57 protein-coding genes and 2 tRNA genes (2 of these 59 only partly in view) are annotated in these 56,508 nt (G+C 70.4%); 34 read left to right on the top strand and 25 right to left on the bottom strand.

Translation table 11 applies throughout. From position 1 onward, the window contains the following. Both BEK98_RS23515 and BEK98_RS23510 read right to left on the bottom strand, forming a co-directional pair. A protein-coding gene (locus tag BEK98_RS23515; protein WP_094218633.1) for a serine/threonine-protein kinase crosses the window boundary here: on the bottom strand, positions 1–1,289 show its 5' portion. Its footprint begins 232 nt before the window's first position; only the first 1,289 of its 1,521 coding nucleotides appear in the window; its start codon is at positions 1,287–1,289; its stop codon lies off the left edge, out of view. A 138-nt stretch (positions 1,290–1,427) separates the two neighbouring features. Continuing rightward, positions 1,428–1,976 carry a helix-turn-helix domain-containing protein gene (locus BEK98_RS23510; protein ID WP_094218632.1) on the bottom strand — a complete coding sequence of 183 codons (549 nt, stop codon included), beginning with the start codon at positions 1,974–1,976 and terminating at the stop codon, positions 1,428–1,430. 184 nt (positions 1,977–2,160) lie between these two features. On the opposite strand from BEK98_RS23510, the gene BEK98_RS23505 reads away from it, so the two are divergent. Beyond that, positions 2,161–2,233 (top strand) — tRNA-Ala (locus BEK98_RS23505). 104 nt (positions 2,234–2,337) lie between these two features. On the opposite strand, the gene BEK98_RS23500 is transcribed toward BEK98_RS23505, so the two are convergent. Beyond that, positions 2,338–3,162, bottom strand: coding sequence for an SDR family oxidoreductase (locus BEK98_RS23500; RefSeq protein ID WP_094218631.1), 825 nt, complete (start codon positions 3,160–3,162; stop codon positions 2,338–2,340). Positions 3,163–3,422: 260 nt separating this feature from the next. Continuing rightward, positions 3,423–4,124: a DUF5324 family protein gene (locus tag BEK98_RS23495; RefSeq protein ID WP_094218630.1), complete on the bottom strand. Its 702-nt coding sequence runs from the start codon at positions 4,122–4,124 to the stop codon at positions 3,423–3,425. A gap of 244 nt (positions 4,125–4,368) precedes the next feature. On the opposite strand from BEK98_RS23495, the gene BEK98_RS23490 reads away from it, so the two are divergent. Together BEK98_RS23490 and BEK98_RS23485 are read left to right on the top strand one after the other, a co-directional pair. Beyond that, a complete protein-coding gene (locus BEK98_RS23490; RefSeq protein WP_094218629.1) occupies positions 4,369–4,902 on the top strand; it encodes a peptidylprolyl isomerase in 534 nt (177 codons plus the stop codon). Positions 4,903–5,022: 120 nt separating this feature from the next. Beyond that, entirely contained in the window at positions 5,023–5,913 is an 891-nt protein-coding gene (locus tag BEK98_RS23485; protein ID WP_094218628.1) for a rhomboid family intramembrane serine protease, read from the top strand. A 250-nt stretch (positions 5,914–6,163) separates the two neighbouring features. On the opposite strand, the gene crgA is transcribed toward BEK98_RS23485, so the two are convergent. Further along, positions 6,164–6,418: a cell division protein CrgA gene (gene crgA / locus BEK98_RS23480; protein WP_094218627.1), complete on the bottom strand. Its 255-nt coding sequence runs from the start codon at positions 6,416–6,418 to the stop codon at positions 6,164–6,166. A 140-nt stretch (positions 6,419–6,558) separates the two neighbouring features. On the opposite strand from crgA, the gene BEK98_RS23475 reads away from it, so the two are divergent. Genes BEK98_RS23475 through BEK98_RS23450 form a run of 6 tightly spaced genes read left to right on the top strand, consistent with a single transcriptional unit; the run spans position 6,559 to position 10,737 of the window. Further along, a complete protein-coding gene (locus BEK98_RS23475; RefSeq protein ID WP_094218626.1) occupies positions 6,559–7,347 on the top strand; it encodes a DUF881 domain-containing protein in 789 nt (262 codons plus the stop codon). Positions 7,348–7,369: 22 nt separating this feature from the next. Further along, positions 7,370–8,059: a class E sortase gene (locus BEK98_RS23470; RefSeq protein ID WP_094218625.1), complete on the top strand. Its 690-nt coding sequence runs from the start codon at positions 7,370–7,372 to the stop codon at positions 8,057–8,059. Positions 8,060–8,076: 17 nt separating this feature from the next. Continuing rightward, positions 8,077–8,274, top strand: a complete 198-nt coding sequence (locus BEK98_RS23465; RefSeq protein WP_167444239.1) for a hypothetical protein — start codon at positions 8,077–8,079, stop codon at positions 8,272–8,274. After that, on the top strand, positions 8,271–8,909 hold the full coding sequence (locus tag BEK98_RS23460; protein WP_094218623.1) for an aminodeoxychorismate/anthranilate synthase component II: 639 nt from the start codon (positions 8,271–8,273) through the stop codon (positions 8,907–8,909). The genes BEK98_RS23465 and BEK98_RS23460 overlap by 4 nt, the downstream gene beginning before the upstream one ends. Continuing rightward, complete coding sequence (locus tag BEK98_RS23455) at positions 8,906–9,967, top strand: class E sortase (RefSeq protein WP_094218622.1); 1,062 nt, start codon at positions 8,906–8,908, stop codon at positions 9,965–9,967. The genes BEK98_RS23460 and BEK98_RS23455 overlap by 4 nt, the downstream gene beginning before the upstream one ends. A 14-nt stretch (positions 9,968–9,981) precedes the next feature. Next, entirely contained in the window at positions 9,982–10,737 is a 756-nt protein-coding gene (locus BEK98_RS23450) for a class E sortase (protein WP_094218621.1), read from the top strand. A 9-nt stretch (positions 10,738–10,746) separates the two neighbouring features. On the opposite strand, the gene BEK98_RS23445 is transcribed toward BEK98_RS23450, so the two are convergent. After that, positions 10,747–11,769: a restriction endonuclease gene (locus BEK98_RS23445; protein ID WP_094218620.1), complete on the bottom strand. Its 1,023-nt coding sequence runs from the start codon at positions 11,767–11,769 to the stop codon at positions 10,747–10,749. 290 nt (positions 11,770–12,059) lie between these two features. On the opposite strand from BEK98_RS23445, the gene BEK98_RS23440 reads away from it, so the two are divergent. After that, positions 12,060–12,500: a hypothetical protein gene (locus BEK98_RS23440; protein WP_094218619.1), complete on the top strand. Its 441-nt coding sequence runs from the start codon at positions 12,060–12,062 to the stop codon at positions 12,498–12,500. Positions 12,501–12,591: 91 nt separating this feature from the next. On the opposite strand, the gene pknB is transcribed toward BEK98_RS23440, so the two are convergent. The 6 genes from pknB to BEK98_RS23410 form a co-directional block, all read right to left on the bottom strand. Beyond that, on the bottom strand, positions 12,592–14,583 hold the full coding sequence (pknB, locus tag BEK98_RS23435; RefSeq protein WP_094218618.1) for a Stk1 family PASTA domain-containing Ser/Thr kinase: 1,992 nt from the start codon (positions 14,581–14,583) through the stop codon (positions 12,592–12,594). 461 nt (positions 14,584–15,044) lie between these two features. Beyond that, complete coding sequence (locus tag BEK98_RS23430; RefSeq protein ID WP_094218617.1) at positions 15,045–16,529, bottom strand: peptidoglycan D,D-transpeptidase FtsI family protein; 1,485 nt, start codon at positions 16,527–16,529, stop codon at positions 15,045–15,047. Beyond that, entirely contained in the window at positions 16,526–17,971 is a 1,446-nt protein-coding gene (locus BEK98_RS23425; RefSeq protein WP_094218616.1) for an FtsW/RodA/SpoVE family cell cycle protein, read from the bottom strand. Before BEK98_RS23425 ends, BEK98_RS23430 begins: the two co-directional genes overlap by 4 nt. Positions 17,972–17,995: 24 nt before the next feature. Beyond that, entirely contained in the window at positions 17,996–19,543 is a 1,548-nt protein-coding gene (locus BEK98_RS23420) for a Stp1/IreP family PP2C-type Ser/Thr phosphatase (protein WP_208643215.1), read from the bottom strand. A gap of 132 nt (positions 19,544–19,675) precedes the next feature. Then, positions 19,676–20,194: an FHA domain-containing protein FhaB/FipA gene (locus BEK98_RS23415; RefSeq protein WP_094218614.1), complete on the bottom strand. Its 519-nt coding sequence runs from the start codon at positions 20,192–20,194 to the stop codon at positions 19,676–19,678. 10 nt (positions 20,195–20,204) lie between these two features. Then, positions 20,205–21,065, bottom strand: a complete 861-nt coding sequence (locus BEK98_RS23410) for an FhaA domain-containing protein (protein ID WP_094218613.1) — start codon at positions 21,063–21,065, stop codon at positions 20,205–20,207. Positions 21,066–21,423: 358 nt separating this feature from the next. On the opposite strand from BEK98_RS23410, the gene BEK98_RS23405 reads away from it, so the two are divergent. Further along, positions 21,424–21,507: transfer RNA gene (locus BEK98_RS23405), tRNA-Leu, on the top strand. Positions 21,508–21,669: 162 nt separating this feature from the next. Here BEK98_RS23405 and BEK98_RS23400 read toward each other — a convergent pair. The 4 genes from BEK98_RS23400 to BEK98_RS23385 all read right to left on the bottom strand — a co-directional run bounded on the left by BEK98_RS23400 (position 21,670) and on the right by BEK98_RS23385 (position 24,742). Beyond that, entirely contained in the window at positions 21,670–22,389 is a 720-nt protein-coding gene (locus BEK98_RS23400; protein ID WP_094218612.1) for a class I SAM-dependent methyltransferase, read from the bottom strand. Next, entirely contained in the window at positions 22,386–22,586 is a 201-nt protein-coding gene (locus BEK98_RS23395) for a hypothetical protein (protein ID WP_094218611.1), read from the bottom strand. The genes BEK98_RS23400 and BEK98_RS23395 overlap by 4 nt, the downstream gene beginning before the upstream one ends. A 177-nt stretch (positions 22,587–22,763) precedes the next feature. Continuing rightward, on the bottom strand, positions 22,764–23,894 hold the full coding sequence (locus BEK98_RS23390) for a sulfite oxidase (protein ID WP_094218610.1): 1,131 nt from the start codon (positions 23,892–23,894) through the stop codon (positions 22,764–22,766). A 110-nt stretch (positions 23,895–24,004) separates the two neighbouring features. Then, entirely contained in the window at positions 24,005–24,742 is a 738-nt protein-coding gene (locus BEK98_RS23385; RefSeq protein WP_094218888.1) for a flavodoxin family protein, read from the bottom strand. Between the two features lie 204 nt (positions 24,743–24,946). Between BEK98_RS23385 and BEK98_RS23380 the strand changes: the two genes are divergently transcribed. Then, a complete protein-coding gene (locus BEK98_RS23380) occupies positions 24,947–26,638 on the top strand; it encodes an acetolactate synthase large subunit (RefSeq protein ID WP_094218609.1) in 1,692 nt (563 codons plus the stop codon). A gap of 90 nt (positions 26,639–26,728) precedes the next feature. Here BEK98_RS23380 and BEK98_RS23375 read toward each other — a convergent pair whose 3' ends face one another. Together BEK98_RS23375 and BEK98_RS23370 are read right to left on the bottom strand one after the other, a co-directional pair. Continuing rightward, entirely contained in the window at positions 26,729–27,709 is a 981-nt protein-coding gene (locus tag BEK98_RS23375) for a zinc-binding dehydrogenase (RefSeq protein WP_094218608.1), read from the bottom strand. Positions 27,710–27,793: 84 nt separating this feature from the next. Then, positions 27,794–28,378 carry a TetR/AcrR family transcriptional regulator gene (locus BEK98_RS23370; protein WP_167444242.1) on the bottom strand — a complete coding sequence of 195 codons (585 nt, stop codon included), beginning with the start codon at positions 28,376–28,378 and terminating at the stop codon, positions 27,794–27,796. Between the two features lie 298 nt (positions 28,379–28,676). Between BEK98_RS23370 and BEK98_RS23365 the strand changes: the two genes are divergently transcribed. Continuing rightward, positions 28,677–29,006: a helix-turn-helix domain-containing protein gene (locus BEK98_RS23365; protein ID WP_094218606.1), complete on the top strand. Its 330-nt coding sequence runs from the start codon at positions 28,677–28,679 to the stop codon at positions 29,004–29,006. On the opposite strand, the gene BEK98_RS23360 is transcribed toward BEK98_RS23365, so the two are convergent. Beyond that, positions 29,003–29,800 (bottom strand): hypothetical protein, encoded by a 798-nt coding sequence (locus BEK98_RS23360; protein ID WP_094218605.1) that lies wholly within the window; start codon positions 29,798–29,800, stop codon positions 29,003–29,005. The genes BEK98_RS23365 and BEK98_RS23360 overlap by 4 nt on opposite strands. Positions 29,801–30,185: 385 nt before the next feature. On the opposite strand from BEK98_RS23360, the gene BEK98_RS23355 reads away from it, so the two are divergent. The 21 genes from BEK98_RS23355 to BEK98_RS23255 all read left to right on the top strand — a co-directional run bounded on the left by BEK98_RS23355 (position 30,186) and on the right by BEK98_RS23255 (position 52,468). After that, positions 30,186–30,854, top strand: a complete 669-nt coding sequence (locus tag BEK98_RS23355) for a response regulator (protein ID WP_094218604.1) — start codon at positions 30,186–30,188, stop codon at positions 30,852–30,854. Beyond that, positions 30,851–31,963, top strand: a complete 1,113-nt coding sequence (locus tag BEK98_RS23350) for a sensor histidine kinase (RefSeq protein WP_094218603.1) — start codon at positions 30,851–30,853, stop codon at positions 31,961–31,963. Before BEK98_RS23355 ends, BEK98_RS23350 begins: the two co-directional genes overlap by 4 nt. A gap of 237 nt (positions 31,964–32,200) precedes the next feature. Beyond that, the gene (locus BEK98_RS23345) at positions 32,201–32,863 is read left to right on the top strand and encodes a histidine phosphatase family protein (RefSeq protein ID WP_094218602.1); all 663 of its coding nucleotides are present in this window, start codon (positions 32,201–32,203) and stop codon (positions 32,861–32,863) included. A gap of 86 nt (positions 32,864–32,949) precedes the next feature. Next, complete coding sequence (locus BEK98_RS23340; protein ID WP_094218601.1) at positions 32,950–33,789, top strand: helix-turn-helix domain-containing protein; 840 nt, start codon at positions 32,950–32,952, stop codon at positions 33,787–33,789. 95 nt (positions 33,790–33,884) lie between these two features. Next, positions 33,885–34,760 (top strand): MBL fold metallo-hydrolase, encoded by an 876-nt coding sequence (locus BEK98_RS23335; protein ID WP_094218600.1) that lies wholly within the window; start codon positions 33,885–33,887, stop codon positions 34,758–34,760. A 210-nt stretch (positions 34,761–34,970) separates the two neighbouring features. Then, positions 34,971–36,452 (top strand): MFS transporter, encoded by a 1,482-nt coding sequence (locus BEK98_RS23330; protein WP_244201944.1) that lies wholly within the window; start codon positions 34,971–34,973, stop codon positions 36,450–36,452. An 80-nt stretch (positions 36,453–36,532) separates the two neighbouring features. Then, entirely contained in the window at positions 36,533–37,570 is a 1,038-nt protein-coding gene (locus BEK98_RS23325; RefSeq protein ID WP_094218598.1) for an AvrD family protein, read from the top strand. Between the two features lie 65 nt (positions 37,571–37,635). Then, positions 37,636–38,331, top strand: a complete 696-nt coding sequence (locus BEK98_RS23320; protein ID WP_094218597.1) for an AAA family ATPase — start codon at positions 37,636–37,638, stop codon at positions 38,329–38,331. Positions 38,332–38,472: 141 nt separating this feature from the next. Next, complete coding sequence (locus BEK98_RS23315) at positions 38,473–39,480, top strand: beta-ketoacyl-ACP synthase III (protein WP_094218596.1); 1,008 nt, start codon at positions 38,473–38,475, stop codon at positions 39,478–39,480. A 303-nt stretch (positions 39,481–39,783) separates the two neighbouring features. Continuing rightward, positions 39,784–40,050: an acyl carrier protein gene (locus tag BEK98_RS23310; RefSeq protein ID WP_094218595.1), complete on the top strand. Its 267-nt coding sequence runs from the start codon at positions 39,784–39,786 to the stop codon at positions 40,048–40,050. Positions 40,051–40,172: 122 nt separating this feature from the next. Then, a complete protein-coding gene (locus BEK98_RS23305) occupies positions 40,173–40,922 on the top strand; it encodes an HAD family hydrolase (RefSeq protein ID WP_094218594.1) in 750 nt (249 codons plus the stop codon). Then, positions 40,919–41,524 carry an AAA family ATPase gene (locus BEK98_RS23300; RefSeq protein ID WP_094218593.1) on the top strand — a complete coding sequence of 202 codons (606 nt, stop codon included), beginning with the start codon at positions 40,919–40,921 and terminating at the stop codon, positions 41,522–41,524. Before BEK98_RS23305 ends, BEK98_RS23300 begins: the two co-directional genes overlap by 4 nt. A 61-nt stretch (positions 41,525–41,585) precedes the next feature. Continuing rightward, complete coding sequence (locus BEK98_RS23295) at positions 41,586–42,533, top strand: NADP-dependent oxidoreductase (RefSeq protein WP_094218592.1); 948 nt, start codon at positions 41,586–41,588, stop codon at positions 42,531–42,533. Between the two features lie 106 nt (positions 42,534–42,639). Next, the gene (locus tag BEK98_RS23290; protein WP_094218591.1) at positions 42,640–45,414 is read left to right on the top strand and encodes a non-ribosomal peptide synthetase; all 2,775 of its coding nucleotides are present in this window, start codon (positions 42,640–42,642) and stop codon (positions 45,412–45,414) included. Positions 45,415–45,433: 19 nt separating this feature from the next. After that, a complete protein-coding gene (locus BEK98_RS23285; RefSeq protein ID WP_244201943.1) occupies positions 45,434–46,444 on the top strand; it encodes an NAD-dependent epimerase/dehydratase family protein in 1,011 nt (336 codons plus the stop codon). Beyond that, positions 46,441–47,469, top strand: coding sequence for a methyltransferase (locus tag BEK98_RS23280; RefSeq protein WP_094218590.1), 1,029 nt, complete (start codon positions 46,441–46,443; stop codon positions 47,467–47,469). Before BEK98_RS23285 ends, BEK98_RS23280 begins: the two co-directional genes overlap by 4 nt. 50 nt (positions 47,470–47,519) lie before the next feature. After that, a complete protein-coding gene (locus tag BEK98_RS23275; protein ID WP_094218589.1) occupies positions 47,520–48,971 on the top strand; it encodes an FAD-dependent monooxygenase in 1,452 nt (483 codons plus the stop codon). Positions 48,972–49,211: 240 nt separating this feature from the next. Beyond that, positions 49,212–50,654, top strand: a complete 1,443-nt coding sequence (locus BEK98_RS23270) for a DUF2252 domain-containing protein (RefSeq protein ID WP_425276623.1) — start codon at positions 49,212–49,214, stop codon at positions 50,652–50,654. 64 nt (positions 50,655–50,718) lie between these two features. Continuing rightward, positions 50,719–51,195 (top strand): hypothetical protein, encoded by a 477-nt coding sequence (locus tag BEK98_RS23265; RefSeq protein WP_094218588.1) that lies wholly within the window; start codon positions 50,719–50,721, stop codon positions 51,193–51,195. 81 nt (positions 51,196–51,276) lie between these two features. After that, positions 51,277–52,089, top strand: a complete 813-nt coding sequence (locus BEK98_RS23260) for a hypothetical protein (protein ID WP_094218885.1) — start codon at positions 51,277–51,279, stop codon at positions 52,087–52,089. A 49-nt stretch (positions 52,090–52,138) separates the two neighbouring features. Continuing rightward, on the top strand, positions 52,139–52,468 hold the full coding sequence (locus BEK98_RS23255) for a rhodanese-like domain-containing protein (RefSeq protein ID WP_094218587.1): 330 nt from the start codon (positions 52,139–52,141) through the stop codon (positions 52,466–52,468). 32 nt (positions 52,469–52,500) lie between these two features. Here BEK98_RS23255 and BEK98_RS23250 read toward each other — a convergent pair whose 3' ends face one another. The 6 genes from BEK98_RS23250 to paaA form a co-directional block, all read right to left on the bottom strand. Then, a complete protein-coding gene (locus tag BEK98_RS23250; RefSeq protein ID WP_094218586.1) occupies positions 52,501–53,634 on the bottom strand; it encodes an acyl-CoA dehydrogenase family protein in 1,134 nt (377 codons plus the stop codon). A gap of 194 nt (positions 53,635–53,828) precedes the next feature. After that, positions 53,829–54,893, bottom strand: a complete 1,065-nt coding sequence (locus BEK98_RS23245) for a 2Fe-2S iron-sulfur cluster-binding protein (RefSeq protein ID WP_094218585.1) — start codon at positions 54,891–54,893, stop codon at positions 53,829–53,831. Continuing rightward, positions 54,893–55,432 carry a 1,2-phenylacetyl-CoA epoxidase subunit PaaD gene (gene paaD / locus BEK98_RS23240; RefSeq protein ID WP_094218584.1) on the bottom strand — a complete coding sequence of 180 codons (540 nt, stop codon included), beginning with the start codon at positions 55,430–55,432 and terminating at the stop codon, positions 54,893–54,895. Before paaD ends, BEK98_RS23245 begins: the two co-directional genes overlap by 1 nt. Continuing rightward, complete coding sequence (gene paaC / locus BEK98_RS23235) at positions 55,426–56,145, bottom strand: 1,2-phenylacetyl-CoA epoxidase subunit PaaC (RefSeq protein ID WP_094218583.1); 720 nt, start codon at positions 56,143–56,145, stop codon at positions 55,426–55,428. The genes paaD and paaC overlap by 7 nt, the downstream gene beginning before the upstream one ends. Next, positions 56,142–56,429 (bottom strand): 1,2-phenylacetyl-CoA epoxidase subunit PaaB, encoded by a 288-nt coding sequence (gene paaB, locus BEK98_RS23230; protein WP_094218582.1) that lies wholly within the window; start codon positions 56,427–56,429, stop codon positions 56,142–56,144. Before paaB ends, paaC begins: the two co-directional genes overlap by 4 nt. Beyond that, positions 56,426–56,508, bottom strand: the end of a protein-coding gene (paaA, locus tag BEK98_RS23225) for a 1,2-phenylacetyl-CoA epoxidase subunit PaaA (RefSeq protein ID WP_094218581.1). Its footprint extends 928 nt past the window's final position; 83 of the gene's 1,011 nt are visible here — the last part of the coding sequence; its start codon lies off the right edge, out of view; the stop codon is at positions 56,426–56,428. The genes paaB and paaA overlap by 4 nt, the downstream gene beginning before the upstream one ends.

The raw sequence follows: 56,508 nt of genomic DNA, 5'->3' as shown, positions 1-56,508 counted from the left end.
TGCCAGGACGCGTACGGCTGGGGGGAGGGCTGCCGAGGCGTGGGCGTGTGCGGGGCGAAGGCCGGGGGAGCGGTGGGCCCGGTAGGACCGGTGGCGGGGGTGGGCAGGGCGCCGTGCTGTGCCTGCTCGGCTTGGGCGTACGGCTGAGGGCTCGGGGTCGGCTGTGGGGGCGGGAGGTGGAAGCTCCCGGTGTCCGACATCGAGGCGGGCCCGGGGTGCGGCGTCCCGGTGTCGCCGCGGCGGGGATCGAGCGGGGTGTCGGCCGAGGCCGGCCCCACTGTGCTCCCTGTTCCCCCTGTGCTGCCCGTGCCGTCGGCGGTGAAGCCGGTGCCGGAGCCGGTGTCGGAGCCGGAATCGGCGGTGTCCGTCGTCTGCCGTGCTTCCCGTACCCGTATCCCGGACGCGCGCCTGAGCGGGCCGTCGGGGCCGAACCCGGGTGGCAGCGGACCGAGTTGGTCGAAGATCTCGATCAACTCGTCGTCGATGCCGGGCTCCGGCAGGAGTTCCGCGGCCGAGGCGAGCGCCTTGCGTGCTCCCGTGGCGGTGCGGAAACGGGCCGCTGGATCGGGCTGGAGCAGGGTGGCGACGACCTGCCAGAGCGGCTCCGGAACTCCCTTGGGCGGGCCGGGCGTTCCGTGCTCCACGAAGTACTGCACGAGCGCCTTGGCGTCGGGCTTGGCACCCTCCAGCAGATACAGGGCGACCAGGCCCACGGCGAACAGGTCGGCGGGGAAGTCCGGTTCGGCGCCCAGCATCTGCTCGGGCGCCAGGTAACCGGGCGTGCCCACCACGAGGTTGGTCTCCGTCAGCCGGGGCTCACCGAACCGCATGGCGATGCCGAAGTCGGACAGCCTCAGCCGCGGCCGGCCGGTGCCGGTGGCTTCGAGCAGCAGGTTGGCGGGCTTGATGTCCCGGTGGACGACCCCTTCCGCGTGCACCGCGGCGAGCCCCGACAGGAGCTGGTCGAGCAGGATGCACACGTACGCTGGCGGCAGCGGTCCGTAGTCGCCGACGAGGTGGACCAGCGAGCCGCCCCCGACCAGGTCCATGGTGAACAGGACCTTGTCGTCGTCGGCGGCCCAGCTGGCCGGGGCGAGGACATGCGGATGGTCGATGCGCAGCGCCTGTTCCCGTACGAAGCGCAGCAGTGAGTGGGCGTCGCGCTGCTGGAGCACCTTGGCGGCCACATAGCGCCGGCGCCGGTGGTCCCAGGCACGCCATACGGCACCCGCGCCGCCACGCCCGATCGGGTCGGCCAGCTCGTACCGGCCGGCGAAGACCTCACCCATGACCGTCCGCCGCTCCTCCCCCTAGCCCGGCATTCCCCCTGTCACCTTGTCCCCCCTCTACCCCCGTGCCCCCTGCATCCCCCCTCTTACGCCCCTTGGCCCGGCCCCGGACCCCCTCCGAGGAACCGGGCCCCGGGGTCAGTTCTGGTGGGACTGGTAGTGCGCGACCGCGTCCGAGGTGCGGCCGGCACCGTAGACCCGGAGGAACTCTGCCAGTTCGGGGTGGCTCGGGGCGAGGGTGTCGGCAGCGTCGATGATGTCGCCGGCGGCCGCCACCGAGCGGAGCAGCGACTGGATCTCGCGCACCACGCGCTTGACCGTCGGCGCCCCCGAACTGCTCGTGGTGTGCGTGGTGTTGCTGAGCACGGATCCCCCCTGGGACTTCTTGATCTCGTCCATACGGTCGGTCGCCTCGGCCGCGCTGACGCTGCCGTCCGCGACCTGGGCCGCCAGCTCCTGCAGCAGCTGCACCCGCTGGACCACGGCGGGATTGCCGATCTTTGCGCGCTGGCCGCTCATCAGCTGCGACAGCATCGGAGCCGACAGGCCCAGCACCGCCGCGAGACGGGCCTGGTTGAGCCCGAGATCGTCGATGAGCTTACGGAAGAGCGCCCCCAACGGCTCCCCGTACCAGTTCCGCTGCAGCTCCCGCGCTCTCGCGGTCGCTTCCTGCTGTGCGGCGTCCATTGCGTCTCCCCATCGCTTCCCCAAAAAATCCGCGGTTCGCTGTAGCGAACCACGTCGAGCATCTTACGGAGAGTGGTCATCCGCGGGGACCCCCAATCTTTTTGCGGGATACGGGGGGTGACCCGGTACTCTGGTCTGCGGCGCCCGCCGGAACGCGAGATCTCCGGCCGACGTCACCCTTCCCGGGGCCTTAGCTCAGTTGGTAGAGCGCCGTCTTTGCATGGCGGATGTCAGGGGTTCGACTCCCCTAGGCTCCACACCGAAAAGCCCCTCCCACCTGTACAAACGCAGGTCGGAGGGGCTTTTTTGCGTCAGCTTCCGGTGCGGGCCGTGAACGGGCAGGGCGTCCTGGAGCGCCAGGTCACCGCTTGTTCAGGCGCAGGGCGCTACGGCAGATCAGGTCGGCGACGGGGGCGGGCGCGAGGCGCAGCAGGGGGGCCGGTACCGCCCCGGGACCGCAGCGGTAGCGGCGGCGCGGCTTCGGTGCGAGGAGGGCCCGGCGCACGGTGCGGGCGACGGTCTCCGGCCCCGGCGGTGACCACGAGGCGATGAGCCGGCGGGCGGCCATGTAGCCGTGCGCGTACCGCGAGTCGGCCGGGAAGTCCGCCAGGCCCTTGGAGAGCATGGGTGTGTCGGTGAAGCCGGGCTCGATCAGGCAGGCGTGGACCCCGCTGCCGGCGATCTCCATGCGCAGGCTGTCGGTCAGGGCCTCCAGCGCGTGCTTGCTCGCGCAGTACCAGCCGTTGAACGGGACGGAGACCAGACCCCCGAGCGAACTCAACTGGACGATCCGTCCCTCGCGCCGGCGCCGCATGCCCGGCAGCACCAGACCGGTCATCCGGGCCACGCCCAGCAGGTTGACCTCCAGGGCGGCCCGGGCGTCCGCCTCGGCCACGTCCTCGAAGGCGCCGACCGGCGCGATTCCGGCGTTGTTGACCAGGGCCCAGGGGCCCCCGTCCGTCAGCGCGTCGATCTCCACGACGGCGTCCTGGCAGGAGCGCGGGTCCGTCACGTCGAGGAGGACGGTGTGCACGGTGAGGCCGAGTTCGGCCGCGGCGGCCGTGAGCTTCTCGGCCTTGTCGGGGGTGCGGGCGGTGCCGATGACATGGAAGCGGCAGGCGGCCAGGTCGAGCGCGGTGGCCTTGCCGATGCCGCTGGTGGCTCCGGTGACGACGACGGTCTTCAAGGGGCGGTCCTTGCGGTCCTTGCGAGGAGGGTGGTGGGGCGGTCCGGGGTCGGGCCGACGCCACCTCTCAGGGGCTTGACCGCCTTATGGGCCACTATGTCTCATGCGGAACCTGATATCCGTTTTGGACACGTCTGACGTTTGGTGCGAGCCGACGTGCGTGATCGCCCCCTGCCAGGCCCGCAACAGGCCGTGGGGCGGGCGACCCGCACGTCGTCCGCCCCACGGCCCGTTACGGCACCAGGCCGGTGCCGGCCGCCTCAGTCCGTGTCGTCGCGGTCGGCGGCGTCCTCCTCGGCCTGCTTCGCCTGGACGTCCGGGTCCAGCACCGATTTGCCGGTGCCGTCCACCGAACTCAGCCGGCCGGACTCCGGCACCTCCGTCGCGGCGGGCGGCTCCACCAGCCAGTCGGGGTTGGCCTGCTTGTCCCACCACTTCCAGGCACAGAACGCGGCACCCGCCACCAGGCCGACCAGCGCCAGCACCTTCACGGCACGGCCCCTGCGGGAACGCCGCTCGTTCCTGCGGGCCAGCTTCTGGATCTCCTGCGCCGAGACCTGACCGCGCAACGCGACCAGCGCGGCGGCCCCCCGCGCGGCGGCCTCGTCCGCCACCGGAGCGGCCGCGGCCATCGCGTGCTCGATCCTCGGACGCGAGTACTCGGCCGCCTGCCGGGCGGCCCTCCGGGTCAGGTCAGCGGCCTCCTGAGCTGCCAGGTCCACCTTCGGCGGCACATGCGCGAGGGCCTGCTCCAGCCGCGGGGCGAGCCGGGCGTCGTACTGCACACGGGCCTGTTCGGCGGCCTGCGACACCACCGGTGCCAGCCGTACGCGTGCCTCCTGCGCGTAGAACGCGGCACGCTCCTTGGCCGTGTCGGCGTAGGGCGCCACCACTTCCGCGGCGTGCAGCACGCTGTCCTTCGCCGAGCCGGTCGCGGCGCGCACGCTGTCGATGCGGGTCACGGGTTTCCTCCTCCTCGGTGGCGTACGGTAATTCGCCTTTCCATACTTTTACGGATCATGCCCGTCAACAGCCCGCGCGGCGCGCGAGGTCGGGCATATGGGTGCAACAAGGGCTCCCTGTCGACCCTGCCACGAATCGCCGCCGGGCGCTCCCTTCCCGGCGGAACTCACCGGCGGCCGGGCGTCGCCGGCCCCGCACCGTGCGAGGATCGGGGAGTCACACGAGGACGACGGAAGGCACACCGTGGCCGAGCAGCTCTACGCCACCCTGAAGACCAACCACGGCGACATCGTGGTGCGGCTGTTCCCGAACCACGCGCCCAAGACGGTCAGAAACTTCGTCGAACTCGCTCAGGGCGAGCGTGAGTGGACCCACCCGGGCACCGGCGCGGTGAGCCACGACAAGCTCTACGACGGCACGGTCTTCCACCGGGTCATCGGCGGCTTCATGATCCAGGGCGGCGACCCGCTGGGCAACGGCATCGGCGGCCCCGGCTACGAGTTCGCCGACGAGTTCCACCCCGACCTGCGCTTCGACCGGCCCTACCTGCTCGCCATGGCCAACGCGGGCCCGGGCACCAACGGCTCCCAGTTCTTCATCACGGTCAGCCCCACCCCGCACCTGAACCGCAAGCACACCATCTTCGGCGAGGTCGCCGACGCCGCCAGCCAGAAGGTCGTGGACGCCATCGCCCGCGTGGAGACCACCCGCCCGAACAACCGGCCGGTCGACGACGTCGTCATCGACACGGTCGTCGTCGAGACGCGCGAGAGCTGAACCCGGGTACACCCCGGACCCCGGACCCCGCCCCAGGGAACCAAACGCCCCGCTCATCCGTAGGGAAGAGCGGGACGGGGTAGGGGCCGGGGGACGAGTCACGACCAGCAAGGGGATCTCATGGAACAGGCCGAAGGCAGCACGCAGGACGCCCGCAGCCTGCCCGGGTGCTACCGGCACCCGGACCGCGAGACCGGCGTGCACTGCACCCGCTGCGACCGCCCCATCTGCCCCGAGTGCATGGTCAGCGCCTCGGTCGGCTTCCAGTGCCCCGAATGCGTCCGCGAAGGCTCCGGCACGGGGCACACCCCAGCCGCGTCCCGGCCGCGCACGGTGGCGGGCGGGACGGTCACGGCCGACCCCCGGCTGCTCACCAAGATCCTCATCGGGATCAACATCGCGGTGTTCCTGGTGCAGCTGTCCGTGGGCGACCGCTTCACCAACCGCTTCGAGCTGATCGGCCACGCCTACACGTACTACCTCCCCGGAGTGCAGGGCATCGCCGAAGGCCAGTACTACCGCCTGCTGACCGCGATGTTCCTGCACGGCGGCTACGCCCACATCGCGTTCAACATGCTCAGCCTGTGGTGGATCGGCGGCCCCCTGGAAGCCGCCCTGGGCCGCGCCCGCTACCTCGCCCTGTACTTCGTCTCGGGCCTGGCCGGCAGCGCACTCACCTACCTGATCGCCGCGCCCAACCAGCCCTCGCTCGGCGCCTCCGGAGCGATCTTCGGCCTCTTCGGCGCGACCGCGGTCCTGATGCGCCGGCTCAACTACGACATGCGGCCGCTCATCGCCCTGCTGGTGATCAACCTGATCATCACCTTCAGCCCGGGGATGAACATCGCCTGGCAAGCCCACATCGGCGGCCTCGTGGCCGGTGTCATCACCGGCTACGCCATGGTCCACGCCCCGCGGGAGAAGCGGGCGCTCGTCCAGTACGGCACCTGCGCGCTCGTCCTGGTCGTGGTCGCGGTCATGGCGCTGGTCAGGACCGCTCAGCTCACCTGATACCGAACCGTTGTCCACAGCGTGTGCCGGATCTTGTGCATACGGTGGGGGAACAGCTGTGCCCCCTGTCGCTCGGATGTGTTTCCGCAGGTCGGACAGGGGGCGAACGGATGTATGAGGGCCGGTAGGGCAGTCACACCGGCGTCAACGTCCGATGGGTTATCCACAGATCGTCTTTCTTTTTCCCCACTGTGGACAACTGCTGTGGATAACTCAGTGAACAGCCCTGGGCAGAGCTAGCGCGGACCCGCTACTTCCACTGCGTGGAGACGCCGAACCCGGCCGCGATGAAGCCGAAGCCGACCACGATGTTCCAGTTGTCCAGGCTGTCGATCGGGAGCGAGCCGTCCGTCACGTAGAAGACGACGATCCAGGCCAGACCGATGAGGAACATGGCCAGCATGACCGGCGCGACCCACGCGCGGTTGGTCAGCTTGATGGCCTGCCCCTGCTTCACGGGCGGCGGCGAGTAGTCGGCCTTCTTGCGGATACGTGACTTCGGCACGAGGGTCTCTCCTGTCGATGCGCTGCGTGGCCGCGCAGGTAACTGGGTCGGTCCGGGGCAGCGTACAAGGGGACACTTAGCTCTCCCCCGGGCGTCCGTTAGCGTAGTGCTTCCGCGGCGCCGAAGGAGATAAGGGTACGTTGAGCAATTCTGCCGACTCCCCCGGGACGGGATCAACGGGTTCCGGCCCGGCGCGTGGACTTCGCTTCCGCCCGGTGCGGATTCTCACGGCCGCCGTGTTCGCGCTGGCCGGGCTCATCTTCTTCACCAGCTTCAACACGGCCAAGGGCACCGACATCCGCCAGGACGGCTCCCTGCTGAAGCTCTCCGACCTGATCCAGGAACGCAGCCACAAGAACAAGGGGCTGGACGAGTCCAACGCGACGCTGCGTGACAACGTGGACGCGCTCGCCGAGAGCGACGACGGGAGCAGCAAGGCCCAGGACGAGAAGCTCAGGGGGCTGGAGAACAGCGCCGGCACCCAGAAGCTCACCGGCAAGGCGATCACCGTCACCCTGAACGACGCCCCGCCGAACGCGACCGCCAAGCTCCCCGGCTACCCCGAGCCGCAGCCCGACTACCTGGTCATCCACCAGCAGGACCTGCAGGCCGTGGTCAACGCCCTGTGGCAGGGCGGGGCCGAGGGCATCAAGGTCATGGATCAGCGGCTGATCTCCACCAGCGCGGTGCGCTGTGTCGGCAACACCCTGATCCTCCAGGGCCGGGTCTACTCGCCACCGTACAAGATCACCGCGATCGGGGATCCCGGGAAGCTGCAGCAGGCGCTCGCCGCGAGCAAGGCGATCCAGACCTACATGGTGTACGTCAACGTCTACGGCCTCGGCTGGAAAGTCACCGAGGACGGGACGGTGACTCTGCCGGGCTACTCGGGCACAGTGGATCTGCACTACGCGAAGCCAGTGGAGTAGGTCCCCCTGTCAGGAGCCGCCGGTGCGCGTGATCGTCAGGACCGTCAGCGAACTGTGCATCACCGTCGGCACCCTGATCGTGCTCTTCGTCGTCTATGTGCTGTTCTGGACCGGCGTGCAGGCCGACGGCGTGATGAGCGACCAGATCGACCAGCTGCACCAGCAGTGGTCGAAGGGGAGCGTCCAGCCCGCCGCGGGGAGCACCGGGGCCTCGGCGGGCGCGGCGAGGCCGGCGGCGTACCACTACGGCAAGCCCTTCGCGATCATGTACATCCCGCGGCTCGGTTCCACGTGGAACAAGCCGGTGCTGGAGGGCACGGGCACCGATGTGCTGAAGAAGGGGCTCGCGCACTACGCCGGGACCGCCCGGCTCGGTGAGCGGGGCAACTTCGCGGTCGCCGGGCACCGGCGCACCTACGGTGACCCCTTCAAGGACTTCCCGCGGCTGCGGCCGGGTGACGCGGTGGTGCTCACGGACGGATCGACCTGGTTCACGTATCGGATCGACAAAGGGCCCTACAAAACCGTGCCGACGGACGTTGAGGTGATCGACCCTGTGCCACGTAAGTCGGGGTACACCCGTCCGGGCCGGTATCTGACGCTGACCACGTGCGATCCGGAGTGGGGGCACAGCCACCGGCTGATCGTCTGGGCGCACCTCGATTCCACACAGCCCGTGGAGTCAGGCGAACCGAGGGCGCTGCGCCGTTAGTCTGGTGCGGGTACGGCGTGAGTCTGGTGCCGTGGTGGAACGGAAGGGACGGCATGTACGGCTGGATCTGGCGGCATCTGCCGGGGAGCGCGTGGGTGAGGGCGCTGATCTCACTCGCGCTGGTCCTGCTGGTGATCTACGTCCTCTTCCAGTACGTCTTCCCCTGGGCCGAACCGCTGCTGCCCTTCAACGATGTGACGGTGGACAACCAGTGAGTGCGCGGATTCTCGTCGTCGACAACTACGACAGCTTCGTCTTCAACCTCGTCCAGTACCTGTACCAGCTGGGTGCCGAGTGCGAGGTGCTGCGCAACGACGAGGTGTCGACGGCACACGCTCAGGACGGCTTCGACGGCGTGCTGCTCTCGCCCGGCCCGGGGACGCCGGAGGAGGCGGGGGTGTGCGTGGACATGGTCCGGCACTGCGCGGCCACCGGGGTGCCGGTCTTCGGCGTCTGCCTGGGTATGCAGTCGATGCAGGTGGCGTACGGCGGTGTGGTGGACCGGGCGCCCGAGCTGCTGCACGGCAAGACCTCGCTGGTGGAGCACGAGGGCAGGGGAGTCTTCGCGGGGCTGCCCACGCCCTTCACCGCGACCCGCTACCACTCGCTGGCCGCCGAGCCGGCGACGGTCCCGGCCGAGCTGGAGGTGACCGCCCGCACCCACGACGGGATCATCATGGGACTGCGGCACCGTGAACTCCCGGTCGAGGGCGTGCAGTTCCACCCCGAGTCGGTGCTGACCGAGCACGGGCACCGGATGCTGGCCAACTGGCTGGTGGAGTGCGGCGACCAGGGTGCCGTGGCGAGGTCTGCGGGGCTCGCCCCGGTGGTGGGCAGGGCCACGGCGTGACCGCGCTGCGCCCGGAGCGCGAGGACTTGTACGGCGAGACACCGTACGAGTCCTACGGCTCCGTGCCGTACGCGGCCGCGGGCGACCCCCCTACGGCGCCGATGCCCCAGGTGCCGATCGACGAGGAGACGGTGGCGCTGCGGATCCCCGATCCGCTGTCGGGCCCGGAGAGCGGGCCCCTGCGCGCCTCTGCGGCCCCATCCGCCTCGTCCGCCACTGGAACCCCACCCGGTGGCCGTGCGGCCCGCAGAAAGGCCGCCAAGCGGCGTGGTGGCCGCCATGGCGGGTCGCGGGGTGTGGCGGCCGGGCCGGACACCTCCGCGGAGTCCGGGCCGCAGCGGCCGCTCTCCCGTGTCGAGGCCCGGCGGCAGGCGCGGCTGCGCAAGCCGAGTCCGGCCGTCGTCGCGAGCCGGGCGATCGGCGAGGTGTTCATCACCACCGGCGTGCTGATGCTGCTGTTCGTCACCTACCAGCTGTGGTGGACCAACGTCCGGGCGCATGCGCAGGCGGGCAGCGAGACGCACCAGCTGCAGGACGACTGGGCCAGCGGCAAGCGCAGCCCCGGGGTGTTCGAGCCGGGGCAGGGCTTCGCGATCCTGCACATTCCCAAGCTGGACGTGGTGGCGCCGATCGCGGAGGGCGTCAGCAACAAGAGGGTGCTCGACAAGGGCATGGTCGGGCACTACGGCGAGGGCGCGCTGAAGACGGCGATGCCGGACGCGAAGACCGGCAACTTCGGGCTGGCCGCGCACCGCAACACCCATGGTGAACCGTTCCGGTACATCAACAAGCTCAGGTCCGGCGACGCGGTCGTGGTCGAGACGCAGGACACGTACTTCGTGTACAAGGTGACTTCGATGCTGCCGGTGACCCCGCCGTCCAACACCAGCGTGCTGAACCCGATCCCGCCGGGCTCCGGATTCACCAAGCCGGGCCGGTACATCACCCTCACCACCTGTACGCCGGAGTTCACCAGCAAGTACCGGTTGATCGTCTGGGGCAAGATGGTCGAGGAACGCCCGCGCAGCAAGGGCAAGCCGGACGCGCTCATCGAGTAAGGCAGAGGGAACAAGTGGCAGCGACCGCCGACGAGACCGAAGAGCACACGGACGCGTCCGACGCGGCGTCCGCCCCGCGCCGCCGGCGCCCCGGCCGGATCGCGATGGCGGTCAGTGTCTTCGGTGAACTCCTGATCACCGCAGGGGTGTTGCTGGGTCTCTTCGTCGTCTACTCCCTCTGGTGGACGAACGTGATAGCGGACCGCAAGGCCGACAAGCAGGCCGACAAGGTCCGCGAGCACTGGGCCCAGGGCACCGACTCGGGCCCCGGCGCGCTGGACACCAAGGACGGCATCGGCTTCCTGCACGTACCGGCGATGCGCAACGGCGAGGTCCTGGTCGAGAAGGGCACGGGCACGGACGTCCTCAACGACGGTGTGGCCGGCTACTACACGGACCCGGACAAGGCCACGCTCCCCATGACCGGCAAGAAGGGCAACTTCACCCTGGCCGCCCACCGCGACGGCCACGGCGCGAAGTTCCACAACATCGACAAGCTGAAGGACGGCGACCCGATCGTCTTCGAGACGAAGGACGACTGGTACGTCTACAAGGTCTACTCGATCCTTCCGGAGACCTCGAAGTACAACGTCAAGGTCATCTCCCAGGTCCCGAAGGAGTCCGGCAAGAAGAAGCCGGGCCACTACATCACGCTGACGACGTGCACGCCGGTCTACACGTCCGAGTACCGGTACGTGGTGTGGGGCGAGTTGGTGCGGGTGGAGAAGGTGAACAGCAAGCGGACTCCGCCGGCGGAGCTGCGCGGCTGACAGGGTCGGTTACCGCAGTACTTTGAGGCGAGCGCCGGCACTCCACGCCTCAAGCTCGTCGCGGTCCACCGTGATGACCCCGCTCAGGTCGGCAATCGCTTGTGCCTCGACGCTGAAGTTGCAAGTGGCGACGAACAACGCGACGTTCACACGGTCTACGGCGCGTGCTGCACCGGCGAACTTCTGCATGTCGGCGCTGGGGACGGTTGCCCGGCCGGCGCGGTTCTTGCACTGTACGGCCAGAGTGCGTCCGTCTGCGGTCCGTCCGGTGACGTCGATCCCGCGGTCGCTGCGGGCCTGTCGTACGACCACGTCCGTGCATCCGTCGCGCCGAAGCAGGTCGGCCACATGGCGTTCGAGGGCCTGCCAGGTCATGCTGCTGAGCGATGCCCTGACCGAGTCGGTCGGGGCATCGCCTTCCAGTGCGCTGAGGCGCCTGTGGTGCCAGCACAGCCTTTGCTCGACGTTCTCGATGTCCTGGCGCAGCGAGATGAGCTCGCGGCGGTGTTCGCTGGAGGACGCGATCAGGGCGTTGAACATCGGTACGACGGTCTTGCCGAGGATGTGGGTGATGCGTTGGTCGATGCGGTCGTCGAGGGAGACGACGTCGGTGTGGACAGAGTTATCCACAGGCTGCGTGCGCGCCAGGTACTCCATGTCCAGGAGGTAGACACGCACCTGACGTGCGACTTCGCTGTCCCGGAGCAGCATGGCGACGTTGAGGACGGCGCGTCGGGGGAAGAGGGCGAGGGACCCGGTGCGGGACTGGATCCCACTGAGTTGCTTGAAGTCACTCAGTTCTGTACCTGCCAGAACTCGGTATCCGTTCGTTTCCAGCTCTGCACGGTGGTCGTGCACGAGGGCGCGGATGGCTTCGACTGTGACGCTGAAGTAGGCCGCCACCATCGCCGTAGTCACATGCATCCCGTCCGGCAGCAGCGACAGCGCCTTCACCCTGTCAAGCACGTCCGTGCGATCCAGGACGCTGTTGCGCAGAGTCTTCGACTCCAATAGCGCCGATTCGTTGATCATGTTCTGCCCCTTTGGTTCGTGTCGTGGCCGGCTGGCCGGGGCAGAGTTCCGAGTCCCCACCCCACCTGGTCAACGACTCGTGGCATGCGAAGACATGATCGGCAGGGGCACTGCAGTGCGATCACGGCGAAGTGCGCGGCTGACTTGTTTCAGACAGCGCTTCTGTCGGATTCTGTTCTGTACATGATCTTGGTGATAGCCTAACCGAGGCCCATTTGGACATGAATGGGACATTCATAACAGAAAAGGATCCGATAGTGCGTAATAAGCGCATAGTATCCGTTCTTTCCGTGCTGTTCTCCCTCTTCGGATTCGCGCTGATCACCGCGCCTTCCGCGAGTGCGGCGGGGTACGGGTGCAGCGGCTCTCTGGTCGACAGCCACCCGATCAGAACGACGGAGAACGTGACGTACGGAAACCTGTACCTGTACTACGACTCCTCGACCGGCTACAACTGCGCCGTCGCGGTCAAGAACAGCGCCGGTGGCGCCGGCACCGCCAGCAAGACCACCGTCTCGATCTACCGCTGTACCGCCGGTGCCTCGACGGGTGACGCGTGCACGACGGACGCCAGCGACAACGACAGCGGCAACTACAGCTCCTACGCCGGCCCGGTGAAGGTGTACGCGCCGAACCGCTGCATCCGGCTCTACGCCAACATCTGGCACCCGACCAACGGGTGGATCGCCTCGTACTGGGGCGGTAACGCGAACCTCGCCGAGCACTGCTGAGCGATAAAAAAGGCGGTGCGGTCGGGCAACCTCCGTTGCCTGACCGCACCGCTCGCGTTTTCGCGACCCTCACCTCACCGGGCGCGGGGCTTTAGCCGGTGGTGCCGCCGAAGATGTTCGTCCCGCCGTTGTTGCCGTTGCCGTTTCCGCCCTGGTCCACCGTGAACAGGGTGACCGTGTCGCCCTGGTTGACGGTGCTGCCCTGGGCCGGGTTGGAGGTGACGACGATGGCGTTGTCGTCCTGGGAGCCCTGGACGTTGACCTGGAGACCCGCCTGCTCGAGCAGCTTGCGGGCGTCCTTGAGCGTGCGGTTCTGCACCGGCGGAACCGTGGTCTGCTGCTGGCCCTGCACCTTGCCGACGTTGATCGCCACCGGCGTGTTCTTGGAGACCTGGCTGCCCGCCGTCGGGTTGGTCGAGAGGACCTTGCCGTCGTCGTCGGGGTTGTTGGTCGCGGTGTCGTTGCAGGTGGGCGCCAGGCCCAGGTTCTGCAGCTCGGCCTTCGCGTCGTCGCAGGACTTGCCGACGACGTCGCTGGGGATGGTGATCTTCTCCTCGGCCTTGGCGACCGTGAGGGTGATCGTGGAGCCCTTCTGGACCTCCGTGCCCAGATCAGGGTCCTGCTTCAGGACGGTGCCCGCCTGCTCGGCGGAGACCTCGTCCTTCCTCTCGACGTTGAACTTGTACTTGTCGCTCTCCAGCAGTGCCTCGGCGTCGTTGAAGCTCTTGCCCAGGACGCTCGGTACCGCGACCTTCGGCGCGCCCGTCGACACGACCAGCGTGATCGTGTCGCCCTTCTTCACGTCCGTGCCCTGCTTGGGGTCCTGGGAGCAGACGTTGCCCTTCGGCTGGTTCGCGCAGGGCTTGCGGGTGGGGTCCGCCAGTTTCAGGTCCGAGTTCTTGGCCATCTGCTGGGCGGTGGTGTAGCTGTTGCCGATGAAGTTCGGGGCCGGGAAGGTCTCGTCGGCCTTGTTTCCGTCGAACGCCCACTTCCCGATCAGGATCGCGCCGATCAGGACCAGGACGGCCGCGACCACGAGGAGGATCGTGGAGGTGTTGTTCTTCTTCTGCTGGCGGCGCCGGTCGGGGCGGTCGTCGTAGCCGTAGCCGCCGTCGTCCGGGTTCATCGGCGGGAGCATGGACGTCGCTCCCGCGTCGGCGCCCGGACGCAGTGCCGTCGTCGGCTGGTCGTCGGGGTAGCCGCCGTAGCCCACCGCGCCCATCGAGGCGGTCGCCGCGACCGGCTGGCCGTCGAGGCAGGCCTCGATGTCGGCGCGCATCTCGTCGGCCGACTGGTAGCGGTAGTTCGGGTCCTTGACCAGCGCCTTCAGGACGATGGCGTCCATCTCGGGGGTGATCTCGGGGTCGAAGACGCTCGGCGCCTGCGGTTCCTCGCGGACGTGCTGGTAGGCCACGGCCACCGGGGAGTCGCCCACGAAGGGGGGCCGCACCGTCAGCAGCTCGTAGAGGAGGCAGCCGGTCGAGTAGAGGTCCGACCGGGCGTCGACCTGCTCGCCCTTGGCCTGCTCCGGGGAGAGGTACTGGGCCGTGCCGATGACCGCCGCGGTCTGCGTCATGGTCATGCCGGAGTCGCCCATGGCCCGGGCGATGCCGAAGTCCATCACCTTGACCTGGCCGTTGCGCGTCAGCATGACGTTCGCCGGCTTGATGTCGCGGTGGACGATGCCGTTGCGGTGGGCGTACTCCAGGCCCTGGAGGATGCCGATGGTCATCTCCATCGCGCGCTCGGGCAGGAGCTTGCGGCCGGAGTGAAGAAGCTCACGGAGCGTGGAGCCGTCGACGTACTCCATCACGATGTACGGGATCGAGACCCCGTCGATGTAGTCCTCGCCCGTGTCGTAGACCGCGACGATCGCGGGATGGTTGAGCGAGGCGGCCGACTGGGCCTCCCGGCGGAACCGGGCCTGGAAGGAAGGGTCGCGCGCGAGGTCCGCGCGCAGCGTCTTCACCGCCACGGTGCGGCCGAGCCGGGTGTCATGCGCGAGGTAGACCTCCGCCATGCCACCACGACCGAGCACCTGGCCCAGCTCGTACCGGCCGCCGAGGCGACGCGGCTCTTCCATAGCTACCTACCAGCCCTCTCCGTCGGTCCCGACCACACCGGTGTGTGGTCCGGCGGTGTGCTGTCCGGGGCATACGCTACCGGGCGGCACGCCTGTGCTTGGCACGGCACCGAAACCTGATACCGGACCGGTATGGCTCATTCGACCGGAGGGCGCCGGCGAAACCCGGCCGCCGATCACATACTGTGTTCCACAGTAGCGTGCAGTAGCGAAACCCCGGTGTGAATCGTTGCGGAGCATGCGGGGAGATTCAGTGGATATCGGCTGATTTCCGATTTCCGAATTCTGCTTGCTTTCTCCGTCGTCGAGATAAGTGGGCGCCGTGCACCGACTGATCGGAATTCTTTATTCCGCATGATCACGGGGTGATTGCGGGGTGATACGGGATGACGAAAGGTGACAGAGAAAGCCCTGCCCCGTGTGGCCACGGGACAGGGCTGGGAAGAGCCGTCGGTCGTGCGTTACGACCCGGTCTTGGTCTTGATGACCGCCTGCATGACGTTCTTCGCGATCGGCGCGGCCAGGCCGCCGCCGGAGATGTCGTCGCGGTTGGCGCTCTCGTCCTCGATGACCACGGCCACGGCGACCGGCGAGCTGCCGTCGCTGAGCCTGGCGTAGGAGATGAACCACGCGTACGGGTTCGCGCTGTTCGCCACACCGTGCTGGGCGGTACCGGTCTTGCCGCCGACGGTGACTCCCCCGCCGATCTGCGCGTTCTTGCCCGTGCCGTCCTTGACGACCGTCTCCATCATCGACTGCAGGATCTGCGCGTTCTTCGGCGACAGCGGCTGGCTCATCTCCTGCGGCTCGGTCTTGGCGATCGGGTCGAGGTTGTACTGCAGCTCGTCGACCATGTACGGCTTCATCAGCTTGCCGTCGTTGGCGACGGCCGAGGCGACCATGGCCATCTGCAGCGGGGTGGCCGCGGTGTTGTACTGGCCGATGGAGGACAGGGCGGTCTGCGACTGGTTCATGCCGTCGGAGAACTGCGAGGCGTTGGAGCGGACCGGGGTGAACTGCTCGGAGTCGAATCCGAACTTCTTCGCCTCGGCGAGCATCTTGTCGTTGCCGAGGTCGGCGCCGATCTTGCCGAAGACGGTGTTGCAGGAGTACTGCAGGGCGACCCGCATGGTCGCGTTCTTGCAGGGGATGCTGCCCTCGTTCTTCAGCTCGCGCGTGGTGCCCGGCATGGTCCACGGCAGCGGCGAGTCGGTTGCCGCGTCGGCCGAGGTGTACTTGCCGTTCTCCAGCGCGGCCGCGGCCGTGACCACCTTGAAGGTGGAGCCCGGCGGGTAGGTCTCGCGCAGCGCCCGGTTCAGCATCGGGTCGGCCGGGTTGTTCTTCTTCTGGAGCTTGGTCCAGTTCTTGGAGTCCACGTCGGTGGAGTTGCCCGCGAAGGACGAGGGGTCGTACGACGGGTAGGAGGCCAGCGCGAGGATCTTGCCGGTGGACGGTTCGAGGGCGACCACGGCGCCCTTGCCGCCCCGGCTCTTCAGGCCGTCGTACGCCGCCTTCTGCGCGGCCGCGTTCAGCGTGGTGACGACGTTGCCGCCCTGCTTCCGCTTGCCCGTGATCATGTCGAGGGTGCTGCGGAAGAAGAGCCGGTCGTCGTTGCCGGTGAGGATGCCGTCGTTGATCTTCTCCAGCTGGCTGCTGTCGAAGGCCTGCGAGGAGTAGCCGGTGACCGGGGCCCACATGGGCCCGTTCTTGTACGTGCGCTTGTACTTGAAGTCGCCGCTCTTGGACTCGACGGACCCGGTTATGGGGTCGCCGTCCACGATGATGTCGCCCCGCGGGTTCGCGTACCGCTCGATGGCGACCCGGCGGTTGTCCTTGTCGGTGCGCAGCGCGTCGGCCTTGACGTACTGGAGCCAGTTGTCGCGGATCAGCAGGGCCATGACGAGGAGGCCGCAGAAGATCGCGATCCGGCGCAGGGGCTTGTTCATGACGGGCGGACCACCTGGGTCATCTCGGCGTCGGGGTTGGCGGCGGGAGTGGGCGCCGGGCGGCGGGCGGTGTCGCTGATGCGGATCAGGATGCCGATCAGCGCCCAGTTGGCGATCACGGAGGAACCGCCGTAGGCGAGGAACGGCATCGTCATACCGGTCAGCGGGATGAGGCCCATCACACCGCCGGCCACGACGAAGACCTGGAGGGCGAAGGCGCCGGACAGGCCGATGGCGAGCAGCTTGCCGAACGGGTCGCGGGCGGCGAGGGCGGTGCGCACGCCGCGCTCCACGATCAGCCCGTAGACCAGCAGGATCGCCATGATGCCGGCCAGGCCCAGCTCCTCGCCGAAGGTGGCGAGGATGAAGTCGGAGTTGGCGGCGAACCGGATCAGCTCGGAGTGGCCCTGGCCCCAGCCGGTGCCGAGGGTGCCGCCGGAGCCGAACGCCCACAGGGCCTGCTGCAGCTGGTCGGAGTGGACTCCGGTGACGCCCGGGGTGCGGCTGAGCACGTACTCGTGCATCGGGTCGAGCCACGCCTGGACACGCACCTGGATGTGCGGCTCGAAGCTCGCCACGCCGACGGCGCCGGCCGCGGACATCAGCAGACCGAAGACGATCCAGCTGGTCCGCTCGGTGGCGACGTACAGCATGATGACGAACATTCCGAAGAACAGCAGCGACGTACCGAGGTCGGTCTCGAAGACCAGGATGAGGATCGAGATCGCCCAGACCACGAGGATCGGGCCGAGGTCGCGGCCGCGCGGCAGGTACAGGCCCATGAAGCGGCGGCTGGCCAGGGCCAGCGCGTCCCGCTTCACCATCAGGTAACCGGCGAAGAAGATCGCGAGCACGATCTTGGCGAACTCACCGGGCTGGATGGTGAAGCTGCCGACCGAGATCCAGATCTTGGCGCCGTAGACGTCGGCACCGAGGCCCGGCACCAGCGGGAGCAGCAGCAGGACCAGCGAGGCCGCCATGGAGATGTACGTGTAGCGCTGCAGCGTGCGGTGGTCCTTGAGGAAGAACAGCACGGCGACGAACAGCCCGATGCCCATCGCGGTGTAGATCAGCTGGTTGGTCGCCTTGCCGCCGGCCACGCCGATGCTCTGCAGCAGTCTGGACTGGTCGAGCCGCCAGATGGCGACCAGGCCCAGCCCGTTGAGCAGGGTGGCCAGCGGCAGCAGCAGCGGGTCGGCGTACGGGGCGAACTTCCGCACCACGAGATGGGCGATGCCGGCCAGCAGGCCGAGACCCAGGCCGTAGCCCAGCAGGCCCGCGGGCACCGCGTCGTTGAGGGCCAGGCCCACGTTGGCGTAGGCGAACACCGGGATGGCCACGGCGAAGATCAGCAGGGCCAGCTCGGTGTTGCGGCGGCTGGGTGCGCCGATCGCGCCGATCGTGGACGTGTGGTGGGTCGGCGTATTCGAAGTACTGCTCATCGTGTGACAGGGCCTCTCACGGCTTTACGGCTTGCCGCACTGATCGACGACCTTCTGCTCATCCTCGGAGAGGCTCGGGCCGGGGTTGGGCGTGGCGGTCGCGGACGGGGTCGGGGAGGACTTGGACGAGGGAGACTTCGTGGAGGCCGACGGGTTCGGCGTCGGTGATGCCTTGGACGTGAAGGCGGTACGGGTGGTTCCCGTGGTGCCTCCGGCCTCGCCCTGGCCCGTCTTGGCGTTCTTCTCGGTCTCCGCGGCCGTGCGTTCCGCCTGCTTCTTGCACGCGGAGGCCTGCACGGACAGTGCCTCGATCTTCGTCTGCGCCTGCTGCAGACCACCTGCGGCGATCGTGTTCTTGACCTGCTTCTGCTGGTACTGCGGCAGGTACTTGAGTTCGATCTCGGGGTGGTCCTTCTCCACCTCCGAGAGCGACACCCAGGCCAGGTCCTGGCTGATGCCGCGGTACAGCGCCACGTGCTCGCCGTTGGTGCCGACGTAGTACTGCGTCTGCGTCCAGCGGAAACCGCCGTACAGACCGCCGCCGATGACCGCGAGGGCGAGTCCGCCGTAGAGGGACCGCTTCAGCCACTTGCGGCTCTTGCGCGGCTTGACGAAGTCCTCGTCGGTGTAGTCGCCGAAGCCGCCGCTCGGGATGTAGCCGGTGGTGTCGCCGGACCCGGGCGGGCCGAACTCGCCGCCGCCCCCGCCGTGGCCCTGGCGGCCGAGGTGGGAGGCGCGGCCGGCCGGGGTTTGCATGATGCCGTTGTCGTGCAGGTGGAGCTGGTTCTCGGCGACGGCGCCGACCACGACCGGGGTGTCGGACAGCTGCCCGGCGAGGGTGTCACCGGTGTCCAGGTCGAGGACGTCGGCGACGATGACGGTGATGTTGTCGGGGCCGCCGCCGCGCAACGCGAGCTGGATCAGCTCCTGCACGGTCTCCTGTGGGCCCTGGTAGCTGGCGAGCGTCTCCTCCATCGTCTGGTGGGAGACGACGCCGGACAGGCCGTCGGAGCAGATCAGATAGCGGTCGCCGGCCCGGACCTCGCGGATCGACAGGTCGGGTTCGACGTGGTCGCCGCTGCCGAGGGCGCGCATCAGCAGCGAGCGCTGCGGGTGGGTGGTGGCCTCTTCCTCGGTGATCCGGCCCTCGTCCACGAGCCGCTGCACCCAGGTGTGGTCCTGTGTGATCTGCGTGAGCACGCCGTCACGCAGCAGATACGCGCGCGAGTCGCCCACGTGCACGAGACCGAGCCGCTGCCCGGTCCACAGCAGGGCGGTCAGGGTGGTGCCCATGCCCTCGAGCTGGGGGTCCTCCTCGACCATGGAGCGCAGCTGGTCGTTGGCGCGCTGCACGGCGGTGCCGAGGGAGGTGAGGATGTCGGAGCCGGGCACGTCGTCGTCGAGCGTGACCAGGGTGGAGATGACCTCGGAGGAGGCGACCTCGCCGGCCGCCTGGCCGCCCATGCCGTCGGCGATGGCGAGCAGGCGCGGACCGGCGTAACCGGAGTCCTCGTTGCCCTCCCGGATCATGCCTTTGTGCGATCCGGCGGCGAAGCGCAGTGACAGACTCATGCGCACCTCGCCCGTCGGCTCCGGGTACAGCCGGTCGTGTCGAGCCACACTGCCCACCCTCCGGTCGGGAGCGCGCCGGAGACCGGGGTGCGGCCTGCCGCTGCGTGCTCGCTCCGCTCGCTCATTGTCGTACTACTTCCGCAGCTCGATGACGGTTTTGCCGATGCGGATCGGCGCGCCCAGCGGGATCGGTGTGGGAGTCGTCAGCCGGGAACGGTCCAGGTAGGTGCCGTTGGTGGAGCCGAGATCCTCGACGATCCACTGGCCGTCGCGGTCCGGGTAGATCCTGGCATGGCGGCTGGAGGCGTAGTCGTCGTCCAGCACGATCGTGGAGTCGTGCGCCCGGCCCAGGGTGATGGTCTGGCCCTGCAGCGCGACGGTGGTGCCGGTCAGTGTGCCTTCGCTCACAACCAGCTTCGTAGGGGCGTTGCGGCCGCGTCGGCCGCCGCCGCCCTGCTGGGCGCGCTGCTGCGGCGGCGCGGCCTGCTGCCGGGCCGCCTGCTGCGGACGCGCGGCCTCTCTGCGCGACCCGCGCTGGGTGACACGCGTACCGAACAGGTCGCTCCGGATGACCTGCACGGCCACGATCACGAACAGCCACAGTACGGCCAGGAAACCCAGCCGCATGACCGTGAGGGTCAGCTCTGACATTGCCCCCGCTTCACCCTTCGGCTTGCCGGTAAATGATGGTGGTGCTGCCCACGACGATCCGCGAGCCGTCGCGGAGCGTAGCGCGGGTGGTGTGTTGCCCGTCCACCACGATGCCGTTGGTGGAGCCGAGATCCTGGATCGTCGAGGGCGTTCCGGTCCGGATCTCACAGTGCCGGCGGGAGACGCCGGGGTCGTCGATCCGCACGTCGGCGTCGGTGCTGCGGCCCATCACCAGCGTCGCGCGGGAGATCTGGTGGCGGGTGCCGTTGATCTCGATCCAGTAGCGGGTGCGCCCGCCGCTCGCCGGGGCGGCCGCGGGCCGCTGCGGGGCGGGCTGGGGGTAGCCGTAGCCGCCGCCGGGGCGGGCGCCGGGCGGCGGCGCGGACGGCATCGGAGGCGCTCCGGCGGGAGCGGCGGGCGGGTAGCCGTAGCCGCCCGGGGCGCCCTGGCCGGGGCGGCCGGCCGGGGCCGCGGGGGCCGCGCCCTGCTGGCTGGCGGAGGAGGCGAGGGTGCGCGAGCGCACCCGGTACAGACCGGTGTCGAGGTCCTCCGCCTTCTCCAGGTTGACCTTGATCGGGCCCATGAAGGTGTAGCGCTGCTGCTTGGCGTAGTCGCGCACCATGCCGGCCAGCTCGTCGCCGAGCTGCCCGGAGTAGGGGCTGAGGCGCTCGAAGTCGGGGGCGCTCAGCTCCACGATGAAGTCGTTGGGGACCACGGTGCGGTCCCGGTTCCAGATGGTGGCGTTGTTGTCGCACTCCCGCTGGAGCGCACCGGCGATCTCCACCGGCTGGACCTCGGACTTGAAGACCTTGGCGAAGGTGCCGTTGACCAGACCTTCGAGACGCTGCTCGAACTTCTTCAGGACTCCCATAGGGCACCTCCTCCGTCGCTGACGCTGCTTCCTTGCCCTGCTCTGTGCCGCTGTCCTGCCCGGTACTGCTCGCTGATCGTATCTACGCGAACCGGCAATCAGCCGGTTCCCCCAGCGGCTCCCCTTCGAACTCCTTCTGGCAAGGATCGTAGAGGGGGGCACTCACCAGTGTCCCGCACCCGGCTGTGGTCCCGGTCCGCCTCCTGGGGAGATGGGCTGGACCGGTACGAGGTTGATACGGAGCGGAGGGGGCCTGGGGGCAGGTAAGGGATGTGAACCCACCCCGTACGACGTGCTAATGTTCTCGATGTCGGAAGGGGCCAGCCCAGAAGGGCCGGAAGCGGAAGACACACCCAATGCGCGGGTGGCGGAATAGGCAGACGCGCTGGATTCAGGTTCCAGTGCCCGCAAGGGCGTGGGGGTTCAACTCCCCCCTCGCGCACACAGAGGCTACGGGCCCATCGTGAAGACGATGGGCCCGTAGCCGTTTTGGTGTCCTGGTTTTGTGAGGGATCGCACAGCCTGGGGACGGATGCGGGAGACCTCGCCGGTGAGCTAGCTCACGGACGGGGTCTACGGCTTTTCTGCAAGTGATGCCGTGCTGTTACCCGGGGGGTGTTCCCCGGCACGGTGATTCCGCGTCAGAGCGGTCCGAGGACGATTCCTGGTGCGCGAGGGTGGCAAAGCTTCGGTGCCCGCTCGTCCACTGGTCGGTGACGCCGAGTGCAAGGTCCTCGGCGACTCTGTGGAGCGCTCGTCGTCCGAGCCGTGCCCAGGGAAAGAGCGGACCGCTCCGGCCGTGCCGGTCCTCGAACCGGGCGATGCACAGTTCTTCGACGTCGTGGGGGTCGACTTCGACGACGAGGCGCCCGGTGGGGGCGATGAGCCCGCCGCAGCGGCGCAGCAGGCTGTGGGGGTCGCCTCCGATGCCGATGTTCCCGTCGATGAGCAGAAGGGTCTGCCAGCCTCTCTCGGCGGGCAGCCGGTCGAAGACCGATCGGCAGAGTGCGAGCCCGCCCAGGGCGGTGGTCAGCGCGACCGCGCGAGGTGCGATGTCGACCCCGAGGGCGAAGACTCCCCGGCTCTGGAGTGCCCTGCACATGCGGCCCGGGCCGCAGCCGACATCGAGGACAGGGCCGGCACAGCGTTCCAGCACGGTCTTGTCGGCCACCGTGGGCTGATCGTGCCACCGGTGCACCGGCATCCGGATGCGGCGCCCGTCGACCAGCCGTAAATACACCGGTCCACGGCCGAATCGCAGGGCCAGCGCGTAGGGATCCTCGTCGGCGTCGTACAGCTCGTCCTCGTCCTCGTCCGTTGTCACAGTGCGGCGCCATGACCTGAGGCGGGCCGGCTCTCGTCGCCGCGGTGAACCCACTCGGTGTTGTTCACACGGGGGTTGGCCGGGACGATGACGCGGGCCGGACGACCGTGGTCGAGGTCGGTGCGCAGCTCGGCGCCAAGGCTGCGCGAGCGCAGGGCCCGTGAGGCCGAACCCGACGGCTCTTCGTCACTTGCCATCGACCGTCTCCTCCGGTCTTCGAACCGTGCTCGCAAAAGAACGGCCCATGCCTCGGACCATGCCGGGATACTTACAAGCTGACACAGGTCAGGTGCGCTGTCCGGGGCTGAGGTGCAAGCGGGTGGCTGCCGCGAGCCGTACGGTCGAACCGCTGCGAAGCGCCGGTATGTGAGTCGTCATCCGGTATGGGCGGTGTCTGGGCAGAACACCGGAACGCGCTGGACGACGTTGTTGGCGAAGCCGCCTTGGTTCCATGGCTGTTCCAGTGGCTGGGTGTTCGCCGCCCCGTCCGTGGCGCGGACGCTCAGGACGTGGTCGCCGGGGACGGCGGACCACAGGAAGGACCACCGGCGCCAGGCCCAGCGGTGGCCACGATCCGGTTCCAGCTCGGCCGGCTGCCAGGTCGCTCCGCCATCCGTACTGACCCGCACCGATGTCACCGGGGCGCATCCCGACCACGCCCGTCCTTCGAGGAGGACCGGGCCCGGCGCGACCACCCGCGTGCGGGACATGAAGTCGGGGAAGCCGGGCGGTATCACGAGGGCCCGGGGAGCGATACGGGTGACCGGCTCTCCCGTCTCCTCGGGCTTCCGCCTGATCCGGTACGTGACGGCTTGCTGGAAACCGGTGAAGGGGGTGTCGATGACGGTGATGCCGCGCAGCCATTTCACCTGGGCCATCCCGTACCAGCCGGGCACCACCAGGCGCAGCGGCCTGCCGTGCTGGGGCGGCAGGGGGGCGCCGTCCATGGCGTAGGCCACGAGCACCTCGGGCTCCTCGCACGTTGCGATGTCGATGGGGAGACTGCGCTCGTAGTCCTGCTCCACACCGCGCTCCACACCGTGATCGGCGCCGGTGAACACCACGTCGACCGCGTCGGACGCGACACCGGCCTCGGCGAGGAGCAGACGCAGGGGCACTCCCGTCCACTCCGCCGTGCCCACCGCTTCGACCAGCCACGGCTGGCTCACCGGCCTCGGCGACAGCAGGGCCCTGCCGTTGCCGGCGCACTCCAGGGTCACGCGTGTCGTGACCGCCGGACGAGTGCGCAGCTCCGCGGTCGAGAGGCTCAGCACGCGCCGCACGCGTCCGCTCACTGTGAGCCGCCACGCGGCTTCGTCCGGGACGAGGGGGATGTCGTAGTGCGTCAGGACGTAGTGAAGGCCCGGCGGGGTCACGTCGTAGCGCATGGCTTCCAACGGCAGACCGTGATTCCGGGCGGCCAGCGCCAGCTCGTCCTGTCCCAGTCCCTCGCCCGTCGCGGCCAGGCGGGCGGGGGTGCTCACGTCGGTGAGTCGACGCCCCATGCTCTGATTATTCGCTCGCGCCACCGTTCGTGCAGCGCGGAGCGCGCCGCGACCGGCGCAGTGACGAGCCCCTGCTTCCGACCGACGCGGATACCGCGGCCGCCACCGGCCTACCGGTGTTCGGGGTTCTCGTAGTCGCGGCGGCAGCCGGCGTCCCAGGCGGTGCGCTGGTTGCCGTAGGCGGGGATGCCGCCGAGATCCTTCAACGCCCGGGCCAGGTGCAGCAGGTTCCAGGTCATGAAGGTGGTGTTGCGGTTGGTGAAGTCGTTCTCCGGACCGCCCGAGCCGGGATCGAGGTACGAGGGGCCGGGACCCGCCTCGCCGATCCAACCGGCGTCCGCCTGGGGAGGGATGGTGTAGCCCAGGTGCTGCAGGCTGTAGAGCACGTTCATGGCGCAGTGCTTGACGCCGTCCTCGTTACCGGTGATCAGGCAGCCGCCGACGCGGCCGTAATAGGCGTACTGACCGGCTTCGTTGAGCAGGCTGGAGCAGGCGTAGAGGCGTTCGATCACCTGCTTCGTCACGGAGCTGTTGTCGCCCAGCCAGATGGGGCCTGCCAGCACGAGGATGTCGGCCGCCAGGACCTGCTGGTAGAGGTCGGGCCAGGCGTCCGTCGCCCAGCCGTGCTCTCTCATGTCGGGCCACACGCCGGTGGCGATGTCGTGGTCCACCGCCCGTACGACATCGACCCGTACTCCCTGCGCGTCCATGACGGCGGTGCTCCGGTCGATCAGCCCCTGGGTGTTGCTGATCTCCGGCGAGCGCTTGAGGGTGCAGTTGATCACCAGGGCACGCAGGTCGTCGTAGCGGGCCGGCGGTGTGTCGGTGGCGGGCGTCGAAGCGGTCACACGGTCCTCCCAGAACCCTCTGCGCAGCACGATGCTCGGCGGCGCTCGTCCACATCCGGCTCCAGCCTGCGGGCAGCCCGCGGCAGCCGCCACCGCAGTGCCGCCGAACGGCCTCGGCACGCTTGAGGCATCGGTATCCGCACGGCCGCCTCGGTCGGCGGCCTGTGAGTGGCCGGGGTCGGTGGGCGTGCCTACGTTCGTCTCATGGGCAGAGAAGGCGCGAGCGAGTCGCGGGACACGGCAGCGGTGGAGGACGTCGCACACCTGTTGGTGCGTTGTCTGCGGGCCGAGGGTGTGGAGTACGTCTTCGGGATTCCGGGCGAGGAGAACATCCGGTTCGTCGACGCGCTGAACGGCTCCGGGATCCGGTACATCCTGGTGCGCCATGAGCAGGCCGCCTCGTTCATGGCGGAGATCTACGGCCGGCTGACCGGGCGGGCAGGGGTGTGTTCGGCCACGCTGGGGCCCGGCGCGATCAATCTGCTGCTCGGCACCGCGGACGCGATGACCAACAGCTCCCCGATGGTGGCCCTGGCCGCCCAGGGCTCCCTGCGGCGCATCCACAAGGAGTCGCACCAGGTCATCGACCTGGTGTCGATGTTCGCTCCCGTCACCCAGTGGTCGGCCCGCATCGAGTGTCCCGACGCGGTGCCGGAGATGACGCGCAAGGCGTTCAAGACCGCGCAGAGCGAGCGGCCCGGAGCCGTGTTCCTGGCGGTGCCGGAAGACATCGAAGCGGAGCGTCCCGCCGAGCCGCTGGCACCCCTGCAGATCGACGCGGTGCACACTGACGCACCCTCGCCCTCCCAGATCGCACGTGCGGTGGAGGTGCTCACCGCTGCCCGGCACCCGGTCGTGCTGGCAGGCCACGGCGCTGCCAGAGCCGGAGCCACAGCCGCCCTCGTACGGTTCGCCGAGCGGCTGAACATCCCGGTCGCGACCACCTTCCACGGCAAGGGCGTCTTCCCCGACGACCACCCCAACGCCCTCGGCGCGGTCGGCTTCATGCGCCACGACTACAGCAACTTCGGCTTCGACACCGCCGACGTGCTGATCTGCGTGGGCTACGAGATCCAGGAGTTCGACCCGGTCAAGATCAACCCGAACGGCGACAAGCGGATCGTGCACGTGCACCGTTTCCCCGCCGAGGTGGACGCCCATTATCCGGTCGCGGTGGGCGTCGAGGGCGACCCCTCACAAGCGCTGGACGCACTCGCGGCAGCACTGCCCGATGAACTCACCTACGACTTCGGGAGCAACGAGAAGATCCGGACGCTGCTCGACGAAGAGCTCCGGTACGGGCGCGACAACGAGGCATTCCCGCTGGTGCCGCAGCGCGTCGTGGCCGACGTACGCACCGCGCTGGACCGCCGCGACATCGTGCTCGCCGACACCGGCGCCGGGAAAATGTGGATGTCCCGCCTCTACCCGACCTATGAGCCGGACACGTGCCTGGTCTCCAACGGCTTGTCGACCATGGGGTTCGCGCTGCCGGGCGCGATCGCCGCGAAGCTGGCACGGCCGGACCGGCGCGTGCTGGCGATGATGGGCGACGGCTCGTTCCTGATGAACTCCCAGGAACTGGAGACCGCCGTCCGCGAACACATCCCGCTGGTCGTCCTGGTCCTGGTCGACGAGGAATACGGCCTGATCACCTGGAAGATGGAACTCGAGATCGGCCGCCACAGCCATACCCGCTTCACCAACCCGGACCTGGTCGCCTACGCCGAGAGCTTCGGCGCCCGCGGCTACGCGATCGAAGCCGCCGGCCAACTCCTGCCCGTGCTGCGCCGCGCCCTCGACGACGACACGGTCTCCGTGATCGCCTGCCCCGTCGACTACTCGGAGAACCTGCGTCTGACCGACCGCCTCGGAAGTCTCCACGGCCCGTTCTGAGCCGGCAGACCAGGACTCGACACAGGACCACCCGGCCGATTTCCTCCGGCGCGGCAGGCGCCCTTGGCGGCTGACGGAAGGTCTGGGGGGTCAGCCGAGGGTGACGACCATCTTGCCGAGGGCTTCTCCGGCCTCCATGACCCGGTGGGCTTCGACGATCTCGTCGAACCGGAAGACCCGGGTGGGACGGGCCCGGAGGACACCGGCTGCGACCTTGGCGTAGATCTCGTCCAACGGTACGTCGGTGAGCGGGAACGCCGGGGTGCCCAGGACGAAGGCGCTGCCGAAGAAGCTGAGCCGGACCGCGCTGGGGAGATCGGTGATCGGGTCGAAGTCCCGCACCGGGTCGAAGCCGCCCAGAAAGCCGAGCTGGCACACCCGGCCGCGGGGTCGGACCAGGGCCAGCGAGTCGCGCAGGACGCTGTTGCCGACGACGTCGAACACCGCGTCGACGCTGACCTCCCGCTCCCGGACCTGGGCGGCGAGCGCGCCGTCGTCGATGAGCACGTCGGTGGCCCCGAGCTCCTTCAGCAGCGGTACGTGCGCCGGGTTCCGGGTCGTGGCGAGCACGTTCGCGCCATGGTCGGCCGCGAGATTGACGGCGGCCTGGCCGAGCGAGGATGTCGCTCCCCGCACCACGACCGTCTCGCCCGGCCGCAGGTCCAGATTGCCGAACAGGCCGCTCCATGCCGTCGCGTACACCTCGGGAACCGCGGCCAGGTCGGCCCAGTCCAGCGACGAGCGCACGGCCACCACGTTGGTCGCCGGCACGGTCACCAGTTCCGCGTAGCTGCCGTTGCGGGTCCGGCCCATGCCGCCGAGGATCGCCACCACCGGTGTCCCGACGGGGAGTCCGCCGGACGGGTCGGCCGCGACCACCCCGGCGCACTCGATCCCGGGGACGGCCGCCACCTTCCCCCAGGCTCCGCCGCGCATGTACGCCTCGGCGTGGTTGAGGCCGAACGCCTTGACCCGGATCAGCACTTCGCCGTCGGCGGGCACCGGGTCGGGCAGTTCGGTGAGGGTGAGCACCTCGGGGCCGCCGTGGGCGGAGATGACGATGGCCTTCATGCCGTGACTCCATTCTTGAGCGTACGTTCAACTATTGGGGCGAAAAAGAGGGCCACCCCGTACGGTGGCCCGTGTGGCCGGCGGTCAGCCGAGAGCGGCGAAGGCGTTGTCGACGATCGCCCGCAGGAGCGTCTCGTCGGGATTCGCCTTTCCGACCACCATCAGCCCCTGGCATGTCGCGACCAGCAGCTTGGCGCTGCCGGTGCAGTCCAGTGAGGCGCGCACCTGGCCCCTGCGAGTCGCGTTCTCGAGCGCGTGGGTCATGCACCGTTCGAGCCGGGCCAGGTGGCCGCGTACGACGGCCGCCGCCTCGTCGTCCTCGGCGGCCTTCTCGATCGCCGTGTTGACGAGCAGGCAGCCTTGCCGGCCCTCGGGGCTGAGCAGGTCGCGCACCAACCCGTCGAAGTAGCCGCGGATCTCGGCCACGGACGCGTCCGAAGCCTCCAGCGCACCCAGCTTCTCGGGGACCACCAGCCTGGAGTAACGCTCCAGCGACTTCAGGAACAGTGCGTGCTTGCCGCCGGGGAAGGCGCTGTAGAGGCTGCCGGGCTTCACCCCGGTCGCCTTCACCAGATCCTCGATGGACGTCGCCCGGTACCCGCGCTCCCAGAACCGCAGCATGGCCACGTTCAGGACGGTGTCGGGCTCGAACTCTCGAGGTCTGGGCATGGGGCAAACGTATATGAGCGACCATTCAAGAACAACCTCTGGCTTTGACCTGCTCGGAGCGGTGGCGACGGGTCGCCGGTTGGAGGTGCCGCACACCCCCATTGGGGTGATGTTGGACCAGTCACGGATCGGCTGCCGCGTGAAGTTCATCGTCGCAGGTCAAGGGCGCACTGACGGAGTGATGTGCGCCGTCGTGCCCGGGGATTTCGTGGGAACCGAGTGTTTAGCTAGACCTAAAGGTGGCATCCTTGGGGCAGCGGCAACATCCGCTGCCGTCACCTGAGTTGGGGGTCATGCCATGAGCTTCTTCGCTCGCAGTGAGAGTAACGCCGAGTTAGCCGGTGCTCAGTTGGCGCGGCAGGCGACAGCTTCTCTCGCGGGCTTGTTGGCGGGACTGGGAAAGACACGTGCGGACCTTGCCAAGGCCATGGGTGTCAGCCCTGGTCGGGTCAGTCAGATCATGTCGGGTGACGCGAACCTGACGGTGCGTACGTTGGCCGCGGCCGCGGAAGCTCTGGGCGCTGACGTCGAGATCAGGTTTTCTCCCCGCCGCCCACACACCGCCGAGGCGCCGTCCGCGAGCAGCGGAGAGTCATCGCCTTTGCGTGAGGTCGGCTCCCGCCACTAGGGGCGGTTGCGGCGGAGGCTGAACCGTCGCCGCTGCTCAGGCAGCGCGGAACTGTGGAAGGCATCGTTGGACAGTGCCTTGGTGCGCAGTGCCTCAAGGTCGGCGTGTTCCGTGCGGCGGCCGTGCACGTAGGCGTACAGCAACAGGTCTCCGCAGCGGTTGAGAGCTTCACCGACAGCGCTGCGGCACTGATAGACCTCTTCGTCGGTCGGATCCCGCATCCAGGCGATGTGGATGTCACGGCGGGCCTCATCGGTCTTCGTCTGCACCTCAAGCGCGTTGATCATGGCCTTGTCGGCAGCGTCGAAGAGGTTGGTGACCGCTTTGGCGAGCGGGGGATGCCGGTCCACCAGGTAGTTCCTGAGTTCGTGTACGAACACACGGAGCTGCGTCGACTTCTCGAAGCCGTCCATGAACCGGTCGCACCAGCGGCGAGCATCCAGCTGCATGCGGTACTCGAGTCGTTCCCTGAACCAGGCAATGCCCAGTGTCATGAACTTGACGTAGGGCTGAGTCGTCTCGTCCTGTCTCTTGCGCGGCATGGCCGTGACACCGGTGGCCAGGCCCGCGGCGACCGGAGGCAGCTTCGCCAGGTGCGGAAGCGCCAGCCCGGCGGCGATCCCGACTGCGCCGGTCAGAGCGAGAACCAGCAGCGTCAGGCCGGCGGACCTCCAGCTGCCCAGCAGCCTGCCCTTGCCGGCGGAATGGCGGGCTAAGCCGATCCACGCAAGGCCGGCGCTGAGCGCGGCCGGTAACGCGTATCCGGCGAGCCAGCTGTGGTGGTACCAGGTCATGAACGGCCCCAAGTCGTGCATGGACAGGTAGGACCGTCGCAGGCGAGCAGAGGGCGAGCCGGGCTCCCCCTCGGCGTATGCGCCCAGCCCTCTCGCTCCAGGCCTAAAGCGAGAGGGCTGCCGCGAGTACCGCAGATGATGTCACCTGGCGTTCCCTCGCGGCATTACTTTGCGCAACGTGTGGCCACCGGCTGCGGTGATCCAGCCACTCTCTGCCCCGCACCTCGGCGGGAAGCCACGATCGCCGGGCCGGTGACGTGCGGGGAAGCAGGTCCGACCGGCTGGGGTCACGCCGCCAACCGGCGGGAATTCCGTCCCGGCCGCCCAAGGACGGCTCCCGCGGGGGTACGCATCGACCGGCGGGCACGCGATGAGCGGAGCGCAGGTGATCCGGGTACTGGTGGTCGATGACGAAGCCTTGATCCGCACAGGCTTCACGCACATTCTCAATAAGGCGGACGACATCGAGGTCGTCGCGGCGGTACCCGGAGGTCAGGCCGCGCGCGCGGTGCGGGAGCTGCTGCCCGACGTCGTCCTGCTCGACATCCGGATGCCGGACGTGGACGGGCTCAGCATTCTGGCCGACCTGCGCCGCATGCCGCAGGCGCCGGTGGTCGCCATGCTCACCACGTTCGACGCCGACGAATACGTGGCGACCGCCCTGCGGTCGGGCGCCGCCGGATTCCTGCTCAAGGACACCGACCCCGAGCAGCTTCCCCACCTCGTGCGCACCCTGGCCGGGGGAGGGACCGTGCTGTCGTCCAAGGTCACCCGCCGAGTGGTGGACGGCTACCTCGACAACAGTGTTCGCGAGCCCACCGCCGTCCGCCTCGTCGCCCGGCTGACCGAGCGCGAGCGCGCCGTACTCGTCCTCATGGCGGAAGGACTCGCCAACACCGACATCGGCGAACGGCTGCACCTGAGCACCGGCACCGTCAAGGGCCACGTCACCAACGTGCTCGGAAAACTGCAGGTCAGCAGCCGCGTCCAGGCGGCGCTCATCGCCGAGCGCGCGGGTCTGCTGACTCCGTCACAGGACGAGGGCGCTCGGTGAGCTCCCGACAGCCGCCGCCGCTGCTGCTCGACATCGGTCTTGTCGGGCTCGCGGTGGCGGACGCGTGGATTCACGTCGATTTCGTGGATCGATGGGCCGCCGCCTGTGCGTTCCTCGGCGCCCTTGCCCTCATGCTGCGTCGCCGCATGCCCCTGACGACCTTCGTCCTCACGCTCCCCACCGCCCTGGTCACCGACGCGGTGGTCGCCCCCATGGCCGCGCTGTACACGCTCTCCTCACTCAGCCGCCACCGTCTCCTGCTGGCCGGCTGCGCGCTGTTCTACGCGGTCATCGACTTCCTGCCCTGGCCGTGGTCGTCCCTGGACGCCACCGAGCTGTCCCAGACGACCAACCTGTTCCACCTCAGCTACGGCCTGGCCACCGCGGCCGCTCCCGTCTTTCTGGGCCAACTCGTCCAGGCCAGACGCGAACTCTCCCTGCGGCTCGCCGACATCACCGAGGCCCGCGAGCACGAGCGGCTGCTGACCGCCCAGAGCGTTCTGGCGAAGGAACGCGCACAGCTCGCCCGGGAGATGCACGACGTGGTCTCCCACCAGGTCAGCCTCATCGCCGTACAGGCCGGAGCACTCCAGGTGGGCAGTCAGGACCCCGAAACGAGACAGGCCGCGGCCACGATCCGCCGCCTCAGCGTGCAGACCCTGGACGAGCTGCGGCACATGGTCAGCGTTCTGCGGGCCTCCGGCAGCAGGCCCACGGAACTCGCGCCCCAGCCTTCCCTCGCCGACCTGGAGCGTCTCGTCGACGCCAGCGGCATCGAAGCGACGCTGGAGACCGACCTGCCCGACGGGCTTCCGCCCACCGTCCAGCGCGCCGTGTACCGCACCGTCCAGGAAGCGCTGACCAACGCCCGCAAACACGCTCCCGGCGCCGCGGTGACCGTACGGATCCATCGCAGGGACGGCACCCTCCACACCCGCATCACCAACACCGCCCCCACCCGACGCGCGCTCGCCCTGCCGAGCGCCCACCACGGCCTGGTCGGCCTGGCCCAGCGAGCCGAGCTCCTCGGTGGCACTGTCACCTCCGGTCCCACGGCCCAGGGGGGCTACGAGCTCTGGCTGAAACTGCCCGTCGAAAGGAACCAATGACCGCAACGGGTGACCGATGCCGCGTTCGGCCGGGTGGCGGGGGTGTACCGGCCGGTCGGCGGGGTGGTTCCGGACACCTGGCGGATGTCGCGGCGGGAGGCTTTCACCGACGCTGGAGCACATGAGGCACGACGCGGCGTCGGCCGTTCCGTCCACGGTCGGGGTCCGCTGATCAAGTATCCGTCGCGTGGCCTCGCTCCATCCGGAGTCACGCCGGGCCGAGAAGGAGCTCGTCTCATGACGATCCGCCTGACGTTTCTGTGTGTGCCCGGTGGTGACGCCACCCTGGATCCGCTCCTCGGTGACGCTCCCCTGAGCGAGCGCAGCCTGCTTCTGGCAGGCGCCACGGCAGCAGCGCTCCCTCCGCATGAGCTGGCCGTCCGGGCGCCCTCGATCCGCTGCTCGCAGACCGCCGACGCCGTCGGCCTGACGGCAGCGTCCGAGCCCGCGCTGCGCGATCTCGACGTCGGTACATGGCGCGGTCGCACCCTCGACGAAGTCGCGGCGACCGACCCCGACGGGTTCACCGCGTGGTTCACGGACCCGGACGCCGCGCCACACGAGGGTGAGTCCGTACGCCGGCTCTGCCGCCGGACATCGAACTGGCTGAGCGGCCTGACGCCCGACACGGGCAGCGTGGTCGCTGTCACGGAAGCAGCCGTTGTCCGCGCCGCGATCATTCACGCTCTGGGGATACCGGCAAGAGCCTTCTGGCATCTCGCCGTGCCGCCGCTGTCCCTGATCTCCTTCACCCGGCGAGGTGGCTGCTGGGACGTCCGGCTCGGCTACGTCCCTCCCCGGGAGGCCCGGCCGTGGCTCCCGTCGCGATCAGCGACGCTTGTACCGGCCCACCTGGGCACCGGGGAACGATCAAGTCCGTTCCTGTCGGCGTGTACCTGAGACGCCGATCACGTACCGCACAAGGTGTGTCCTACACGGGTAGGGTGATCGGCGTCTCAGGTCACACGGCTCGACAGGGGGATGCCATGCCGTCAGACCGTCAGTTGAAAGAACTAGGACAATTTCTGAAGGTGCGCCGGGCGGAGGTGACCCCCACCGAAGTGGGTCTGCCTGCGGCCGGAGTACGCAGAACACCCGGGTTGCGCCGTGAGGAAGTGGCACTCCTGGCCGGCGTCGGAGTGTCCTGGTACACGTGGATCGAGCAGGGACGGGCCGAGAACGTGTCCGCCGAGGTGCTCTCCGCGATCTCCCGGGTCCTCAACCTGGACGACACCCAGCGCCAGTACGTGTGGCGGCTCGCCGGCCTGGGCTCGTCCCACACCGCCTCCTCGCCGCCGCCGGACGCGGAGTCCCTCCAGCCCTTCGTCGACAACTGGCTGCCCAACCCCGCCTACATCGCCGACCGGGTGTGGAACGTGGTGGTGGCGAACTCCGCGGCGCGCGAACTGATGGCGCTGGACTGCGGCAGTGGCAACGTGATGGAGGACTTCTTCCTCAACGCGCAGGCGCGCAACCGGTATCCGCACTGGGACCAGGACGCGGCGACGCTGGTGGCCCGATTCCGGGCGCATGCCGCCAACCACCCGGGAGACCCGCTGCTCGCGGCGGCGGTGGACCGGCTGCTGTCGCGGAGCAAGCAGTTCTCGGCGCTCTGGAACGCGCAGGAAGTGCAGGAGGACTCCTGCGGCATCGACCTGCTGGAGCACCCGCGGGCCGGCGAACTGTCCCTGCGGCGCACGACGCTGGACTTCACTCCCCGGCTGGGCCTGCGGCTCACCGTGTTCCTGCCGGTCCCGGGCACTCGGGCCGAGCAGGCCCTGAGGCTTCTCACCCTGACGCACGGACTGACGGGTTCGGCCGCCTGAGGGGTGGTGGTCCCGCCGCCGCACCGGCGGGACCACCACCCTTTTCCTCTCTCTTCCTCTGCATTCTTTTCTTTTCTGTCGAAAGAGACTTCGTCATGTCTGCTGTGTTGCCGCTGGAGCGGCTGACACGCCCCTCGCCGCTGCGCTCGCTCACCTTCGGGGACTGGCGGTTGACCCATGTCCCGGACGGAATGGTCCAGTTGAGGCCGGACGGCTGGTTCACCGGACTCGGCCCGGACGACCTCGCCTCGCTCGCCCCCTACCAGGACCCGGACGGTTTCCTGGTCGCTTCGGTGGGCGGCCTGCTGATCGAGCATCAGGGCCGGTCCCTGCTGATCGACGCCGGATTCGGCCCGCGGCGCCTGGAGGCGACACAGACGCATCCCGCCCTGGGCGTGCTGGCGGGCGGCGAGCTGGCCGAACACCTCCAGACCGCGGGGGTGCCCGCGGAAGCGGTGGACACGGTGGCCTTCACCCATCTGCACGACGACCACATCGGCTGGGCGCTGGCGGGCGGGGGCGCCCTCTTCGAGGGCGCCACGTCCCTCGTGCTCTCGGCGACCGAATGGCGTGAGCGGGGCAGCCTGCTTCCGCCGCGGCTGGCCGGCCGGGTGCGCACGGTCGCGGACGGCGGCGAGGTGTTTCCCGGCGTGACCCTCCGGGAGTGGCCCGGACACACCGGAGGCCACGCGGGATACGTGGTGGACCTCGCCGACGCGCAGTCCGGGGACGACGGCGTCCGCCGGGTACTGGTGCTCGGGGACGTACTGCATTCCCCCGCACAGGCGGCGCATCCCGAGTGGCCGGTGTTCTTCGACAGCGGCGGCGGCCAGGCGGTCGCGACGCGCCGGGCCGTGCTGGAGGAGGCCGCCCGGCCGGGGACCGTCTGCTATGCCGGGCACTTCGCCGACGTGGTCTTCGGCCGGGTCACCGTCGCGGACGGCGGACACCGGTGGGAGGCCCTGGGCTGAACGGGCCATGTTCTGAAGGTAGTTGAGCGGCCATGGGCCGGGGTGCCACTGCGCCCCGGCCCTCCGTGTGTACTCCGGCCCCTCCGGTGCCGAGGATCCGCCCCTCAGGGCTCGCGGGTGGCTGGGAGATAGGGGTCGAGCCTGTTGGTGGCGACCACTATGTTGAGCGCGCACTGTTTGAAGATCGCGATCACCGCGAGGCTTCTTGCCATGCCGAAGACACAGTCCGCACAACTCGCCATGACGGGGAAGCAGAAGGCGATCCTCATCGTCCTGCTGGGCGCCCAGTTCATGTTCGCCGTCGACTTCTCCATCCTCACCGTCGCCCTGCCGAAGATCGGCTCGGACCTCGGGTTCGGGCTCGACAGCCTGCAGTGGGTCTCCACCGCGTTCGCCCTGACCGCAGCCGGTTTCATGCTCCTCTTCGGACGCATCGGCGACCTGGTCGGCCGTAAGAAGCTCTTCCTGATCGGCATGGCGCTGCTGACCGTCTCCTCGCTGGTCGGCGGTCTGGCCACCAGCCCCGAGCTGATGATCGCGGCCCGTGTGGCCCAGGGTCTCGCCACCGCGGTCGTCACCCCGTCGGGCATGGCGCTGATCACCACCAGCTTCGAGGAGGGGCCGCTGCGCACCAAGGCGCTCGGCCTGAACGGTGCGCTGCTCTCCCTCGGGTTCGCGGGCGGCGCGGTGCTCGGCGGCGTGCTCACCGACCTGCTCTCCTGGCGCTACGACTTCTTCATCAACGTCCCGGTCGGCGTGGCTCTGTTCTTCGCCGGCACTGCGGTGATCAAGGAGTCGGTGTCCGAGGACCGGCCCAAGCTGGACGTGCCCGGTTCGATCACCGTCACCGCGGGTCTGCTCGCCTTCGTGTACGGCATCACCGGCGCCGAGCGCGAGGGCTGGGGCTCCCCGCAGACCTGGGGCACGCTGCTGGTCGCCGCCGTGCTGCTGATCTCCTTCTACGTGATCGAGCTGCGGGCCGCCGCTCCGCTCGCCCCGGTGCGCATCCTGAAGGCCAACTCCGTCAAGTTCGGCAACCTCGGCGGTCTGATCACCTTCTCCATGGAGTCCGCTCTCTCCTTCCTGCTCACCCTCTACCTGCAGCAGGTGCTGCACCTCAACCCGTTCCAGACCGGCCTGATGTTCGGCTTCCTGGGCCTCGGCGCGTTCCTCGGCGGCACCTTCGCCTCGAAGATCCTCGCCCGTACCGGGTCCAAGGGCGGCATGGTGCTCGGCCTGGCCGTGCAGGGTGTGATGACCGGCGTGCTGTTCCTGCTGGGTGAGAACAAGACCATGGGCATCGCCGCCGTCCTGGTCACCACGTTCGTCGGCGGCTTCGGCCACGTCCTGGCGATCGTCTCCTACACCGTCATCTCCACCTCCGGCATCGAGGACAGCGAGCAGGGCCTGGCCACCGGTCTGGCCGCCATGACCCAGCAGATCGGCTTCACGCTCGGCATCCCGGTGATGTCGGCCATCGCCGCCTCGCAGTACGGGGAGCTGAAGAACGGCGTCGCCTCCAAGGCCGGCGTCCTGGACGGCACCACCTTCGCCATCCTCGTCGACGGTCTGGTCGTCATCGCCGGTGCTCTCGTCATCGCCGTCCTGCTGCGCAGCGCGAACTCCGGCACCTCCGCCCCGGTCCGCGCCGCCAGCGACGAGGAGGAGCCCAGCCTCACGGCCGCCCACTGACCAGCGCTCCGGGTCCCCCCACGCGGGCGCGGGGTTCCTCGCCCCGCACCCGCCCGTCAGTGCCCGAGGAAGGAAAACAGATGTCTGTCCAGTCTGCTTCGCCCGTTCTGCCCGCCGCGGCGCCGCCGTTTCTCGCGGACGTCTCCGACTACCTCGGCGCGCCCGAACGCCGCTTCTTCGGCGAGGGCTACAAACGCGCCCGACACCACCTGACCGGCTTCCACATACCCGAGGCGGACGGCGCGGCCGCCGAAGCGCCCCGGCTGGGCGCCACCGCGCAGGTCACCTACCCGAGCGACTGGTCCCGCAAGGGCGAGGTCGACCAGCGGCCGCACCTGTCCACGGTCGACGTCCTGCTGCTCGCCGCCCAGCTCACCGAGGCCCTGCTCACCTCCCACCTGGGGCTCACCGAGCAGGAGCTGGCCGGCGTCTGGCTCGCCCGGGTCCGCATCAAGGCCGGTTCCCGTCCGGTGGAGGACGACCTGGCCGGGTTCCCGGTGACCGCCTACGTCGCCGGCCGGCTGCCCTCCCCGCAGCCCGGTCGCGCCCGTACGGCCGTCGAGGCCACGGTGGGCACGCTGCGCGTCCGCCTGGAGGCCGACCACCCGGACATCCGTCCGGGCGAGCGTCCCGCCGTCGAACCCGCGGTCCGCGACGGCGGCTACGGCGACGCCGGCCGGCTCGGTGGCCAGCGTGTCGAGAGCATGCAGGTCAGGCCGGGCACCAACGTCGCCACCGCGGACGTCCGCCTCAGCGGTGGCCCGGACGGCGCACTCGGCGGCATGGAGGGTGAACACCAGCCGTCCGTGCACCTCGTGGACGCCTTCGTGACCGCCCTGCAGGTCGGACAGGTCCTGCTGTACGAGCTGGACCAGGTGCCGCGGTCCGCCTCCGACACCCTGTGGATGCGCAGCACGCTGCTGGAGGCCGCGACCCCGCACCGGCCGCGTATCGCCCCCGACGGCGGCCCGCTGCCGCTGCGCGCGGAGCTGCGCGACGCCGTCCTGCTCAACAACCGCCATGGCGAGACCTGGCGCCGCGCCGACATCGTCGCGACCCTCGCCGACATCACGGTCGTCTGTTCGGTGGCCCACCGCCTGTCGCAGACCACCACCTGAACCCACACACCACGGCGCTCAGACATCAGAGCCGCGGCGCCGTCCGTCACCCACGGGAGAATCACGTGAAGCTCGCCATCGCCGGCACCTACTCCGTCGGCAAGACCCTGACCACGATGGCCGTCTCGCATCTGACCGGCCTGCCCCGGTCCTCCGCCAAGACCATGCGGGAGCTGCTCCCGATCTCCATCCCCGGCAAGACGCTGGAGGAGTGCACCCCGGCCGAGCTGATCATGCTGATCATGCGGCGCAACCAGGAGCGCGCGGTCAACGAGTCCCACCTGCCCGACGGCTTCGTCTCCGACGGCTCCTCGCTGCACGAGTGGGCCTACGGCACCGTCCGCGTCCTGGTCGGCATCAACCCGAACGAGTCGATCAACCTGGAGACGGTCGAGGTCAGCGAGGAGGTCGGCTTCTACGCCAAGGTCCTCGAGCAGATGGCCGTGCCCGCCAAGCAGCACGCCCGCGCCACCTACGACTCCTTCGTCCACCTGCCCATCGAGTTCCCGCTGGTCCCCGACGGGCACCGCCCGGTCAACGAGCGCTTCCGGTCCCTCGCGGACGAGCTGATGCTCAAGACCCTGGACGAGCTGCACATCCCGTACCACTCGGTGGGCGGCACCATCCCCGAGCGCCTTCAGAAGATCATCGACATCTACGGTTTCAAGCCGGTGATGAGCATCGACGAGGCGATCGAGAAGGCCCAGGCCGAGTACGCGCTCATCGACACCAGCTCGGAGATCGCCCGCGTAGCCGCCTGAGCCCCCGGCCGTGGGGCGGCCGTTGTCAGGCCGCCCCGCGGCGGGCCCGTACCCGTCCGTCAGCCACCACTACAGACAGAGCCGCCACAGACACACTCAGCACCGGACATCACACAAAAAAAGAAAGACGGGGGAAAACACATGCCGTACGCAGTCCTGCAAGGGCTAGGCACCTATCTACCGACGAGGCGCGTCACCAACGACGAACTCGCGGGCCTGTTCGACACTTCCGACGAGTGGATCACCACCCGTACGGGAATCAAGGAGCGCTGCTGGGCCGAGCCCGGCCAGTCCACGGGTGACCTGGCCACCGAGGCCGGCCGCCGTGCCCTGAAGTCCGCCGGTCTCGACGACGGGGCCGATGTGGGCCTTCTCGTCGTCGCCACCACCACGCCCGACCATCCCTGCCCCGGCACCGCGCCCGACGTCGCGGCCCGGCTGGGGCTCGCGAACGCCGCCGCGTACGACATCTCCGCGGTGTGCTCCGGCTTCGTCTACGCCCTCGAAGCCGCCGCCAACGCCATCCAGGCGGGCCGGGTCGAGCGGGCGCTGGTCATCGGGGCCGAGACGTATTCCACGATCCTGAGCCCGAACGACCGCACCACCTCCGTGATCTTCGGTGACGGCGCCGGAGCCGTCGTGCTGTCCTGCGGTGCCGCCGACGAGCCGGGCCGGCTGCTCGGCTTCGACCTGGGCAGCGACGGCACCGGCAAGGACCTCATCCAGATCCCGGCGGGCGGGTCCCGGCAGCGCGGCAGCGGTCTGGCCGCGGCCGAGGACGACTACTACTTCACCATGCAGGGCAAGAAGGTGTTCGCCCACGCGGTGCACCGGATGTCGGACTCCTCGCTCGCCCTGCTCAAGAGCGTCGGCTGGACCCCGGACCAGGTCGGGCACCTGGTCGGTCACCAGGCCAACCTGCGCATCCTCAGGGCCGTCGCCGAGCAGCTCGGCCTCGACACCGACCGCGCCGTCACCAACATCGAAAAGGTCGGCAACACCTCCGCCGCGTCCATCCCCCTGGCGCTGGCCGACGCGGCGGCCGCGGGAGCGTTCCAGCCCGGCGAGCGCATGCTGCTCACCGCATTCGGCGGCGGCCTCACCTGGGGATCCGCCGCTCTCACCTGGCCGGACATCACCCCGGTCTGACCGGGCGGCCCCTCGTGTCGGGCACCGCCCACGGCACGCACGACACCAGGGCCCCCGCAGCCGGATCCCGGGCGTGCACCACAGTCGCTGCACGCTCCCCGTTCCCAGCGCGCACCACGGCCGTCGCGCGCTTCACCTGCCCTGCGCGCACCACAGCCGCTGCGCGCTCCGCATTCCTCGCGCGACCACAGCCGTCGCGCGCGTCACGTCCCCCACTCACAGCACAGCGTCCGCGGGCGCCACACGCCCCGCGCGCATCGCACCGGAACGTGCACCCACCGAACCGGAAAGGAAGCCCCTGCCATGAGCAGCTCCGTCGCGACCACCGCCGTCACCGCCCTCGCCGACGCGGTCCTGGCCCTCCTCGTCGACAAGTACGAGGCCCCCGCCGAGACCACCACCGTCGACACCGAATTCGAACTCCTCGGCTTCGACTCGCTCATCCTCGTCGAGGTCGCCGTCGACCTCAGCCGCCGCTTCGGTATCGAGGTCGCCGACGACGAGCTCCAGGAGGCGGGCACGGCCGCCGGGGCCGCCGAGGTCCTGGCCGCCAAGGGCGCGGTCGTCTGACCCTGCCGGCGTTCTAGGGGGCGTCTTCTGGATCATGCCAGCGACGCGTCCGGCCCCCTCCGTCACCAGCGCGGCCGGCCCTGCCCGGGCCGGCCGCGCCCCTCCACCGGGATGGACCCGCCATGACCTCCGCCGAGCACCGCCCCGCGGCCTTCTTCGACGTCGACAACACCCTGACCCGCGGCACCGCGCTCTTCCGCTTCCTCGCCTACTGGTACGCCGCCCAGGGCAGACCCGCGCACGACGCCGTACGGGAACGGCAGCGGCTGAAAGCCATGACCACGGCCGGTGTCAGCCGGGAGGAGACCAACCGGGCCTTCTTCCGGCTGCTCGCCGGCGCCCCGGCCGCCGAGATCACGCGGCTCGCGGAGGACTGGTTCCGTGCCGAGCTGGCCCAGGGCTGCTTCTTCCACGAGCCGGTCCTCGAAGCGCTGCACGCCCACCGCCGCAACGGCGACCTGGTCGTCCTGGTCTCCGGCTCCTTCCCGGCGGTGCTCCTGCCCGTTCTGGAGCACTGCGGAGCCCATCACCTGCTGTGCACCGAGCCCGAGATCACCCCGGTCGCCCGCACCTACACCGGCCGGCTGGCCGACCGCCCGCACCAGCCGATGATCGGCAGCGCCAAGGCGGAGGCCGTGCGGGAGCTGGCCGCCGCCCACCGCATCGACCTGGCCTCCTCCACCGGCTACGGCGACCACGTCTCCGACGCCCCGCTGCTCTCCGTCACCGGCCGCGCCGTGATCGTCGGCGACGACCCGGACCTGAGGCGCCTCGCCGCCCACCACGGCTGGCACCGGCTGCCCAAGGCGCCCCTTCCCCCCGCCGTACCCCTGCCCGAACCGAACCCCGCCCGTCCAGGAGCACTGCTGTGAGGATCGCCGTCGTCGGCGCCTACGGAGCCGGCAAGACCACCCTGATCACCGCCGCCACCGCCCGTACCGGGCTGCCCGCCGCGCACGGCACCCCGATGCGCGACCCCCTCGGCAGCCGGCCCAAGCCGCTGGAGGAGGCCAGCGAGCCCGAACTCGTCCAGCTCGTCGTGCGCCGCCACGCCGAGCGGCTGCTCGCCGAGGCCGCACACCCGAAGGGGTTCCTCTCCGACGGCTCCCTCCTCCACGAGTGGGTCTACGCCACGGTCCGGCTCGCCGTCGGCCTCCACCCCGGCAACGACCGGGAGCCGCAGGCCGTGACGGCCGGCTCGGACAACCCCTACCGGCAGGTGCTCGACCATCTCGGCCGCGAGTTCCTGCACCGCGCCCTCGAGTCCTACGACCTCTTCGTCCACCTCCCCGTCGCGTTCCCGCTCCGCGACGAACAGCCCCCCATCAGCGAGCACTTCCGCGCCCTGTCCGACCGGCTGCTGCTGGACACCCTCCGCACGGCCGGTGTCACCGTGCACACCGTCACCGGTGGTCCCGAGGCGCGGCTCGACGCCCTGCTCGACCTGGCCCGCCCGGTTGCCCGCACCCCCTGAGCAGGGCCCCCGGACCAGCCAACCCCGACCCCGATCACCGGAAAGGAACCCCAGAACCACCATGCGTGCGATCGGCATTCCCTCCTACGGCTCGCCCGACGTCCTCGCCGTCGTCGAGCGCCCCGTGCCCGAAGCCGGCCCCGGCCAGGTACGCATCAAGGTCGCGGCCGCCGCCGTCAACCCCACCGACCTGATGCTCCGCTCCGGCGAACTCGCCCCCTACATGGCCGACTTCACCGCGCCCTACACCCCCGGCATGGACGTCTCCGGCCACATCGACGCTCTCGGACCGGACACCACGGGCTTCGCGGAGGGCGACCGCGTCGTCGCCTTCGTCAACCCGTTCACCGATCTGGGCGGCGCCCAGGCCGAGTACGTGGTCGTTCCCGCGGACCAGGTGGCCGTGCTGCCCGACACGCTGCCCCTGGTCGAGGCGGCCGGGCTGCCCATGAACGCCCTCACCGCCCACCAGGCGCTCGACCTGGCCGACCTCGCGCCCGGCGCGACCGTGGCGGTCACGGGCGCGGCCGGGGCGCTCGGCGGCTACGCCGTCCAGCTCGCCGCGCAGCGCGGTCTGCGGGTCGTCGCCGACGCGCGCGACGAGGACCGCGATCTGGTCCTGGGCCTCGGCGCTCACACCGTGGTACCCCGGCACGCCGACCCGCAGGACACCGTGGCCGCCTATCGCGCCGCCCTTCCGCACGGCGCCGACGCCGTGGTCGACGCCGCCGTACTCGGCGCCGCCGCGCTGGAGATCGTCGCCGACGGCGGTCACCTGGTCCGCTGCCGCCCCTACGACCTGCCCGCACCTCGAGGCATCGTCCTGCACCAGGCCTTCGTCGTCGCCCACCCCGACAAGGCAGGCGCCCTGCGGGAACTCGTCGGCCTCGCGGCCCTGGGCGCCCTCAGCCTGCGCACCGCGGACCGGTTCGCCCCCGAGGAGGCCGCGGAGGCGCACCGCCGACTGGAGAAGGGCGGCGTCCGGGGACGCCAGCTGATCGTGTTCTGAGGGCTTGCGCGGCCCCGCCCGACCTGCCGGGCGGGGCCGCGATGCCGAAGGCGCGGGCCGCAGAGACAGTCCGACCGAGCCACACGTCACTTGAGGGAGGGGCACGATGACAACGAGCCAGGAGACGAACGCCGATCTCGGCGGGCTGCTGGTCCGGGCCGCGACACAGTTCCCGGAGCACGGGGTGCGTTACCGCTCGGCGGAGCAGCCCCTCGACTTCACGCTCCGCACCTATCCGCAGCTCCTGGCGGAGTCGCTCCGTCTGCTCAGCTCCCTGCGGAAGGCGGGGGTGCGTCAGGACCGGGTCGTGGCGCTGCTGCTCGAACGTCCCGAGGACTTCGTACCGGCCTTCTGGGCGTGCCTGCTCGGAGGCTTCACCGTCTGCCCGCTGGTCCCCACCCGGAACGACCCGCAGCGCTGGGCGGCGCAGCTGAGCCACGTCGACACCCTGTTCGAGGGACCGCTCGTGGTCACCGACCGCCGGACCCGTGAGGAACTCCCCGCCGTCGAGGGTCTGGCGGTCGCCACGTTCGAGGACCTGGTGACGGCGGCGGCCGACACGGACCCGGGCACGGTCGAGGTGACCGCCGCCGGTCCGGACGACGTCGCGCTGCTGGTGCTCACCTCCGGCTCCACCGGCGCCGCCAAGGCGGTCCGGCTCACCCACGGCAACCTGCTGGCCTCCATGGCCGCGAAGGCCGAGACACAGTCGCTCACCTCGGCCGACGTGACGCTCAACTGGATCTCGTACGACCATGTCGCCGCGCTGCTGGAGGCCCACCTGCTGCCGCTGTCCGTCGGGGCCGTGCAGCTGCAGGCGTCACCGGAGTCGGTGCTGGCCGACCCCCTGCACTTCCTGGAGCTGATCGACGCCCACGGGGTGACGATGACGTTCACCCCCAACTTCCTGCTGGGGCTGATCAACAAGGCCCTGGACCAGCTGTCGTCCCCGCTGCCCCTGGACCTGTCCCGCCTGCGGCACATCGTCTCCGGCGGTGAGGCCAACCCGGTCGCCACGGGCACCGGCTTCCTCGACCGGCTGGCGCCGTACGGGCTGCGCCGCGGGGCCCTGTGGCCCGCCTTCGGGATGACCGAGACCTGCGCCGGCAGCATCTACAACCGGGAGTTCCCGGACGCCGACCTCGGGGCCGAGTTCGCGGCGGTCGGACGGCCGGTCGGCGGGCTCCGGATCAGGGTCGCGGCCGAGGGCGGCGACACCCCCCTCGCCGAGGGCGAGACCGGCGAGGTGCAGCTCACGGGCCCGATGATCACCGGTGGGTACTGGAACAACAAGGAGGCGACCGAGGACGCGTTCACGGCGGACGGCTGGTTCCGGACCGGTGACCTCGGCCGGCTCGCCGGGGGACGGCTGACCCTCGTGGGGCGCAGCAAGGACAGCATCATCGTCAACGGCGTCAACTACTACAGCCACGACCTCGAGTCCGTGCTCCACGACCTCGAAGGCGTCGAGAAGTCGTACGTCGCCGCGTTCCCGACCCGCCCGCAGGGCGGCGACACCGAGCAGCTGGCGGTCGCGTTCGCCGTCACCCCCGACGTGGCCGGCGACGAGGCGGCGCTGCACCGCCTGCTCATCGCGATCAGGAACAGCGTCGTCCTGCACTGGGGCTTCCGCCCGGCGCTGCTGCTGCCGCTGCCCAAGGACGCCTTCCCGAAGACCAGCCTGGGCAAGATCCCGCGCTCGCTGATGCGGCGCCGGCTGGAGTCCGGGGACTACGCCGCACACGTGGCAGCGGTCGAGGAGTTGGTGACCCGTCAGCTCGGCGGCTACGTCGCCCCCGAGGGAGCGGTCGAAGAGACGCTCGCGGAGCTGTACGGCGACCTCTTCGAGTCCGAACCGTCCACGATCAGCGCCACGGCCAGTTTCTTCGACCTGGGCGGGACGTCACTGGACATCCTGCGCCTCAAGAGCCTGATCGCCCAGCGCTTCCCCGGCGCCGACCTTCCGGTCCTCGCGATCCTCACCGCGCCCAGCATCCGCGAACTCGCGGCACGCGTCGAGGCAGGCCGCAGCGGGGAGCCCGCCCCGTACGACCCGATCGTCCCGCTGCAGACCAGCGGGGACGGGACGCCCCTCTTCTGCGTCCACCCCGGGGTCGGCGAGGTCCTCGTCTTCGTCAACCTGGCCAAGTACTTCGTCCACGAGCGGCCCTTCTACGCGCTGCGGGCACGCGGGTTCAACCCGGGCGAGAAGCCGTTCGAGAGCTTCGACGAGATGGCGCGCACCTACGCGGACGCCATCCGCGCCAAGCAGCCGCACGGCCCCTACGCGATCGCCGGGTACTCCTTCGGCGCGGCGGTGGCCTTCGAGGTGGCCAAGCTGCTGGAGGCGGAGGGCGAGCGGGTGGACTTCCTCGGCAGCTTCAATCTGCCCCCGCACATCAAGTACCGCATGGACGAACTCGACTTCGTCGAGACCGCGGTCAACCTGGCGATGTTCCTGGACCTGATCACCCAGCAGCAGGCCAAGACCCTGCCCGCCGAGCTGCGCCCGCTGGGCAAGCGGGAGCAGCTCGGCCATCTGCTCGACATCGCTCCCCCGGACCGGCTCGCCGAACTCGACCTGGACCTGGAGCGGTTCACCGCCTGGGCGGACCTCGCCGACGGTCTCACCGGCCTCGGCCGGACCTACCACCCCTCCGGCAGCGTCGCCGCGATGAGCGTCTTCTACGCCGTCCCGCTGCGCGGCACCAAGCAGGACTGGCTGAACAACGAGCTGAAGCGCTGGGCGGACTTCACCCGTGAGGCGCCCCGGTACCTCGACGTACCCGGCGAGCACTACACCCTCATGGGGCCCAGGCACGTGGCCGTCTTCCAGTCGATCCTGCGCGCGGAGCTGGACCGGGCGCTGTCCGGTAACTAGGGAATGGGGCGACTCACGGATGGACAGCACTTCGATGCCGACCGGCAAGAAGATCCTGATCACCGGGGCGACCGGTCTGGTGGCCCGCACCGCGGCCGAGACGCTCGCCGAGCACAACGAGGTGTGGTGCCTCGGACGCTTCTCGGACCCGGAGGTGGAGCGCCGGCTCCAGGACCGGGGCATCCGGACCTGGCGCTGGGACATGGCCCGGGACGGACTCGACGAAGTCCCCGACGACTTCACCCATGTGCTGCACGCGGCGGTCGAGCGCGGCGCAGGGGACTTCGAGGAGGTGGTGGCGGTGAACTCCGTCGCCACCGGCCGCCTGATGACCCACTGCCGTGCCGCGGAAGCCTTTCTGTTCCTCTCCACCAGCGCGGTCTACGCGCCCCAGGCGCTCGACCACCGGTACACCGAGTCCGACCCGCTGGGCACCGAGTCGGCGTTCCTGCCGACGTACCCGGTCGGCAAGGTGGCCACCGAGGGCGCGGTACGGGCCCTTGCCGTGACGCTCGGCCTGCCCACCACCATCGCCCGGCTCAACGTCGCCTACGGGCCGCACGGGCACGGCGGGCTCCCGGTCATCTTCCACCGGCTGATGCTCGCCGGGGAACCGGTCGCCGTTCCCCACGACGGCCAGCACCACTGCTCCCCGATCCACACCGACGACATCGCGCGCCACGTGCCCGGGCTGTGGGCCGCGGCGACGGTGCCCGCGGCCGTCGTGAACTGGGGCGGGGACGAGGTCGTCGGCGTACGGGACCTCATGACGTACGTCTCCGAACTCACCGGTGTACCGGTCGACTTCGTGCCGAGCGACGCCACCCGCGCCGTCGTCGCGTACGACGCCACCCGCCGCAGGAGCCTCGTCGGCGACTGCGAGAGGTCCTGGCGCGACGGGGTCCGGCAGGTCCTGGAAGCGCACTTTCCCGGCAGCGTCGTAGCCGGTCCCGAGGCCGTAGCCGGTCCCGAGGTCGTAGCCCGTCCCGATGTCGCAGTCGGCCCCAAGAGAGAGGTGTTCCACCCGTGACCAGTGAAACGTCCACCGAACCGCAGGTGCTGGGGGTGCTCGAGCGCGCGCTGAGCGCCAGCTGTGCGGCCTCGCTGCGTGCGGCCGTGAAGCTCGGCCTCGCCGACGCCCTCGGTGGCACCCCGGCGACCGCGGACGACCTCGCCGCGGCGGTCGGCGCCGAGCCGGACGCGCTGCGGCGCCTGCTGCGCTCGCTCACCTGCTACGAGGTCTTCGCCGAGGACACCGAGGGCCGGTTCGTCCAGACGGAGGTCTCGCGGCTGCTGCGCACGGACGCCCCGGACGGCCTCGACCAGCTCGTGCTGTGGATGACCGAGCCGTGGACCTGGGAGCTGTGGGGCCGCCTCGACGAGTCGGTCCGCACCGGGAAGGACGTGTTCGTCGATCTGCACGGCCGGGAGTTCTTCGACCATGTGCACACCGCCTGGCCGGAGTCCGCGGAGGTGTTCGACCGTGCGATGACCCAGGCGAGCCGGCAGTCCGCCACGGCCATCGCCGGCGTGCTGCCGCTGTCCGGTGCGCGGACCGTCGCCGACATCGGCGGCGGACAGGGCTTCCTGCTGGCCTCGCTGCTGGAGCACCACCCCGACGTCCAGGGGATCCTGTTCGACCGGCCCGACGTGATCGCGGGCGCCGACGCCCGGCTGCGCGAGGGCGGCGCGCTCGCCGAGCGGGTACGGCTGCTGTCCGGCGACTGCCGCGAGGAGGTCCCGGCCGACGTCGACGCGTACGTCTTCAAGAACATCCTCGGCATGAACGACGAGGACGCCGTCGTCGTGCTGGGCAACGTCATGAGGACGGCCCGCCCCGGCGCCAGGGTGATCATCGTGGAGAACCTTGTCGACGACGGGGCGGGGCAGAGGTTCAGCACCGCGATGGACCTGCGGATGCTCCTCACCGTCGGCGGCCGCAAGCACACCCGGCAGGGACTGGTCGCGCTCGTGGAGCGGGCGGGCCTCGCCGTCCGGGACGTGCGGCCGGTCAACTCCTACCAGCACATGATCGAGGCCACGACGCCCGTGTAGCGGCGGCTGCCGCAGTCGGACCGATGGAGCGAGAGAAGGGTTGAGTCCACATGACCGAGGCCGCCGACGTACTGGTGGTGGGGGCCGGGCCCACCGGCCTGCTGCTGGCCGGTGACCTGGCCACCGCCGGGGTGCGGGTCACCCTGCTGGAGCGGCGCGAGCACGCCGACGCCAACATGACCCGCGCCTTCGCGGTGCACGCCCGCACCCTGGAGGTGCTGGACGCCCGCGGCCTCGCCGACGAACTCATCCCCCTCGGCCGGACGGCGCCCGTCGTCGGGGTCTTCGGCAGACTCGAACTGCATCTGCACCGGCTGCGCTCCCGCTTCCCGTTCGTGCTGATCACCCCGCAGTACAACGTCGAGGGGCTCCTGGAGCGGCGTGCGCTCGCCGCCGGGGTGCGGATCGTGCGCGGTGCCGAGGTGGTGGCGCTGCGGCAGCGGTCCGACGCCGTCGAGGTGGACACGGCCGGGCAGGGCGGCTTCGGCGCCCGGTACCTGGTCGGGTGCGACGGGGTGCGCAGCGCCGTGCGGCGGCTGACCGGGATCGGCTTCCCCGGCCGGTCGGTGGTGAAGTCGGTGATGCTCGCCGACGTCCGGCTCAAGGACGTACCCGTAGACGCGGTGACCACCCACGCGAACGAGCACGGCTTCGCCTCCCTGGTGCCCTTCGGCGACGGCTGGTACCGCGCGATCGGCTGGGTCGCCGGGGACGAGCGGTCCGATGAGGCGCCGGTGGTGCCCGAGGAGCTGGCCGAGCAGCTGCGCCGGGTGCTCGGCTCCGACTACGGCATGCACGACCCGCGCTGGATCTCGCGCTTCCACAGCGACGAGCGGCAGGCCGAGCGCTACCGCGAGGGCCGGGTGCTGCTCGCGGGCGACGCCGCCCACGTGCACTCGCCGGCCGGTGGCATGGGCATGAACACGGGACTGCAGGACGCCGCCAACCTGGGCTGGAAGCTGGCCGCGGTGGTCCAGGGCCGGGCCGGGGAGCCGCTGCTCGACTCCTACGAGCAGGAGCGCCATCCCGTCGGGAAGCAGGCGCTGCGGATCTCCGGGGCGATCACCCGGGGCGTGCTGGGCACCCGCCGCAGCGGCCGGGTGCGCCAGTTGCGGGGTCTCGTCATGCCCGTGGTCTCCAGGCTCAGCTCGGCCACCCTGCTGGGGGAGCGCCTGCTCTCCGGCGTCGGCATCTCCTACCCGGCGCCGCGCGGCAGCCACCGGCTCACCGGCCGCCGGGCGCCCGACCTGCGGCTCGCGGGCGGACAGCGGCTGTACGACGTGCTGCGCGGCGGCCGTTTCGTGCTGATCACCCGGGGCCGGCCGGTGCCGGAGACGCAGTGGCTGCACCTCGCCGCCCCCGCCGGGAGCCTGCGCACCACGCTGCTGGTCCGCCCGGACGGCCACATCGCCTGGGCCGCCGACGACCTCGACGACCTGGACGACCTGGACACCGAAGGGCTGCGCGCGGAGCTGGAGCGGTGGCCGGCGGCGGATCGCTGAGCCGTGGTCCACAGGCGCCGCGTGATCCACAGGCGCCGCGTGATCCACGGGCGCCGCGTGATCCACGGGCGCCGTGGTCCACGGGCGTCGAGTTCTCCACAGGCGTCGTTTTCTCCACAGACCGAGTTGTCCACAGGGTGTGACGCGTTTCGGCCACCGGTTGTACCGTCTGCACGAGTTGATGTTCGAGCTGATCCGCGTGCGAGCGCACGTGGGGGGTCTTCGGGGGAGGCGGTCGCGGTGACCGAAACCGGTGCGGGAACGGCGGGAACGGCGGAGACGGCCGAGCAGGTGGCGGCACCCCGGCTGCCCCGGATGCGCGGGTTCGCCGAGTGGCCGCCCCAGGGCTCGCCCAAGGAGGAGGGCAAGGCACTGCGGTCGAGCGTGCCGCGCGGCGCCCACCGCACCCTCGACCTGGACGGCTCCCGACCGGACGCGATCACCGCGGTCGAGGAGTCCAACGCCGGCCGCATCCCCGAGCTGACGCCGATCCGCGTGGGCCGGATGGCGGCCACGCCGTTCGCCTTCCTGCGCGGCTCGGCCGGACTCATGGCCCACGACCTGGCGCGCACCCCCACGACCAGGATCGGCGCCCAGATATGCGGCGACGCGCACGCGGCCAACTTCGGCCTGTACGGCGACGCCCGCGGCGGCCTGGTCATCGACCTCAACGACTTCGACGAGACCGTGCACGGCCCCTGGGAGTGGGACCTGAAGCGGCTCGCCGCCTCGCTGGTGCTGGCCGGGCGCGAGGCGGGCGCCGACGAGGACACCTGCCGCAAGGCCGCCCGTGACGCGGCCGGCGCCTACCGGCGCACCATGCGGCTGCTGGCCAAGCTGTCGGTGCTGGACGCCTGGAACGCCATCGCGGACGAGGAACTGGTCTCCCACACCGACGCCCACGATCTGCTCGGCACCCTGGAGCGGGTCTCCGAGAAGGCACGGGCCAACACCAGCGGCCGGTTCGCGGCGAAGTCGACCGAGGAGGTCGCCGACGGCGGCCGGCGGTTCGTCGACGCGCCTCCGGTGCTGCGCCGGATACCGGACGCCGAGGCGGCCGCGGTGGCCGCGTCCCTGGAGCCGTACGTGGCGACGCTCTCCGAGGACCGGCTGCCCCTGCTGGCCCGGCACGCGGTGCACGATGTCGCCTTCCGGGTCGTCGGCACCGGCAGCGTGGGCACCCGGTCGTACGTGGTGCTGCTCCTGGACCACCGCGGGCAGCCGCTGGTGCTCCAGGTGAAGGAGGCCCGCCCGTCGGCGCTGGTCCCGCACCTGGCCACGGCCGGCTTCGAGGCCCCGCCGGTGGAGCACGAGGGACGCCGGGTGGTGCTCGGCCAGAAGCGGATGCAGGTGGTCAGCGACATCCTGCTGGGCTGGACGACGGTCGACGGGCGGCCCTTCCAGGTGCGCCAGTTCCGCAACCGCAAGGGCAGCGTCGACCCGGCCGCGCTCGCCGCCGACCAGGTCGACGACTACGGCCGGATGACCGGCGCCCTGCTGGCCCGCGCCCACGCCCACAGCGCCGACCCGCGCCTGATCGCCGGCTACTGCGGCAAGAACGAGGAGCTGGACGAGGCGATGGCCGACTTCGCCGTCGCCTACGCCGACCGCACCGAGGCGGACCACGCCGAGCTGGTGGCGGCGGTGCGGTCCGGGCGGATCGCGGCCGAGACGGGCGTGTGACGGCGGGCGCGGGGAAGACAAGGGCTGAGGCGGTGGTGAGGGTGAGGTCCGGGGTGGTGGTGAGGTGAGATACGTCGAGCTGACCGGCGGCGAGGGCGAGGACGCGGGGTTCATCGACCCCCGGCCCTACCTCGACCGGCTGCCCTCCCTCGCGCCCGAACTGCCGCCGGGCGCCCGCGCGTTCGCCACCGACCCCGGGCACTACGACTTCGGCGGCAGGCGCTGTGTGAAGGACCTCCGGCCCGAGCGGGTGCGTCGCACCGGCGACGGGAACCTGGAGATCCGCTTCCGGCACAACTGCTTCAAGCACGACGAGGACCTCCTCGTCCGCTACACCGGCGTCTCCCGCTTCCAGTCGGACGTCCTGGGCGTCTGCGACCCCGCCTCGCTCGGCGACGTGATCCTCGACGAGATCCTGCCGCACCCCGGCGGCTGCACCCACGAGCTGGCCTGCCGCCCCGGCACGCTCGTGGTCGCCTGCCGGGACCTGGAGGCCGAGTGGATCCCGGCCGACTGCCCGGACGCGGAGCCGCCCGGCTGAACCGGGACAACTTCCCGGACATCTCCCGGGACATCTCCGGCGATGGGTTTCGGCCGTGGCGACAGGGCCTACGCTGGTCGGGTGACGACCCCGGAAGCTGAGCAGTCCCAGGCACCGCGGCCCGAGGAACGGCTGGAACAGGCCGTACGGGCCGCCGAGCAGGCGTTGATCGAGTACGAGATCGCCGTGGAGACGTTCCGCGTCGAGGTCGAGAACTTCGGCCGGCTGCACGAACAGCGGCTCGGCCCGCTCTACGCCCGCATCGAGGAGCTGGACGCGGAGATCGCCGAGGCGAAGGCCGCCCGCACCGGCGACCCCGAGGACATCCGCCGGGCTGAGGAGGCCCGCGCCCGCGTGCTGCCCATCCCCGGCGTCGAGGAACTGCTGCACGGCTGGATGGACGGCCAGGGCCTGTTCCCGGAGGCCGCCGCCATGCTCACCGACCAGGCGGTACGGCCCCCCGAGCGGGTGCGGCCCAGCGAACAGGCCCGCAAGCTCTACCGCGACCTCGCCCGCAAGGCCCACCCCGACCTCGCCCAGGAGGAGGCCGAGCGGCAGCGGCGCGAGGAGTTCATCACCCGCGTCAACGCCGCCTACGCCCGCGGCGACGAGACCCTCCTCGCGGAGCTGGCCGAGGAGTGGGCGGCCGGCCCGGTACCGCCCGAGCGGCGCCCCAGCCCCGCCGAGGAGCTGTACGCCCGCCTCGAATGGCTCACCCAGCGCAAGGAACTGCTCACCCTGGTCGCCCGCGAACTCGAGGACGGCGCGATCGCCGGCATGCTGCGCCTGGCCCCCGACGACCCCGACGCCCTGCTCGAGGAGATCGCCGCCCGGCTCCGCACGGACATCGAGCAGCGGGAGACCACGCTGGCGGGCCTGCAGGGGCAGGGGTGAACCCCGCCGCCGGTCGGGTAGCGTCGGAGGCATGAGTTTCGGAGCTGTTGTGCCCACGGTCGAGGTCGCGGACCTCAAGGACGGCGACTTCCTGCTGGATGTCCGCGAGGACGAGGAGTGGCAGGCGGGCCACGCCGCAGCCGCGCTGCACATCCCCATGAGCGAGTTCGTCGCCCGGTTCGGCGAGCTGACCGAGGCCGCCCCGCAGGACGGCCGCATCCACGTGATCTGCCGCTCCGGCGGCCGCTCCGCCCAGGTCGCTATGTACCTGGGCCAGCAGGGCATCGACGCCGTGAACGTGGCCGGCGGCATGCAGGTCTGGGAGGCCACGGGCCGCCCGGTGGTCACCGACGCCGGGGCACCCGGCGAGGTCGTCTGACCGTCCCGGCAGGACCCTCCCGGCAGACGCGGTCAGCTGAGCGGATGGGCCGCCAGCAGGTCCCCGAGCGTCTCCTCGTAGGCCGCCGCCGGGCCCAGGGCCAGCTCCAGCTGCTTGGCCCAGGCGTGGTACCGGTGCAGCGGGTAGTCGGTGTCCGCGCCGAACCCACCGTGCAGGTGCTGCGCCGTCTGCACCACACGGCGCACGCCCTCCGCCGCCCAGATCTTCGCCACGGCGACGTCTCCGGCGGCGGGCAGCGCCCCCGGCGCACCCGAGGCGATACGCCAGGCCGCCTGCCAGAGGGTGGCCTCCATGGCACGCAGATCGATGTACCGGTCGGCGGCCTGGACGGCGACCGCCTGGAAGGTCGCGATCGGATGGCCGAACTGCTCCCGCTTGCCGGTGTACTCACTCGTCATCTTCAGCACGCGCTCGCCCAGACCGAGGGCCAGCGCACAGGTGCCGGTGGCCAGCAGCGCGTGCAACCACTCCCAGGCACCGTCGGCCTCGACGACGTCACCCGCCCCGACCCGCACGGACCGCAGCCGCAGCTCGGCCAGCCGCTCCCCGTTGGTGGACACCTGCTCCGCGAGCACCAGACCGTCCTGCTCGCGCGGCACCACCGCGAGCACCGTCCGGTCGGCCTCGGTGTGCGCCGGCACGAGCACGAGGTCCGCGTCGTACGCCCACGCCACCGCCGTCTGCACCCCGTCCAGCACCCACGCCGACCCGTCCCGCCGCGCGGTGACGGCGAGCCCGGCCGGGTCGTGCCCGGTACGGCCGTGCGCGGCGACGGTCAGCACCAGCTCCCCGCGCCCCGCCCGGGCCAGCAGCCGCTCCCCCAACTCCTTTCCGCCGTAGGCCTGTACGACCGCGGTCGCCGCGCTGTGCTCCAGCAGTGGCACCCGGGCGAGCACCCTGGCGGACTCGCGCAGCACCAGGCACAGCGCGATGGCGTCAAGGCCTGCCCCGCCATACCGCTCGCCGACCAGCAGGCCGGTCAGGTCCGCACCGGCCATCCGGGACCACAGCGCCCGGTCGAACCCCTCGGCCACGGCCCCGGCGGTGAGCGCCGGACTGGGCACCGCGTCCGGCGCCACCCCGGCGAACACCCCCCGCGCCGCCTCGGCCGCCGCCAACTGCTCCTCGCTGAAGGTGAAGTCCACGACCTGTCCTCCTGGCGCGTCCGGTCATCCGACGGTTCGTCCGACGCGATGCACGCGAACGCGTCTGACGGGCCGTCAAGATAGAACAGGTTCTAGGAGAAGGGAATGGGGACGGACGGTGGGTGAGGGACGGTGGAAGAAGGCGCGGGCCGGTGAGGGTGCCGCCAGCAGGACGGCGCCTACGAGGTCACGCCTCAGCGGTCGAAGTCCAGCTCCACTCTCTCCGTCAGCGGATGCGACTGGCAGGCCAGTACGTATCCGGCGCCCGTCTCCTCCGCCTCCAGCGCGAAGTTGCGGTCCATGCGCACCTCGCCCGAGACCAGGAAGGCCCTGCACGTTCCGCACACCCCGCCCTTGCAGGCGTAGGGCGCGTCGGGGCGGTTGCGCAGCACCGTCTCCAGCAGGGACTCGCCGTCCTGGACCGGCCAGGTACCGCCGCGTCCGTCGAGCCGGGCGGTGACGGTGCTGTGCGCGGGTACCGGCACGGTGGCCGCCGGGACCGCCCCCGCGTCCACGTGGAAGATCTCCTCGTGGATACGGGCCCGGTCCACGCCCAGCCCGCGCAGCGCCTTCTCCGCACCCTCGACCAGCCCGAACGGCCCGCACAGGAACCATCCCGCCACCTGGTCCACCGGCAGCAGCGCCGGCAGCAGCCCCGTGAGCCGCTCCCGGTCGAGCCGGCCGGAGGGCAGGCCCGCCTGCTGCTCCTCGCGGGAGAGCACGGTCACCAGCTGCAGCCGCTCCGGATAGCGGTCCTTCAGGTCGGCGGCCTCCTCCAGGAACATCGTCGAGGCGGCCGTACGGTCGCTGCGTATCAGGCAGAACCGGGCCTGGGGCTCGCGCGCCAGCAGCGTGGAGACGATCGACAGCACGGGGGTGATGCCGCTGCCGCCGACGATCGCCGCGTACAGGCCCGGCGACGGTTCGAGGGTGAAGCGTCCGGCCGGGGTCATCACCTCCAGCTCGTCACCGACGCCGACCTCCTTCAGCGCGTACGTCGAGAACGCGCCGCCCTCGACCAGCCGCACCCCCACCCGCAGCGTGTCCGGGCCCGCGCCGGCCGGGTCGGGGGCCAGGGAGCAGATCGAGTACGTCCGCCGTATCTCGACGCCGTCCTCGCGCCGCCGCAGGGCGAGGTGCTGGCCGGGCGCGTGCCGGTACTCCTCGCGCAGCTCGGGCGGGACGGCGAGGGTGAGCGCGACGGAGTCGTCGGTGAGCCGGTCGACCGCGGCCACCGGGAGCGGGTGGAAGCGTGCCATCACAACTCCTTGAAGTGGTCGAAGGGTTCACGGCAGGACAGGCAGCGGCGCAGCGCCTTGCACGCGGTGGAGGAGAACCGGCTCAGCAGCTCGGTGTCCGCGGATCCGCAGTGCGGGCAGCGCACCGGGTCGCTGTCCTCGGCGGCGTCCTCGACGAGGGTGCGGGTGGCCCCCAGAGTCAGGGATACCGGACCGGAGTCGTGGCGCACGCGTGGGGGAGCGATGCCGAACTCCTGGAGCTTGCGGCGGCCTTCGGGGGTGATGTCGTCGGTCGACCAGGCGGGGCTGAGCACCGTGCGGACGGTGACCTCGCGCACGCCGTGGGCGCGCAGCACCCGCTCGATGTCCACGCTCATCGCCTCGATGGCGGGGCAGCCGGTGTAGGTCGGCGTCAGGTCGACCTCGACCGTGTCCGCGCCGCTGACGTGCACCGCGCGCACCACGCCCAGCTCCTGGAGCGTGAGCACGGGCAGTTCGGGGTCGGGCACCGAGCCGGCCAGCTCCAGCAGCTCCGCCTCCAGGGCGGTGGCGGTCACCATGACGCCCCCGGGTGGCTGCGGTGCAGGTGCTGCATTTCGGCGAGCATTCGCCCGAACGGTTCGGTGTGCAGGCCCTGCCGGCCGGCTCCCGCCGACCACGCGCCGGTGCGCGGCCCCTCGGGGACGGCCAGGGTGGCCCGGCCGAGAACATCCGTCATGGACCGGAGCCACTGGGCCTCCATGCCCGCCCAGTCGGCGTCCAGGCCCTCCACCGGCTGGAACATCTCGCCGGTGAACCGCCACAGCGCCTCGCACGCCCGCTGCATCCGCTCCCGGCTGGTCTCGGTGCCGTCGCCGAGCCGCAGTGTCCACAGCTCGGCGTGGTCGCGGTGGTAGGCGACCTCCTTGACGGCCTTCGCGGCCAGCGGTGCGAACGGGCCGTCGGACCCGGCCAGTTCGGTGTAGAGCAGCTGCTGGTAGGTGGAGAAGTACAGCTGGCGGGCGATGGTCTGCGCGAAGTCACCGTTGGACTGCTCGACCAGCTGGAGGTTGCGGAAGGCGCGCTCCTCGCGCAGATAGGCCAGCTCGTCCTCGTCGCCGGCCATCGACAGCAGGACCCGGGCCTGGCCGAGCAGGTCGAGGGCGATGTTGGCGAGCGCGACCTCCTCCTCCAGGACGGGGGCGTGTCCGGCCCACTCCCCCAGACGGTGGGAGAGCACCAGGGCGTCGTCGCCGAGGGCGAGTGCGGCGGTCGCGGGGACGGTCGCGGTCACAGGTGCTTCACCCCTTCCGGGATCTCGTAGAAGGTCGGGTGCCGGTAGGGCTTGTCGGCGGCCGGCTCGAAGAACGGGTCCTTCTCGTCGGGCGAGGACGCGGTGATGGCGGCGGCCGGGACGACCCAGATCGAGACGCCCTCGCCGCGCCGGGTGTACAGGTCGCGGGCGTTGCGCAGGGCCAGCTCCGCGTCCGGTGCGTGCAGGCTGCCGGCGTGGGTGTGGGAAAGGCCGCGCCGTGAGCGCACAAAGACCTCCCACAGGGGCCAGTCGGTGTTGGTCATGCCTGCTTCGCTCCCGTCTCACCGGTGTGCTTGGCCGCGTAGGCCGCGGCCGCGTCCCTCACCCACGCACCCTCGGCGT

Source organism: Streptomyces diastatochromogenes (assembly GCF_002242805.1).
Classification (GTDB): Bacteria; Actinomycetota; Actinomycetes; order Streptomycetales; family Streptomycetaceae; genus Streptomyces; species Streptomyces diastatochromogenes.
Note: the sequence above shows the minus strand (reverse complement) of the source record. Positions and strands in the feature narration are given on the sequence as shown.

Coding starts and splice junctions, on each gene's coding strand:
- BEK98_RS23510 (WP_094218632.1), bottom strand. CDS start 1,976: ATGGACGCCGCACAGCAGGAAGCGACCGCGAGAGCGCGGGAGCTGCAG.
- BEK98_RS23485 (WP_094218628.1), top strand. CDS start 5,023: ATGGAACAGGCCGAAGGCAGCACGCAGGACGCCCGCAGCCTGCCCGGG.
- BEK98_RS23445 (WP_094218620.1), bottom strand. CDS start 11,769: ATGATCAACGAATCGGCGCTATTGGAGTCGAAGACTCTGCGCAACAGC.
- pknB (WP_094218618.1), bottom strand. CDS start 14,583: ATGGAAGAGCCGCGTCGCCTCGGCGGCCGGTACGAGCTGGGCCAGGTG.
- BEK98_RS23430 (WP_094218617.1), bottom strand. CDS start 16,529: ATGAACAAGCCCCTGCGCCGGATCGCGATCTTCTGCGGCCTCCTCGTC.
- BEK98_RS23425 (WP_094218616.1), bottom strand. CDS start 17,971: ATGAGCAGTACTTCGAATACGCCGACCCACCACACGTCCACGATCGGC.
- BEK98_RS23420 (WP_208643215.1), bottom strand. CDS start 19,543: ATGAGTCTGTCACTGCGCTTCGCCGCCGGATCGCACAAAGGCATGATC.
- BEK98_RS23415 (WP_094218614.1), bottom strand. CDS start 20,194: ATGTCAGAGCTGACCCTCACGGTCATGCGGCTGGGTTTCCTGGCCGTA.
- BEK98_RS23410 (WP_094218613.1), bottom strand. CDS start 21,065: ATGGGAGTCCTGAAGAAGTTCGAGCAGCGTCTCGAAGGTCTGGTCAAC.
- BEK98_RS23395 (WP_094218611.1), bottom strand. CDS start 22,586: ATGGCAAGTGACGAAGAGCCGTCGGGTTCGGCCTCACGGGCCCTGCGC.
- BEK98_RS23390 (WP_094218610.1), bottom strand. CDS start 23,894: ATGGGGCGTCGACTCACCGACGTGAGCACCCCCGCCCGCCTGGCCGCG.
- BEK98_RS23380 (WP_094218609.1), top strand. CDS start 24,947: ATGGGCAGAGAAGGCGCGAGCGAGTCGCGGGACACGGCAGCGGTGGAG.
- BEK98_RS23375 (WP_094218608.1), bottom strand. CDS start 27,709: ATGAAGGCCATCGTCATCTCCGCCCACGGCGGCCCCGAGGTGCTCACC.
- BEK98_RS23370 (WP_167444242.1), bottom strand. CDS start 28,378: ATGCCCAGACCTCGAGAGTTCGAGCCCGACACCGTCCTGAACGTGGCC.
- BEK98_RS23365 (WP_094218606.1), top strand. CDS start 28,677: ATGAGCTTCTTCGCTCGCAGTGAGAGTAACGCCGAGTTAGCCGGTGCT.
- BEK98_RS23360 (WP_094218605.1), bottom strand. CDS start 29,800: ATGACCTGGTACCACCACAGCTGGCTCGCCGGATACGCGTTACCGGCC.
- BEK98_RS23345 (WP_094218602.1), top strand. CDS start 32,201: ATGACGATCCGCCTGACGTTTCTGTGTGTGCCCGGTGGTGACGCCACC.
- BEK98_RS23340 (WP_094218601.1), top strand. CDS start 32,950: ATGCCGTCAGACCGTCAGTTGAAAGAACTAGGACAATTTCTGAAGGTG.
- BEK98_RS23335 (WP_094218600.1), top strand. CDS start 33,885: ATGTCTGCTGTGTTGCCGCTGGAGCGGCTGACACGCCCCTCGCCGCTG.
- BEK98_RS23330 (WP_244201944.1), top strand. CDS start 34,971: ATGCCGAAGACACAGTCCGCACAACTCGCCATGACGGGGAAGCAGAAG.
- BEK98_RS23325 (WP_094218598.1), top strand. CDS start 36,533: ATGTCTGTCCAGTCTGCTTCGCCCGTTCTGCCCGCCGCGGCGCCGCCG.
- BEK98_RS23315 (WP_094218596.1), top strand. CDS start 38,473: ATGCCGTACGCAGTCCTGCAAGGGCTAGGCACCTATCTACCGACGAGG.
- BEK98_RS23310 (WP_094218595.1), top strand. CDS start 39,784: ATGAGCAGCTCCGTCGCGACCACCGCCGTCACCGCCCTCGCCGACGCG.
- BEK98_RS23305 (WP_094218594.1), top strand. CDS start 40,173: ATGACCTCCGCCGAGCACCGCCCCGCGGCCTTCTTCGACGTCGACAAC.
- BEK98_RS23295 (WP_094218592.1), top strand. CDS start 41,586: ATGCGTGCGATCGGCATTCCCTCCTACGGCTCGCCCGACGTCCTCGCC.
- BEK98_RS23290 (WP_094218591.1), top strand. CDS start 42,640: ATGACAACGAGCCAGGAGACGAACGCCGATCTCGGCGGGCTGCTGGTC.
- BEK98_RS23285 (WP_244201943.1), top strand. CDS start 45,434: ATGGACAGCACTTCGATGCCGACCGGCAAGAAGATCCTGATCACCGGG.
- BEK98_RS23275 (WP_094218589.1), top strand. CDS start 47,520: ATGACCGAGGCCGCCGACGTACTGGTGGTGGGGGCCGGGCCCACCGGC.
- BEK98_RS23245 (WP_094218585.1), bottom strand. CDS start 54,893: ATGGCACGCTTCCACCCGCTCCCGGTGGCCGCGGTCGACCGGCTCACC.
- paaD (WP_094218584.1), bottom strand. CDS start 55,432: ATGGTGACCGCCACCGCCCTGGAGGCGGAGCTGCTGGAGCTGGCCGGC.
- paaB (WP_094218582.1), bottom strand. CDS start 56,429: ATGACCAACACCGACTGGCCCCTGTGGGAGGTCTTTGTGCGCTCACGG.